Genomic DNA, 50,553 nt, shown 5'->3' on the forward strand with positions numbered 1-50,553 from the left:
TGGTTAAGCCAATCACTCTTTGAAGTACTATAAGTACTCAATTATTGGAATTAACGTTGACATATTGTCATTCAGTTTTCAATGTTCATTTCGTCTCACAAGAATCTATTATACACGCTTCTAAATTCGAAGTCAACAACTTTTTAAAATTAATTTTCAAAGTGTTTTGATGTGTTATTTATCTCTCGCTCACAAGATATAACTATACACGCTAAATCTAGTGAACTCAAGCATAAAAATTACACCAAAACAACCATTGTTCTCAAATATGATTATTTCTCAACATATTCTTTTAAATTATCGTATATTCTTTCAGCATCTTTGTAGCCTTGTTTATATAAAGCGTCTAATTTCTTAGGATTTTTCTCAATTCTATCTACTGATAACGAATCTGAAGGTCTTATTACGAATAAATTCCCTTTTTCTTCTTCCTCTTCTATCCATTCTAAAGTCTTATTGTAATGTTTATATCTAATGGCCATGAGATGATTCACTTTAGGATATGCTCTCAATCTAAAAACTCTAGAAAATCTACTTTGTTTTTTGCGATAGCCTTTAGGTCTTGTAAGAATAAGAACGTTTTTCTTATAACCTTCCTCAATCGTTTTATTCAAAGGTATAGGATTTACAACTCCTCCATCTAATAAAGTATGTCCTTTGTATTGAACAGGATTTGCCATCATAGGTAATGAACTCGTTGCCTGTAATGCAGTTAAAATAGAATCTTTAGTTTCTTTCTTATCAAAATATACAGCTTCTCCTGTTTCACAGTCAGTTGTTACAATAACAAATTCTTCTTCAGCTTGATCAAACTTTTCAAAATCAAAGGGTTCTAAATAAGTAGGTATATAGTGATACACAAAATCCATTCCAAATATTTCTTTTCTCTTCACATAGTTGGAAAGGGAAATATATCGTTTATCCTTTATATACTTTGCCGTCACACGATGGTTACGTCTATATTGTCTAGATAAGTAACTTGCTGCCATTGAAGCTCCTGCTGAAACACCGATATTATATTCAAAATATAAATCTTTTTTAATAAAGAAGTCTAATACACCTGCTGTATACATACTTCTCATTCCGCCACCTTCTAATATTAACGCTGTGTCCTTTATCATATCCACACTCTTTTCTATACCTTTAGTTAAATGAAAGCAACCTGCTACATATTACATGTGAGCAGGTTGTATGTTTATTATTAAATTTCTGTTCTTCCAGTTATAGCTTTAGACAGTGTAACCTCATCAGCATATTCTAAATCGCCACCTACTGGCAATCCATGTGCAAGTCTAGTTGTTTTAATGCCGATTGGCTTAACAAGTCTAGATATATACATTGCTGTTGATTCACCTTCTATATTTGGATTCGTTGCTAATATAATTTCGGTAACTTCATCACTCTTTAGTCGTTCTAATAATGAAGGAATATTAATATCTTCTGGACCAATACCTTCCATTGGAGATATAGCTCCATGCAATACATGATATAAACCTTTATATTCGCGCATCTTTTCCATTGCTATAACATCTTTAGAATCTTGGACAACACACACAACAGTACGATCTCTTTGCTTATCTTGGCAAATATGACAAGGTGATACATCTGTTATGTGTCCACAAGTTTCACAATAAGTTAGTTCTCGCTTTACATCTACAAGAGATTTAGCAAAAAGAACAACATCGTCTTCTTTCATATCTAATACATGAAAAGCTAATCGTTGAGCTGTCTTGGGACCTATCCCAGGCAACTTCATAAAGCTATCAATTAATTTAGATATTGGTTCTGGATAAAACATCATTACATCATTCCAGGAATGTTAAGACCTTTTGTATGTTTACCTAAACGATCTGCAGTTACATCGTCTGCTTTAGATAAAGCATCATTTGTTGCAGCTAATACTAAATCTTGTAGCATTTCTATATCTTCAGGATCTACAACGTCTTCTTTAATGATTACGTCTAAAATTTCTTTATGTCCAGAAACAACAACTGTAACCATTCCGCCACCAGCTGTTCCTTCAATTTTTTCTTCTTTTAGCTTTTCTTGTTCCTCAGCCATTTTCTTTTGCATTTTTTGCATTTGTTTCATCATTTGTTGCATATTTCCGCCACCGCGCATAATTTCGTCCTCCTAATATCTATTTTGTTCGTTATAGAAAATTAATTTTTGTCATATTTATTATACATACCTTTGGAGATGATGTCATGTATTACTCATCAGTAACACGTACTGTGTCCTCACCAAATAGTTCTTGTGCTTTTTTAACGACATCCGCTTCTTTAGGCTTTTCTTCCTTAACCGTATCATCTTGAGCAGGATTAGCTTTTTTAGATTGAATGTATTGTTGTCTAACTTGTAACCACTGTGAATTTGGTACGCCAACTACTTTGACAGTTTTATCTACTATTTCACAGACAATCGCTTCTATATGATTTCTTTTTTCATCATTTTTGTTAACTATCTCGCAATGTATATCTTCATCAAACTTTACCAGTACATGATCTTCACTAGCAGCGACAGGTTCCGAGTTCAGCAATAAACTAACTAATGCTCTTTGTTCTTTCTCTTTAACCGATTCGATAACTGCTTGCCATTTTTCTTTTAGTAAATTTAAATCATCACGATTAGCATGATCAAGAACACGCTCTATTTGTCTAATTGAGAAGACATGTTTAGATTGCTTTCTACCTATGTTCTGTTTATTTTCAATTGGTTTCGCCTTTTGACTACCACCATTCTGAGAAAGTTGATGAACGTGTTCCTCAAGTTGTTTGATTTTATTCATTACTTCACTTGATGCTACTTGATTACTTTGACCACCTGTTGTTGGTTGTTCTTTGTTATTACTTGTAATCAATTCCGTTAACTTAACAATGAGTATTTCTATATGAACATTTTGGTTAATTGCAAAACGCATTGAAACCAATGTGTCGTTAATGCAATCAATCATCTTGTACATTGTATTTAAATCAATATGATGAAGTGCATGTTGCTCGTCATCTTGATCAGTCGTTTTGGCTACAATTGCATCTCTAATGAAATAAATCATATCATTAACAAGTCTATTCACTTCTTTACCAGCAGCGATAAACTCATGATACCTCGTGAAAGCCTGTTTAATATCTTTAGCTACAATGTCGCTGAATAACGCGTTCAATGCTGCTTTATCTACACTACCTGTTACATTTAAAGCATGTTCAAGTGACAAATGTCCATCTCCAAATGCGATTGCTTGATCCATAATACTTAGTGCATCACGCATACCGCCTTCTGACACTTGTGCAATAAATGATAAAGCATCTTGTTCATAAGTAATATTTTGTTCGTCTGCAACAAATGCCAATCTACTTTCTATCTCACCAGAATGAATCGCTTTAAAATCAAACCTTTGACATCTCGAAATAATTGTTGGTGGTATTTTGTGAGGCTCTGTCGTAGCAAGAATAAATATAGCATGACTTGGTGGTTCTTCAAGTGTCTTTAGAAGCGCATTAAAGGCACCAGTTGTTAACATATGCACTTCATCTATAATATACACTTTGAATTTCGATTCACTTGGTGCATATTTTACTTTATCTCTAATATTTCTAATTTCATCTACACCATTATTACTTGCAGCATCTATTTCAATTACATCTGAATTTGTTCCTTGTGTAATACCTTTACAAATTGCGCATTCATTACAAGGTTCTCCATTTGTATTTTCTGTACAATTAATTGCTTTAGCAAAAATTTTAGCAATACTCGTTTTACCAGTTCCGCGTGGGCCATTAAATAAGTAAGCATGTGATTGCTTTTCTTTTTGGATTGCATTTCTTAATGTTTTTGTGACATGTTTTTGACCTACAACATCTGAAAATGACTGCGGCCTATACATTCTATACAAAGCTTGGTAGTTCAAAATGGCACCTCCAAAGTTTAATACGATATACCTTGTATTATATCACGAATCGATACTGACTTCTTATTATAAATTACTGAAAATATTCAGGATAATGAACAGTACCTCTTATTTCTTTGGTTGGGTGGTCCCATAAATATTTGAACATGAAGTTCTCATCTGGCACTTCAAACGGCGCATAAATCTCAAAGTCCGAAGCAATATGATAGCCTAGCTTACGATAATATTCAGAATGACCGAGTACTACAACACCTATATAACCATTTTCATATGCTCTATATTCCAACGCTTCTATTAAAGCTTTGCCTATACCTTTATTTTGGTATTGTGGCAAAACTGAAACAGGTGCCAATGCTAATACAGTATTACTTTGTTCATCAGAATTTATTGTTACCTCTGACATCATTGCATGCCCTAATATTTTCCCTGACTCCGTTTTTGCTACTACTTCAAGTTCAGCGTTATAAGTTAGCGATTTTCGAATTTTTCCGATTAACTCAAATTCTTTTCCGTTTGATTGCGCTTCTGTTAAAAAAGATTGTTGTACAACTTCTTTAGCAAGTTCATATTCCGATTCCACAATAGTACCAATTAGTAATTGCGTCATGTATGATAATATCCTCCTGATATAAGAAAAAGGGCGACCGCGGTCACCCTTTTTGAATTTATATTTAATTTGATAATTTAAAATTTAAATACCGTGCACCTTTGCTTTGAACAAACATCACAAGCGTAACCTCAGTCGTTAGCTAAACCTCGGCAACCCTACGGCACATACAATGATCCACTTAATGCTGCTTCCTTCCGGACCTGACATGATTCATGGGTTTGTATTGCATAGGACCGACGTCTTCAGACACCACGTGCTGAGGGCAGACCTCACAATAATATGTCCGCAGCAAAGGAATTCAGTCCTGCATAAGCGGATTTCAAGTACAGGGAACCGCTACCTCCCCACTTAGCACGGCAATTTATATAGTACAACAAAACCTTTACATTTGGCAAGAGAAAACTATTCTTTATATTCGAGTTTGATTAATCACTCTTCGAGAAAAATCTACAAATTTAAATTCCGTTGCAATATGTCTAGATATATTATACTGAAATCGTTCAGCATTATTAAGGTGTACAATCCCTCTAACTGTTGCTGTAAAAGGTGGATCTAAATGACCAAAATAAGCGATCTCTTTATCCGACATTCTCTCAAAAGTAATAGATTTATTTGAATAACTGATTTCCACATTCATTTCATTTTCTATATAACGATAAATTGATTGTGAAGCTACTTCTTTCGTTAGTTTAGGAATCACACTACATATAAAGTAATCTTCATCCATAATATGCACGTTATTGTTCTTCTTTCTTGTTCTAATAACATGCCAAAGTTTATCCTGATCATTTAGTTCAAGAGCATGTTTTACAATAGGTACTTCTTCTGCACGTATTACTTCGAGAAGTTCGACTTCAGTTTCATAGTCTAAACCTAATCTTTGATTAATTTCTTGAAAACTTATCATCTCCGAAATTGGAAATTGAATGATGTCTTCATATATTACAACTGAACCTTTACCTCGTAATTTTTGTATATAGCCCTTTTCTTGTAATAAATTTAAAGCTTTCCTTACAGTTTCTCTAGAAGTTGAATATATTTTTGTTAATTCATTTTCTGAAGGTAGTTGCTGTAAATGAGCATATTCACCATTTATAATTTTTTCACAGATAGATTGGTAGATTTTCATATACTTGTTCATTGGGTTCACCTCTATACCTTCAAAAATTCCTTAACTTCCGCTTACTTTAACTACAAATGCGTCATATGGTTGTAGTGTGTTACCTTTTAAATCGTTATTTGCAATCATAATCTCGCCTTCTAAATCGATATCTGTTGGGATATCTACTTCTCGGTTAGAGTAATTTGCTATAACTATCCATACTTCATCATTCAAACGTCTTTTATATACAAATAAATCTGAATGCTCCATATAAAGTGGCTCTATTTCTCCATAAGTTATAATATCATGTTCATGGCGTATTTTGATCAATTTTTGATACGTGTAAAAGATTGAAGATTTATCTTCCAGTGCCGCTTCTACATTAATGTGTTTATAATTATTCGGAATACCAATCCATGGTGTTCCAGTTGTAAATCCAGCATTTTCTTGTTTATTCCACTGAATTGGTGTTCTAGAATTATCTCTAGACTTTTGTCCAATCACTTTCATAATCATTTCCTCATCTATGCCATTACTTTTTAAAAGTTTGTAAGCATTGAGAGACTCAACATCTCTATATTGATTAATGTCTGTAAACTTAGGATCCGTCATGCCAATTTCTTCACCTTGATATATATATGGTGTTCCTTGTAACATATGCAAAGATATTGCGAGCATTTTTCCGGATTTAACTCTATCTTCTTCTGTTGTATCATTTCCAAACCTTGTCACAACTCTTGGTTGATCATGGTTACACCAGAATATCGCATTCCATCCATTACCTTTAGCGATATTTACTTGCCAATCCATTAAAATACGTTTCAGTTCAAGAAAATCAAATTTCATGTCTGACCACTTTTCACCATTCTTATAATCTACTTTTAAATGATGAAAATTAAACACACTGCTTAATTCGTGACGCTCAGGATTCGTATATTGAATACAATTATCAATTGTAGTTGAAGACATTTCACCAACCGTCATAATATCTTTATCACCAAAAGTCTGTTTATTCAGCTCTTGTAAATATTCGTGAACTTTTGGTCCATCAGTATAAAATTCTTTTCCAATTGCTTCTGAATTTTCGAATGCACCTTTAGATATTAAATTAATAACATCAAATCTAAATCCATCTATACCAAAATCAATCCAATAATTGATCATTTCGTATATTTCAGATTTAAGCTTGTCATTCTCCCAGTTTAAATCTGCTTGAGACACATCGAATAGTCTTAAATAATAACTTTCTGTTTGTTCATCATAAGTCCATGCATTGCCACCGAATTTTGATTCCCAATTCGTTGGCGGCTCGTCTTTCGTTCCTTCTTTCCAAATATAATAATCTCGATACGGATTATCTTTAGATTTACGAGACTCTACAAACCAATGATGAGCTGTAGATGTATGATTAATAACGATATCTAACATGATTTTAATACCTAGACTATGCGCTTCACTAAGTAACTCTTCAACATCTTCTTTAGTGCCAAAATCTGGATTAATTTGATAATAATCACTAATATCATAACCATTATCATTCATTGGTGATTCATAAATTGGTGTTAACCAAACATAATCAACACCTAAAGTTTGTAAATAAGGTAACTTTTCAATTATTCCTCTTAAATCACCTTGTCCATTTCCAGTCGTATCATTGAAAGATTTTGGATACACTTGATAAACGACAGACTTTTTCCAATCTAAAACTGCCATATTGGTAAACTCCTTTTATAAATTATTCTTTCACCATTTCTTTCGCTTTTTCATTTGCAAAGTTTGAAAGCACAACCGTTAGTATAGCTGGTAATACCATAGCTATCAATGTAGCAATACCGAACACAGCCCAATATTCTCTTTGAATTGAGATGATTGCAGGTACACCACCTACACCTACACTACCTAACACTTTATTAGCTCCAATAAATGCACCTAATAAACTTGAAGAAATAATTGCTGCAAAGAATGGATATTTAAGTGGTAAGTTGACACCAAACATCGCCGGTTCAGTTACACCTAGAAATGCTGAAATACCTGAAGTAACTGCTAAACCTTGTTCTTTACCCATTTTACGTTGTTTATATACTACCCAAGCTCCAAACGCTGCAGAACCTTGACAAATATTTGAAATGGCAACGATTGGCCATAAATATGTTCCTCCGAGTGGACTTCCCATCAGTTGGAAATCTACTGCTAAGAACATATGATGTAAACCAGTAATAACGAGTGGCGCATAGAACAATCCGTACACTGCTCCACCTAGCCATCCTGCACTTTCAAAGATTGCTTTAATAGCATCTGTAATAAGTGTACCTAAACCTAAAGCTAATGGCCCAATTACAATAAATGCTAAGAAACCAGTGACTAATAGCGCTACAGGACCAACGACTAACATCTTGATTGAATCATGAACACGTTTTGTAAGGAATTTCTCTATCACTGACAATACCCAAGTTGCAAATAATATTGGTAATACTTGTCCTTGGTAATTCAACTGCTTAATTTCTAAACCGAATATATGCCATACAGGTATTTCACTCGATTTACCGCCGCCCAAATCATATTGAGAAGCAAGTTGTGGATGTAACAAGATTAAACCTAATACTAAACCTAAAATCGGACTACCTCCAAATACACGCATAGCCGACCAACCAATTAAAGCTGGCAAGAAGATAAATGCGGTACTTGCGATAACATTAATGATGTTCGCAAAATCTGCTAACCATAGATATTGCTCGATGAGCGGTTTAGGACCAAATAAATCCTTTGCTGTTAACACATTATTTAAACCTAATAGTAAACCAGCTGTTACGATTGCTGGCAAGATAGGAATAAACACGTCACCTAATAATTTAATTAAACGTTGGAAAGGATTCATTTTTTGTTCTGACGCTTTCTTTACATCATCTTTCGAACTTTCTTCAACCCCTGTTTCTTCTTGAAAAACTTTATACGCTTCGTCAACAGTTCCCGGTCCAATTACAATTTGAAATTGGTTATTCGCTGAAAAAGACCCTTTCACTAAATCAATTTCGTCTAACGCTTCCTTGTTAACCTTACTTTCATCATTTAATACTAATCGTAAGCGTGTAACACAATGCGTTGCTGCGTTAACATTGTCCTGTCCACCTATAGCATCAATGATCTGTCTTATCTCTTCTCTTTTCACAGCCATTGAACTCACTCCCCCTATATTTATTTAACTGAATTATAACTTGTATATACAAGTATGTAAAGGCTTACAATTAATATTATATTTATAATGTAGTATGATTGGATAAAGGAGGTTTTGTATATGTCTTTTTTAACAGATGAATTCATAGACCACGATGGGCTTTCACTAGAGTTCGCTAATGAAAGTTCTACGATTTTTACCAACCATCATCAAGAAGAAATATTTGAGTCCGCAAGTATAATCAAACTGCCAATCATGATTTATATTTTCAATCATACAACTAAAGAGGAACGACAAGAACAAATACAACTATCTAATATTGTTGGTGGGAGTGGTGTATTACAAAATATGAACACTCAGAATGTAAGCATAAATGACTTAATTTATTTAATGATTGTTGTGTCTGATAATACAGCTACAAACACTTTAATCAATCATTTTGGTTTACATCATATTAATTTATTTATAAATGAAACACTTCATTGCGAAAATACTGAACTAAATCGTTTTATGATGGATGAAAATGCGATTGCTGAAGGTATACAAAATATTACGACAGCTAATGACATGATTAAAATACTTCGCTATATTACGCAACACGACGACAAACAAGAAATGATGGACATTATGTACCAACAACATTTGAATGATAAAGTTTCTATTTATAAATCTTTCTATGAAGAATCACTTTCTTTTTATTCTAAAACAGGTGAATACGGGAACGTCGTAAACGATGTAGGTATTATTGAACATGAAGGTACACTCTATTATTATTGTTTTTTATCTAACACAAACAAACCCAAAAAGGCGATCGATTTCTCTCACCAATTCGGGTCATATATTATCCAATCTATTTTAAAAATCTAATAATCTTGCTGCTTTTACTAATATTTTTTGATAATAGCTTCCAGTTAATTTAACAATTTCAATACTTTTCGGTGTATGAGGCGCGTGAATCATCATATCATCACCCATGTATATACCAACGTGTGATAAGAAGCCCTTATCTTCTGGTTTACTAAAGAATAGAAGGTCACCAGGTTCAAAAGCTTTCTGTTCAATAGAAACATCTTCCATTGCTTCATACTGTTCATCTGCATCTCGAGGTATATGGAAATTCTGACTTTTATACATTTGGTAGCAAAGTCCTGAACAATCATATCCATAACTAGACATGCCCCCCCATAAATATGGCAAGTCTAAAAAGAGTCTGGCATTTTCAATTACACCTTGCATTGTTCCTTTCAGAAAAGTGCCTTGCTCATCACTTAAAATAATATCTCTTGAATGTATTAAACCTGTCCCTTCAGGGGTATCTACTTCAATATATTCATCATTATTATTTGTCACTGGCAACACCGTATTAAATGAAAGAATTTGTTTTGTTGTAAAATCTAAATTAAACAAAGTTGTTTTCGGTACTTTAACGCGTGCTTTTTGATGTGATTGATAATCCTTCATTTCACTTAGTTGGCTAGTTGGAATATAGCCAGGGTAGCCTTTTTTATGTTGTTTTGAAGCCTGCTCTGTACATATCACATAACTCCAGCCGTCTTGTTCATCTATAACTTCAACCATTTCACCATACAATATTTGTGTATCTATTCTGCTGTCTTCTGTAAACGATAGCTTCTCTTTTAGACTGAGTTCTAGTAGCCATCTTTGAATATTAGCTGGGTACATTATGCCATCTCTATCAATATCTCTAGCTTTATCTGCACTTCTCCATATTGTCCCTACATTAACTCTGCAATATTTTTTCATGAACTCACCTTCTTATATAAAGATTTTCTATCTATTCCTAAACCAAATCCTTCTGACGGTGACACTTTAGCTCCTTCATATACAATACCGCCTTCAATTTCTCTTTCAACTACCATTAAAGGCGCATCAAAATCAACTCGATTTACTTGTTTAGCAGCTAAACTAAAATGCAAAGCCGCAGTTACAGAAACATGCGTCTCCATCATACATCCAACCATACAATGTATATCTGCACTTTGTGCTATATCATGAATTTTTAGTGCTTCGTGTATGCCACCAGTCTTCATCAATTTAATATTCCACAAATTATTAGCACCTACTTCTACTAATCTTCGTGCATCATATGTACTAAACAAGCTTTCATCAACCATTAAAGGTATATTAAATGATTGTGTTAATTCACCAAGAAGTTCATATTCATAGCGGCCAACCGGTTGTTCAATACTTTCAATTTCTAAATCTGCTTCATCAAAATGTTTTAGTGCATATCGCGCACCTTGTTCATCCCAAGCTTGATTAGCATCAGCACTCAATATGACATTGTTAGGCAAAGAATTTCTCAAAGCCTTCAGTCTATTCAAATCAGTTTCAACATTGTCTTTCCCTACTTTTATCTTTAAGTGATTAAAACCTTCTTCGACATATCTCAAACCGTCTTCAACCATTTCATTTGCTTCATTCAGACTAACTGTATAACATGTTTCTAAATCTTTATTTCCTGGGTTATGATCCAAATACTTATATAAAGGCAATTCAGCTTCTTGAGCTAATAAATCATAAAGTGCAATATCAATTGCTGATTTAGCACTTGTATTACCAACAATTATTTGTTGTATTTCATCTAACAAATCTTTCGTTAACTGTCTATTTATTAAAAGGGGTTTAAACACTTCTTCAATTGCAGCTTCAATTCCACCTTTTGTGTCACCAGTAATCACATATGTAGGTACAGCTTCCCCAACCCCTACTATATCTTCGTAATTTGTCTCTATAAAAACGTATATACTTTCTATTACTTCAACTGTTCTTAGAGCTGTTTTGAATGGTTTCTTTAAAGACGTCCCGTATCTATAATATTTTATATCTGTAATAAACATAATACTGCCCCTTTATTCTATATTTACACCTGATTCTATTTTTAATAATTTTTGATCCACGTCTAAAATTGCTTTCGTTCCAAATGGTATAGCAAAATGAGGTGTACAATGTCCAATATTCAAATCATATACTGCAGGTTTACCTAAACGCGTTATAAAAAAGTCCAAAACTTCATTCATTGTTAACGATTTTTTAGGATTTTTAGGTTCACTATCGGTAAATGGACCAATTATAAACCCTATAGCATCATCTAACTTTCCAGCCGACTTCAATTGTTGAAGAAAGCCATCAATTTTATACGGTTCTTCACCAATATCTTCTATAAATAAAATTTTCCCTTTTGTATCAATTTCATACGAAGTGCCTAAACTAGAAACTAATAACGATAAACAACCTCCAACAATATCACCTTCAACTCGTCCAGGTACAAGTGTTTTAAATGTTAATTGATCAGTTGGATATGTTATATCTTTACCATCAAATAACTGTTCAAAGCTCTTAATAGATGTCTCATTAAAAGTATCTCCAATATCAGAAGCAATCATTGGCCCTTGATATGTAGTCAAACCCGTTTGTTGTCTAATCGCATTATGCAAACAAGTTATATCACTGTATCCCCAAATAATTTTTGGATATTTCTTAACAAGCTCGTAATCAATTTGCTCCACAATTCTAGGTGTGCCGTATCCTCCACAAGCACAAATGATGCCCTTAACTTCATCATCTTTTAGCATGTCATGTAAACTTTGTAATCTTTCTTCATCTGTACCTGCTAAATGGCCATAAATGTGTTCAATATTATTCGCTAACTTAAATTTAACTTGGTATCTCTCTTCTAAACGTTTCAAGCCATTCTTTAAATGTTCTTGGTTCGGTGGACTCGCTAACGCTACAACACCTAACATATCTCCCCGTTTTAAACCCTTCGCCTTCATTCAGTCACGACCTTTATCAGAATATTCTTATATTATAGCAAAGTTGTAAAACATTTGTACAAAACAAAAAGAGGCAGGGACATAAATAATTTTTAAAAAAATGAGATGAGACGTAGATTAATTAGTGAGTTAAGCGAAGAGTTTGGACAAGTTGTAGATTAAATCTGGAGTTAAGCGAAGAGTTTGATCAAGTTGTAGATTAAGTCGGCAGTTAAGCGAAGAGTTTGAGCAAGTTGTAGATTAAGTCGGGAGTTAATCGAAGAGTTTGGACAAGTTGTAGATTAAGTCGGCAGTTAAGCGAAGAGTTTGGACAAGTTGTAGATTAAGTCATAAGTTAATCTAAGAGTTTGGACAAGTTGTAGATTAAGTCATAAGTTAAGCGAAGAGTTTGGACAAGTTGTAGATTAAGTCGGCAGTTAAGCGAAGAGTTTGCCTAAGTTGTAGATTAAGTCGTAAGTTAATCGAAGAGTTTGACCAAGTTGTAGATTAAGTCCTACATTAATCTACAACATCCTCAAAATCAACCCTAGTCATCCTTGCCAGAGTGAGACAACGAAATCTTTTTTATAAAATGAGATTTCTGTCCCACTCCCAAAACAAAAAGCACTACCTACTAATGTAGGTAGTGCTTTTCTATATAATAGTCTTGGTTAATTTAAAAATAATGGCGGAGGAAGAGGGATTCGAACCCCCGCGAGCCGTTAAGCCCCTGTCGGTTTTCAAGACCGATCCCTTCAGCCGGACTTGGGTATTCCTCCAAATAAGACAATACTTATCTTATAACATGCCATCACTCATGTCAACAAAAACCGCAAAAATTAAATTGTAATTTTTTTCTTTAAGGCTTTATCTACAGATTTTGCGACTGCTCGACCTTCTTTTATTGCCCAAACTACTAAACTTTGACCTTTTCTTGCATCACCAGCAACAAATATTTTATCTTGATTCGTTCTAAAATCTTTTTCATTTGCGACTATTTTATTACGCTTGGTATTTAAATTAAATGAATGTGGTACTAAATGCTCAGTTCCTTCAAAACCTATTGATAATAATACTAAATCTGCTGGCCAATGACGTTCAGTTCCTTCTACAATAACCATACCATCTTCCGTTTCTTCTAATACTTGTGTATAAAGGCCACGGATATTATCATTCTCATCGACATCATAACGCATCGTTTGAATACCATAAGCTCTTGGTTCAAATCCAAATTTTTCACGGTACTCTTTATGAGCGTAGTCTAATTTGAATATTGGCATTGGTAATGGCCAAGACGTATTTTGTTCTATTTTGTCAGTCAATCTTACATATTTATTAAATTGAACTACTGATTTACAATCATCTCTTAATGCTGTTGCTACACAGTCTGCACCAGTATCACCCGCACCTATTACAATCACATTTTTACCTTTTGCTGTTATTGTCGGTTCTTCAATTTCTCCCATTTGTAATTGCGTTTGTTCTGTTAAATATTCCATTGCAAAATGAATACCAAAACTCATGCGTCCTTCTAATGGTAAGTCTCGCCCTTTTTGTGAACCGGTGCAAACTATAATCGCATCATATTGTGCATCTAGTTCTTCTTTCGTGATGTCTTTCCCCACATTAACATCTGTCTTAAAGACGATACCTGCTTCTTCCATTAATTTAACACGACGCTCAATCACTTCTTTATCCAACTTCATACTTGGTATACCGTACATAAGCAAACCACCAGGACGATGATTTCGCTCATATACCGTCACATTATAACCTAATAAATTTAATTCTTCTGCTGCAGTTAAGCCTGCTGGACCACTGCCTATAATCGCAACTTTCTCTTCAAGACGTTGTTCTGGAAACTTAGGTTTAACAAGTCCCATATCATATGCTTCATCAATAATTGTGCGTTCAATTCCTTTAATGGCTACTGAATCATTATTAATAGCTAAGACACATGACGATTCACATGGTGCCGGACAGACACGACCAGTAAATTCAGGGAAGTTATTCGTTTCAGATAATCTTTCATATGCTTCTTTATAATCTTTTCGATAAACTAAGTCATTCCATTCAGGTATATAGTTACCGATTGGACAACCTATTGTATCTCTACCGAATGATGAGCCTGTCTGACAAAATGGTGTGCCGCAGTCCATACAACGGGCACCTTGTGTTGCAGCATCTTCTGTTGTAAAGCGTTGTTGGAATGGTTCATATCCATTTATTCTATCTTTTAATGACAACTCATCAAGTTGTTGCTTAGGATACTTCATAAAACCTTTAAATTCACCCATAATATGCCCTCCTTCTTAATATACAGAAGCCAGTTCTTCTTCATCACCTATAGATTTTCGATCATCAAAGAATGCATTTAAAAGTGCGTCTTCTTCGTTTTCTAATTTGTGTTGTGAAATCTTCTGCATCATGAGTTTATAGTCTTTAGGAATCACTTTTACTACTTTTTCAACAATTGTGTCGAATGATGCTAACACTGCTTTTGCTTTTTTACTATTTGTATATTTAACATGCTCTTCTAACATATGTTTTAAATTAGCTATTTCATCTACATCTTTTAAAGTTTCAAATTCAAGTGTATCCAATGCGTTTCTTTTCTTGAATGCTTCAACATCTGAAGGCATTGCATAACACACGCCACCACTCATACCTTGACCAAAGTTACGTCCAACATCTCCTAGGATAACTACACGTCCTCCAGTCATATATTCTAATCCGTGATCTCCAACACCTTCGACAACAACTTTTACACCACTGTTTCTAACACAGAAACGTTCTCCCGCTCGTCCGTTTATATAAGAAGTACCACTCGTTGCACCATAGAAACATACATTACCAACAATGATATTATCTTCTCTATCTTCATTCGGTGCTTTCAAGATTAATTTACCTCCAGATAAACCTTTACCAAAGTAGTCGTTTGCATCACCAGTATGATGTAAAGTCATACCTTTAGGCGTGAATGCGCCATAGCTTTGTCCAGCATGTTTAAATGTCTTAACATGTATCGTATCTTCTGGTAAGCCTGGTTCGCCGTGTACTTCTGTGATATAACTACCTGTGATAACACCAACATCTCGTTCTGTATTACGCACATTATAGCTTCCTACAAATTTTTCGCCGTGATCAATTGACGCTTTTGCATCTTGATATAACTTAGTTAAATCAAATCCTTCATCAAGATAATGATTTTGATTAGTTGAACGATATCTTTCACCTTCGTTTACGAACAACAATGCTTCTAAATCTAATTCTTTTGCTTTCGGATGAGAATAGTATCTCTTAGAAACTTCTAGTAAATCTGTTCTTCCAACAAGATCATCCATTGTTTTTAATCCTAAAGAAGCAAGAACTTCTCTTATTTCCTCGGCAATAAAGTACATAAAGTTCACGATGTGATCCGCTTTACCCGTAAATAATTTACGTAAATCACCATTTTGAGTCGCTATACCTACTGGACATGTATCTTTATGACAAACTCTCATCATAATACATCCAAGAACTACTAATGGTGCACTTGCAAAAGCAAATTCTTCAGCACCTAGTGCACACGCTAAAGCTACGTCACGACCCGTCATTAATTTACCATCCGTTTCAAGCGTTACACGTGAGCGAAGCCCATTTAACATAAGGGTTTGATGCGTTTCTGATAAACCGATTTCCCATGGTAAACCAGCATGCTGAATACTCGTCTTAGGAGAAGCTCCAGTACCACCATCGTAGCCACTTATAACAATTTTATCGGCATGTGCTTTTGCAACACCTGCTGCAATAGTACCAACGCCTGATTTTGAAACGAGTTTGACGCTAATATCTGATTTTCTATTAGCATTCTTCAAATCATGAATTAATTGCGCTAAGTCTTCAATAGAATAAATATCGTGATGCGGAGGTGGCGAGATTAAACCAACACCAGGTGTCGAGCCTCGAACTTCAGCTACCCATGGATAGACTTTTGTTCCAGGTAACTGGCCGCCTTCACCAGGTTTTGCACCTTGTGCCACTTTAATTTGAATTTCTTTTGCGTGTTGTAAGTAATCACTCGTCACACCGAATCGACCGGAAGCTACTTGTTTGATTGCACTCATGTAGTTTGTTCCGTCTGGTTTAACAATAAAGCGTTCAGGGTTTTCTCCACCTTCACCACTATTACTTCGTCCGCCAATTCTATTCATCGCTTCTGCTAAAGTTTGATGCGCTTCTTGAGAAATTGAACCGAAACTCATTGCACCTGTTTTGAATCTTGTAACAATTTGATCTGCTGACTCTACTTCTTTCAAATCAATTGCTTTTTCAGATTTAAAATCAAGTAAATTTCTTAAATGACTCATGCGTTCATTATCAGCCGCTTCTGAATATTCTTTGAACATTTCAAAGTTATTTTCTCTACAAGCGTGTTGTAATAAATGAATTGTTTTCGGGTTAAATGCATGATGCTCTCCTTGCTGTCTCCATTGGAAAGTACTACCCGTATTTAAATGCTTAATGCGTTCTGATTGTCTTGCTTTATTTTCTTTATCAATCGTTTCTATAGATATACCAGACAATTTAGACGGTGTACCTGTGAAATATTCATTGATTACATCTTTACCTAAACCAATTGCTTCAAATATTTGAGCACCTTGGTAACTCTGCACAGTTGAAATACCCATCTTAGCCATAACTTTGATAACACCTGCAGATAACGTTTGACTATACGTATCGATATTCTGCTCAACCGTACCTTCAAGACGGCCCGCAGCAGTTAAATCTTCTATCGTATAATGTGCTAAATAAGGCACAACAGCGTTTGCTCCATAACCGATTAAAGTTGCTAAATGATGCACTTCTCTACATTCACCAGAATATGCGACAATGCTTGTATCAAGACGTTGTCCGGTTCTTATCAAATATTGATGAATATGGCTCACTGCTAATAGCATTGGCATTGCAAATGATACCTCTTCATCTTCAACAGATTCATCTTCTAAAACAATAATTTCAGCGCCATTTTTTACAGCTTTGGAAACACTTTTTCCTAAGTCATCGAGCGCTTCTTTCAGCGATCCTGTATAAGTTGTCGGAATAACTGCTACACCAAAATTGCTTTCTTGAATTTTTTCAAGTTGTGCTTTTGACAATACTGGGTGGTTCAATTGAATTCTCTTTGTATTATCTTTATGTGGTTCTAACAAGTTACCTTCTTTTCCTAAATACACCAATTCACTTGTTACAATCTTTTCTCTATATGAATCAATAGGTGGATTCGTAACTTGCGCAAAATGTTGTTTAAAATAATTAAACAACGATTCAGGTCTTGTACTCAATACTGCAACAGGCGTATCAAATCCCATGGCTCCAATTGGGTCTTTTTTCTCGTTAACAAGCTCAGACATGTATTTGTTGATCTCTTCTTTTGTATATCCGAAACGACGTTGTAATTGGAATAATTTCTCCTGTTCTACATGTGAAGGTACAGCTACAATGTCATTTACATCTAATTCTTTATGACTAATCCATTCGTCATAAGGATATTCACTTGCGATACGTTGTTTTAACTCGTCATTTTCAATTACTTTATTCTCTTTAAAGTCTACTAGTAAGAGTTTCCCTGGATTCAATTGCCCTTTGTAGACAACATGCTCTTCATCTACATCAATTACACCTACTTCAGATGAAAATATAATTTCATTAGTATCTGTGATCGTATAACGTCCAGGTCTCAATCCATTACGATCTGTTAAAGCACCTAATTTATCACCATCACAGAAGCTAATCATAGTTGGTCCATCCCATGGCTCCATCAAATAACTGTAATACTCGTAGAATGCTCTAATTTTCGGGTCTTGCGTATCATTGTATAACCAAGGTTCAGGTATCAATAGCATTGCTGCTTGTTCTGGAGGAATACTTAAACTCAAGAACTCTAAAGCGTTATCGACTATAGCCGAGTCACTTCCTGATTCATCTAATACCGTTCCAATTTTATCTTTGACATCCCCAAAAATAGTCTCAATTAATTTGTCTTGACGAGCACGCATCCAATTAACATTACCTTTAATCGTGTTAATCTCACCATTATGCATTAATAATCTATTAGGATGTGCTCTCTTCCAACTTGGAAATGTATTTGTACTAAATCTAGAATGGACTGAGCCAAATTTCGAAACATAAGATTCATCTAATAAATCAGTATATAAACCTTTAATTTGATCTGAACGCAACCAACCTTTATAAACAATTGTTCTTCTAGATAAACTTGCAAAATATAAATCTAAATCTTGTTCATCACCATATCGTTCAATTTGCTTACGTGCAATAAATAAAGAACGATCAAAGTGTTCGCTCGTTTTGTTTTCAACAAATACTTGTTGAATATATGGCATTGTCTCCGCAACATGTTCTGCTAATACGGAAGAGTCTACCGGCACATCTCTATAAGAAATAACCTTTAATCCTTCTGCTTCAAAAAAAGCATTGAATTTCGCTTCGTGTTCACTACCTGCTATTTTCTTATCAGTGAAAAACATACCAACTGCATAATTTTCTTCTTCAGGTAAATTTAATTTTAATTTTTGTTTAAAATAGAGGTGAGGGACTTCAGTCATAATACCAGCACCATCGCCAGTAATACCATCTGCTCCAACTCCACCTCTATGATCTAACCTACATAGCATTTCAATTGATTTTAATACAATATCATGTGACCTTTTGTTGTCCATATTGGCGTAAAAACCAATTCCACAAGCATCATGCTCGTCCATTGAATCATATAGGCCAAGTTGTCTTCTATCTTTCTTAAATGACATACGACATCACCTCAACAGTAAATTTCAGAATCTTCAATAATTTATAGTTTATATCATACTTTATAAAGACTCATCTTAACAATATATAAAATAGATGAAATATATCTAAAAATTAGATAAAATAAAAGCGAGGTGTTAAAGATGGAGATAAAACAATTAATTTACTTTAGAGAAGTTGCAATCAGAGAGCATATTTCAGAAGCTGCATTAGAATTAGAAATCGCACAATCTGCTGTGAGTAGACAAATAGCTAATTTAGAAAAAGAACTTAACACAACGTTATTTTTAAGAGAAGGTAGAAATGTTAAACTAACAGACAGTGGCGAACTCCTTCTTTCACAAGCGAATCAAATTTTAAGTTTGATTGACGAAACGAAAGAGCTTTTCATACATCAAGAACAAACGGACAAACGTTCTATTAAACTCGCTTATACAGAAAGTTATGTTTCGCAAGCATTACCAGCGATCATTAAATCTTATGAACGCGACTTCAATTTAGAAATTAGACCAATGATGATGACACCTACAGAAATTGAAGAAGCCTTACTTTCACATCAAATAGATGTCGCATTATGTGAATTAACACCGAAACTATTAAACAATAAAAACACCATTAAACATACATTATTCGAAGAAACATACAATCTATATGTGCACAACAACAACGATTTATCTATGAATCCTAAACCGCCATTATCACAATTAAGCAATCAATACATTTATCATTTCAACACATTGCCCGACCAAATAGCACAATTAATACGTAAGCATGCATCACAGAAAGCATATCCAATTTCGAATTTCGCATTATTACGACAAACATTACTATCTGAAAAAGGTGTGCTTATCATTCCTGACTATTTAAGTAATGGAATAGAGAATGAACATCTCACTAAGATTGCTTTAACACATACAGAATTAAAAAGAACAATCAACGTTGTATATTTAGAGAACAATCAAAATAACCAATTAAAAACTTTCATAGAACACACACGTTCATTATTACAAAGACAAGCAACTTATCATTAAGGAGGCATAATCTTAAAATGGACTTTATCAATAGATCGACAGAAGAAATTGCTACTGACTTACTTGGCGTTAGAATAATTCATGAAACTAAAGATACCACTTATACAGGTTACATTGTTGAAACAGAAGCATATATTGGTAAACACGACCAAGCTGCACACTCTTTTAAAGGAAAGCGTACTAAAAGTGTACAATCACTTTATCGTGAAGGCGGCACAATTTATGCCCACTCCATGCATAAACAACTGCTCATTAACTTCGTGACACAAGTTGAAGGAGAACCTCAAGGTGTCTTAATAAGAGCTATTGAACCTGAATACGGAATTGAACAAATGGAAATCAATCGTAATGGTAGAACAAGTATTGAATTAACAAATGGTCCTGGAAAGTTCACACAAGCTATGAACATTTCTAAATCATTAGATGGTACTAAACTTAATGCTGGACGTCTTAAAATAGATACTACTAATCGTAAATTTCCTAAAAGTGTCGACCTATCTGCTAGAATCGGTGTGCCAAATAAAGGGGAATGGACAGATAAACCTTTACGATTTACAGTAGCTGGACATCCATATATATCAAAAGCAAGAAAGCGTGATTCTATACCTTGCAAAGACACATGGAAATAATTAATGTATTAATATAGAAGAAAGTATATTCAAATCAAATGAAAAACGATGGTGTAATTACATGAATCCACAACTCAAATCACAATTTAAAAAGCCATTTAACATAACAATTGTCGTCTTCATACTTTTAATAATTGGTGCTTATATATTCACACAAAACAATGCACATTTTTATAAGACACCTGTTGGACAAATTACGAACATTACCAACAAGACTGCTGAACAGACTATTGATCAAAACAAAAATAAAGATACGCTACATAAAGAAAAAATTCATTTAAAAATAATGAATGGGAAACATAAAGGAGATAAAATTGAAATCTCCCATAAATACACAAATTCTTTAACTGATTCTGAAAAATATCATAAAAAAGACCAAGTTCTACTATCTTATAAAGGTAAAGAAGATACGGCAATTATTAAAGGGTTAAAAAGAGATGGATCTGTAACACTCATGACTGGTTTGTTTCTATTAACATTACTATTAGTCGGTAGAAAATCTGGTTTATATTCGATTATTTCACTTGTCATCAACGTTACCGTACTATTATTTATGATCGATTATTTTATGAAACATAATAATCATCACTTCTTTATATTGATGACCATAACCGTTATCTTTTCAACGGTCGTTTCATTATTGCTTGTTAGTGGACTTAAACGAAGAACTTTCGTTGCAATCATTTCAACGCTATTCGGCACATTTTTAAGTATTGGAATAGCCCAATTAATAATGATGTTAACAAATAGTGATGGCATTAAATATGAAACGATGAGCTTTTTGACGATACAACCGACACAAATCTTTCTAGCATCGGTATTAATCGGGTCACTTGGTGCTGTAATGGATGTTGCGATTACTTTAACGAGTTCTTTATATGAAATTAAAAAGCAACATCCTAACATCCCCCTTAAACAATTAAGGCAGTCTGGCATCAATATTGGCAAAGATATTATGGGTACAATGACGAACATATTATTCTTTGCCTACTTATCAGGAAGTATTCCAATGGTTATTCTCTATTTCAAAAATAGCAACACGATAACTTATACTCTCTCAATGAACTGGTCCTTAGAAATAACGAGAGCACTCATGGGTGGGATAGGCATTGTTATTACGATACCTATAACAATATTTGTTGCGATGTTATTTTTACAGAGAGAGGAGGCTAACCGATGACAACATTCATCTTAGCTATCATCTTACTTCTACTTATGATTATAGTAGGTGGGAAAACAGGATTCCGATCATTTATAACATTATTTTTAAACTTAATTACGTTATTTATCGCTTTACTATTAATCATTTATAAAGTACCAATATTCATCGTGTTATTTATTTTCTGCTTAGTTATAGCATGTATTAATTTATTTTATATCAATGAATATAATACAAAGACGATAGCAGCTTTCTTTGCAACAATACTATCTACACTTATATTAATAGGATTAATCTATTTCATTGTTGATATTTCAATGTTGCAAGGATTTACAGAAGAAGAACAAGACGAAACTTATATATTCTCAATGAACGTTGGCATAAACTATGCACAACTTATGGTATTCACAATAGTATTAGCTGTAATAGCCGCAGTTATTGATTTAACCATATCCATTAGTTCACCCATGTATGAACTGTATGATGCACATCCTAAAATTTCACTTGATCAACTATTTAGGTCAGGATTAACAATTGGCAGAGATATCCTTTCAACAACAACTAATACAATTTATTTTGCATTTATTGGCGGACAAATTACATTATTTTTCTGGTTTGGTAAATTGAATTACACATTCGGTGAAATTATCAACGCTAAAATATTTGCAGCAGAAATCATCACAATACTGTTAGGTGGAATAGCTGTCAGTATCGCGATACCTATAACATCATTTATTACCGTGCAATTAATAAAGAGACTACAAAGACAGTAATCAGGATTTATAGTAATAAAAAAACTGTCACCAAAATTCAAAATTTGGTGACAGTTTTTCTATTTTTAAATAGGATCTAAATTACCTTCAATTTCTGCTCTTCTTGGTTCAAGGAAACCTGGTAAGTCTAATTGTTGACCTAGTTGTTCAACGTCATTATATGGCAATCCTGGTCCTTCTGTAGCAAATTCAATTAATATATGTGAATGTCTATAATATAAACTCTTAAAGAAGTCTCTATCTACAATTCCAGAATGCACAACTTCTTTTTCATCTAACAATTCTTTCACTTTATTTAATTCATCTTCATCAGCTACTGATAAAGCGAGGTGATGGACACTACCTTTACCAGGTCTTTCTCTCTTACCTTTTTCTTCTTTTAATACGATATCACTATATAAGCCATCTAAATCAATCGAATATAATAATTCACTTTCAGAATCTACTAATTCAAAATTTAAATCATTTTCTAAAAAGTTCTTCATTTCAGAAACGTCTTCAATTTTAAATTCAACAGGTCCCATGCCCATAATTTGATGTTCTTTCGGTACATCCGTATATCTATTATTTTGCCAAGCTTTTGGAACTTTGCGATCATCATTAGGTAATAACACCATTTCCAAACCTTCATGATCTCTAAAATGTAATGCCATCATACCGTTATATATACCGATAACATCATGATCAACACCTAATTCTTCAAAACGACTCTTCCAATAACTCAAACTTTCTTCATTTGGAACTAACAGGCCAATTCTTGAAATTGAATTTGTACCTTTATACGTTTGACCCATAGGTTTAATTTCAAAAAATGTTAAAGAAGTACCAGGTGTTCCAACCTCATCACCATAGAACAAATGATACATCGAAGGATCATCTTGATTCACTGACTTTAAATACATACGCAAACCTAATTTATTCACATAAAAATCTTTATTTAACTTAGCATCTTTCGTTAACATTGAAATATGATGATGACCTAAAATTTCTACCATAGCAGTACCTCCTATATATTTAACTACATTATACCCGCTAAAGAATAATCATTACAAAAATTAAACTCACAGACGACAATATAGACACCAGTCATAGAGAAGTCACTATGACTGGTGTCTTGTTATGCATATTTTTTATATAAATATTCGAATATTTTTTCGAAACCTTCTATCCAATATTCCTCTACAAAATCTTGAATCTCCATTTTGTATAACTTCATAAATTCTGAAACAGCTTCTCGATGATTTTCTGAATTATTCAAGTCATTTATAGCATTCAATTTATTATATATTTCAATTGGAAGATGATGAGCAGCTTTTTTTCCTAATAATGATTTTTGAGGATAGTGTTTGTATAACAACACTTTAATTGCATGATTCATCGCATTATCAATCATTTGAGTCGTCCATAAATTCTGTCCTCTATTCACTATGTGATCGTATTGAAATATAAACCAACAACTGTCTAGAGCAGAATCTTGAAACATTTCCTTCGTTAAAATCAAATCTTGTTTAACATAGTTTTCAAGTATTTTTTTAGAATCATACAGCACTTTTATATCATCTGTTAGAGGATATTTATTTTCATGCACTATGTAGCAATCAACATGTAACATGTTTTCATATACACCTACTATTTGTGGGCATATTATTTCTACAAGCTCTTTGTAAAGTAGCTTTTGGTATTGTTCAAGAGAATCAATGATGTCATTATACACATCTTCAACATATACCTCTTTTTCTAGCATTACATATAAATCTAAATCTGAGTATGCATCATTTTCTCCCCTTGCAATTGAACCTTTTAAAAATATTGCCACTACTCCTTCTATATTTTTCATTTTTGGTAATATATTTTCCATAGCAACTTCGTATCTCATTATCTACACCTAATTCCCTTAAAATTCAGATTATTTCAATATAACATAATTGCAATTGAATATTAAGTGCATATTTTTCGAAATATTAAATTTTTAGCGTTATGATAAAGTTCATGAGGAGAGATAAGATATGACGAGTGAACAGAAGAAGCGATCTATTTCATTATTATTAGCAGGGTTTATTATTTTTTCTAGCCTATATGTTACACAGCCTATATTTAACGGTCTTAGTCACTATTTCAATGTTCCGTTATCTGATGTCAGTTTAACATTGTCTGTTTCTACGTTTATGCTTGGACTCGGTTTAATAATCGCACCAATGCTCAATAACATTGAAAAGAAACGTATGATGTCTATTTCTGTTTTATTAGTAAGCTTACTATCTATAGCTAGTGTATTCGTTACAAACTTCTATTTGTTCCTCGTTATTCGTGGTCTTATGGGTCTAGCCTTAAGTGGTGTTCCTTCAATTGCTATGGCGTACATAGCGGATGAAGTACATAAAGATCGTGTGCGTAAAGTCATGGGATTATATGTAGCTGGTACGACTTTTGGTGGTATGTCTGGTCGTGTTGTAGTGGGCATTTTAACAGACATAGCGAATTGGCAAATCGCCATTGCGTCACTTAGTATAATCAATTTAATTCTTGCGATATTCATGGTGATATTACTACCCGCTTCAACTGTCCAAACGCCAAATTGGGTGTCACCTAAGCAACATTTAATTAAATACAGTCAATTATTGAGCGTACCTGCAGTTTTAAAATCAATGTCGTTAGCATTTTTATTAATGGGTACTTTCGTAACAGTATACAGCTATATTACCGTTCGCTTTGAAAGAGCCCCTTTTTCATTAAGCGAATCTACCATTGCATTTATATTCATTCTATATTTAATTGGTACATATAGCTCGATCAACTTTGGAAAACTCAGCACTAAACTTGGTATAAAAAAAGCATATAGATTAGCGATAACTATTATGATTATAGGAATAGCACTCACTTTTATCACGTACTTACCTATAGATATTATTGGATTAGCAGCTATGACATTTGGCTTCTTCGGTGCACATTCTATACAAAGTAGTTATATCGCGACACTTACAGACTCCAGTAAATCACATGCATCAACATTATATTTATTAGGTTATTATGTTGGATCTAGCTTATTGACCATACTTGGTGGACATATTTTCGTGAAATTTGACTGGTTAGGTATTGGTTTATTATCACTCGTGCTCACACTAATAGCAGTTGTCATTAGTAATTCATTATTTAAGAATGTCGTTAATTAATAGTCGTATGAAAGTAATAAATTAAGCCTGGGAAAGAGCTCCCAGGCTTAATTGTGCTATTCTAGTCCTAATTTTTCTAATCCTAATTCTTCTACTGTTAGCCCTTCTGTGAAGAAATCTCTTTCTAAAATGGTTGATGCTATTACAATGATGGCATCTATATTTGGTGTTGGTACACCTATTACTTTACCTAGACTTGACCAAAGTACTAAACCAAATGCAATGTCCTCTGTTAAATATCTATTCTCTACTTCGTTTGGACCATTAATTTGTGAAAATACTGGACTTGTATTGAATAATTTATTAAGTGGTTTTTCTTCATCATCTTTTGATAAGTAGCCTCGTTCTATACGAGCGCCTTTTGCTGTATTTAACTCGAACCCTAACTTTCTACCTAATGAAAGTCTTTCTAATTCTACAGCATGTAATAGTTTAACTGTATGTGGTGTGATCCCTTCTTTATATAATGAGAAACTATCTGCATAATCTATTCTCCCTACGTTTAAAAGTGTCGGTCCAGGATGTACTTCTGGATTACCATTTTCTAAGTTAGTCTTCCATAGACTTTCTTCTTTAACGACGTAAGGATAGATTTTTTTAATAAGCTTAAAGCTTTCTGTTAAATAGCTTTTATCATATGTTGAATAGTGTACCTTCTTAACATTAAGTGATAAGTTTACTTCTGCTTTATCGTAATCGACTCGTGTCCCATAAGTTAATGTATTCAACTCTGCAAATTTTGGCATCACATCAATATGTTTATGTTCCAAAACATTGATGAATCGTATAGAACCCATTGCTGCAGCTATATTAAATAGAATAAGCTGTTTTTCTGTTATAAATGGCGCCATCGTTTTAGCGTAGTGTTCGATGAATGATGAAGGGATAATCATTTGAATAACTTCTGCATCTTTCAATACATATTCCATATCATCACTGACATCTGTGAATTTTACGAAGTTCTTTTCCCCTTCATTATTAAAATCAAACCCTCCTCTTTCAATTGCTTTATCGAATTTATGGATAGATTGATTTCGGCAATATAATTTCACCTCATGTCCTTTTGAAATCATATCTAAAGCAGCTGTAACTGCACCATTACCAGACCCTACTATTGCTATTTTCATGTTATCCTTCCCTTCTTTAAATGATGTAATTTGCCTTTGATTTATATATACCCAGGAAATTTTAACATAAAAGAAGCGTTCATCGTAGCACCTCAGAAAAAATGATTAGAGGCTAAGACAATTCATTTGTCCTAGCCTCTAATTACAATTGATATTTAGTTAATTTGTTTGTTTCGCTTTTTCTTCTATTGTTTGAGTGATCACACTAATAATTGTATTGATATCATCTTCCTCAATTACAAGAGGTGGCGCTAAACGTATAATGTTACCTTGAGTTTCTTTACACAAAACGCCTTGCTCATTGATGCTTGATACAATTGATTGTGCATTCTCATTTAATTCAATACCGATAAACAACCCACGTCCTCTCACTTCTTTTATAATTGAACTGTCTATATTTTGTAATCCGCTTAATAATTTTTTGCCTAGTTGTTCTGAACGTTCTGGCAGAGATTCATCTATAAGTACATCTAAAGATGCAATCGATACCGCACATGCTAATGGATTACCTCCAAACGTCGAACCATGTGTTCCTGGTGTAAGTACTTGCATAACATCATCGTTAGCTACAACTGCAGAAATAGGATATAATCCACCACCTAAAGCTTTACCTAATAAATACATATCTGGCTCTACTTCTTCCCATTCCATTGCAAACATTTTACCGGTTCTACCTAATCCAACTTGAATTTCATCTGCAATGAGTAATACATTGTGTTGTTCACATAATGCTTTAACATCTTTAATGAAATTTTTAGGTGGTATATTTACGCCACCTTCACCTTGAATGGGCTCCAAAATGATTGCAGTTGTTTGAGGAGTAATGAGTGACTCTATTTGTTCTATATTTCCAAATTCACTGTATTTAATATTACCTGCTAATACACCAAATCCTTTTTTATAACTTTCATTTGATGACAGAGATAATGAACCAATCGTTCTACCGTGGAAATTGCCTTCCATTGCTATAATCTCTGCATCATCTGCGTTAATACCTTTAACATCTTGTCCCCATTTTGTAGCGACTTTAATTGCTGTTTCTACTGCTTCTGTACCAGTATTCATCGGTAAAACTTTATTTTTGTTCGCTAATTTACAAATTTTCTCTTCCCAAACACCTAAATTATCACTATACAATGCTCTAGAAGTCATCGTAATTTTTTGGCTTTGATCAAGAAATGCTTGTATGATTTTAGGATGACTATGACCTTGGTTAAGTACAGAAAAACCAGATACGCAATCTATATATGTATTTCCATCAGAGTCTTTAACGTGTGCGCCTTGTCCTTCAATCAAAACAATATTTAAAGGACTATAATTATTCGGGCTATACTTTTCTGTTAGTTCAATAAACTGATTCATTTAGTACCCACCTTTTATAATAAATATACTTGAATTTGTATTAATATTCATTATCATACATTTATTTTGTATATAAGTCAAAATAAAAAGAGAAGATTTTCACTTCTCTTTTAAGGAATTTATTCAAATGATAGTCTTATAGTCATTACTAAAATTTGCTTTTACCATGGCAATTAAACATAATATATTAATATAAACCGTTCAAAAAATAATTGTCACGATTTCAAAGTAAAGGAGCAATATTATGATTATTAGACAAGCGACAATTTCTGATTTAAATCAATTAGTAGAATTAAGAAAAGCTCAATTAATAGATGAAGGATCCAATCCAACACCTAATATTGATCACGATTTAGAACGCTTTTTTACTGATGCATTAACTGATAAATCTCTATATCAATTGCTTGGAGTTGAAAACGACACAATCATCGCTAGCGGAGCAATTGTTTATTATCCATTCCCTCCGTCATTTACTAATCCATCTGGCGAAAGAGCTTATGTTACAAATATTTATACTCATCCAGATTATAGAGGTCGTGGTATTGCACAAACAATCATTAAAGCACTCATTAAAAATGTAGAATCTAGAAACATTAAGAAAGTTTTCTTAGCTGCTTCAACTTTAGGCAAACCCGTCTATAAAAAACTTGGATTTGAAGAAGCGCCTGAATGGATGGAAATCAATTATGATTTATAAAAAAGATTAAGCCTAATTTAACTAATTAATTTTAACCCTATTGTACTTGCTAATATAAGACCAATAAAAAACATTCTCTTTAAATCTTTAGATTCACCATAATAAATAATTCCTAATAAAGCTCCACCCACTGCTCCAATACCTGTCCATACTGCATAACTCGTACTCATCGGTATTGTATGCATTGCTATTGATAAACAAACAAAACTCAATGAGAAGAATAATACTAATCCTAATAAAGATGAAATATTATTACGTTTTGCATATATATTTATAAATAAGACACCTAGCATTTCAAAAAGTCCTGCCATTACTAACACTATCCATGCCATTTTATGCTACCTCCTCATCATTTGTTACAAGTTTCAATCCAACCACACCAATAATTAATGTCACGATTAATATCACTTTACCTACAACTAAAGGTTCACCAAAGAATGCGAAATCTGCAATTGTAACGCCTGTTGCACCTAGTCCTACATAAACTGCATAAGAAGTCCCAACAGGTAATTGTTTAGACGCATTAATTAACAAATAAAAACTTACTACAATTGCTATAACCGTTAAACACCATTCAAACGTATTAGTAGCATGTGTAAGACCAACTACCCAACCTACTTCAAAAAGTGCACCAACCATAATTTTTAACCAATTCATTATTCATTCCTCCTTAAATAAAAAAGCCTAGGAAACTTATTAAATAAGTCTCCCAGGCTTTTATCCTTCCGTGTCACAAGTACATACTCGTGGCTTTCTCTCGGTCCAGGCTAACATTTTTGTTACGGAACCCTAGAAAGCTTTTATTAGATTAATTCGAATTATAGCAAATACATAATTTTAGGTCAACAAAGTATAATTCATATTACTTAATTACAAATCACAACTCAAATCATATATAATAGAATTAATATATTATGAGCTAAAGCAATTGAGGTGAATGCATTGAATCAAACAGGATATCGTATCAAACAAAGAAGAGAAGAACTTGGATTTAGCACGTATAAATTAGCCAAACTTATGAACGTAAATCAATCAACTATTTCCAGATATGAAACCGGGCAAACGGCCAAATTGACACCAACAGTAGTTGAAAAATTAGCTATCGCACTCTCTACTACACCAGCATATATTATGGGATGGGTAAACGTTCCAGAAGCGTATGAAGACGAAGAAGATTCTCAAATAATAAATGAATCCATTCAACTCCTAAGATCATTAAACAAAAAGAAAAAAAGAGAAGTTTATGAGTACATTCAAGAAATTTCTAAACAATAGAGGATTCTATACTCTATAAATTTTAAGGAGGCAATACGTATGAACGTAAACTATCAAACAGACGAAACACATGCTCATCAAACAATAACAACTAATATCCATTCAAATAAATCACATATCTTCAAGCTATTAGGTACAACCACAGGAATACAACAATGGTTTCCAGAACTATCATTTGAAGAAGAAAAAGAAGGCAGTCGTTTAGTTTTCGATTTAGGAAACAATCAATATGAGTATTTTGATATTACCAACTACGAATCAGACAGCCGCATAGCATATAATTGGGATCAAGGACATGTAGACTTCACACTAGAAGAAAACGGAGACACAACAACTCTAACATTCAAAGAATCATTACCTTACACATTCCAAACCATAGCCAATGACTTTACAGGATGGTATTTCCAGATACAAAGCGTTAAAAAATTAGCAGAAACCGGACAACCACTATCAAAATCAGACTTTGATTTCGAATCAAAAACTAAAGAAATTGAAAGTTCATTAAAAATTGACGAATAATGAGCTAAAATTAGTAAAATTAGTTTACCGAAATGAATAATAAAACCCAATGAAGTGTTAGGGACATAATTACGAGTATTGTCCGTAAGAAGGGGCGTTAGGGACATAATTACGAGTAATGTCCCTAAGAGCAACTATAAAAAATAAGCATATCACTGTAAACTTTAAAAAAGCAGTTAAGTGATATGCTTATTTATTTTAAGTTAAGATTTATGTCCAAAACTCTTCATTATTTTATAATCTCCATATTTTCATACTAATATAAACAATAAGAAAAGCTACACCCGCAAATATAACCGGTATCATAATTGCCATAATCCTATCTTTACTTTTAACTTTCTTAGTTCTTTCTCTTATTGTTTTAACATCTTTACCTTCCATATGATCCAAAATCTGGCTAAAAGTTTTAATGTTATGTTTTGCTTTAAATCTATCAATTTTAAAACCATAAAACATACTGAGCAACCACAATATAAAAGGTACAACCACCCCATACATACCTATAAATTTAACAATCGGCATTACAGTAATAAGTGCCAACAGTAAATATAACAACATCAGCCAAGTCCACTTATCAAGTTCTTTTCTATTAATTTCATTCTTCATCATATTTACGTCTCCTTTAACTAAATGATCTAAGGAAACATCGAAAATATTACTTAGCAGCAACAAAGATTCTATATCAGGATAACTCTTACCTCTTTCCCAATTGGAAATAGATTGTCTGCTCACAAATACTTTTTCTGCTAAATCTTCTTGAGATAAATTAAACTCTTTTCTTAAATGAATAATTTGCTTACTTAAGTTCATTTCGATGACTCCTTGTTATCAATTTAGTAAAAGACTTAAAAGTTAGTGTACCAAACAAAGTTTACATTGCACCAAAAAACAAAAATTATAATTGCAAAATATTTTTTGCAACGTTGTTATATCAAGGTTCAACTAAAAAGAAGCTGACAGTCCTTAGGCACTGAACCCCTAAAATGGGAACTTAATAAAAACACTATTTTCTAGGCTGCTAATTATTTGATTAATCTATTTGAACAGAACCCACATCACTCGTAATTTTCACTAAATTATGTCCAGAACCAACTTTTTTATTTTTCAATTCTGGTTGATTGATTTTAGTATTACCGACGTCTTGCTCAATATCTAAAAGCGTATTCTTTGGTACTTCATTATATATTAATTTGATAGAACCTGTATCTGTCTTAATATTAATTGGTTTATCCACTGGTACACCATTTATTTCAATTGCTCCTGTGTCAGTTTTTAATTTACTACTTTCAAAATTTATATGATGTAATGAAATTTCACCTGTATCTGAACCAACTTTTAAATTTCCTAATTGAGAACTTGAAATATCTATTCTACCTGTATCCACTTCAAATGTTGAAGTTTCAGATTTAATATCTTTAACATTTATTTTGCCTGTATCTGTTTTTACATTTAAATGATTTAATTTTTCCGGCACTGTAACTTCAATTTGATTATGCATATTTCTAAAAAAATCAAAATTTATGATGTCATATTGATTTTTAACATTAATATTTAAATTATTGCCACTAACTTTTGAACTCACTTGTAAATCGTCTTCACTTCCTACTGACTTCACTTTAAATTGATTACCTTTTTTAATTTTTATAGCTGCATCTCTTCCGTTTACGTTTATATTTTTTATATCGTTTTCGTAAGTTTTATTGACTAGCGTTTTTTCACTCGTGTTATTTGCTAACTTTTGCCCTTCTCGCAACATCATAACACCAAATATTATAAACAAAATCAATCCAACACTAAATAATAGCCATAATATTTTTTTCATGATTTAGCACTTCCTTTAACGATAGAAATATTCCATCGTAAATATTTTACAAACAGTTTGTACGACCATTTCATTAATAAATAAGTGACTGTAAATATCATCAAACCTAATCCGAAGCTTGTCAGGACAACATAAAGATCAATTGGTTGTATCACATCAAATCCATTATAAACACCTTTTACAATCAACATTGCTGGGGTAATTAATAAAGATAATGTAGTTACAATAAAACTAAATAAAATAGAAATGATAATAACAATTGGTATTAAAATAACAAAGAAATTTAATATACTTAGTCCCATTACAGATATAATAGCTTGCCATACGTTTCTCACTTTATTATTTGTTTCTGCTCTATCAAGTGCTAACGTCGCATTGATTTCTTTAGCAATCTCTTTAGGATTTCCAAGCTCTTTAGCAATCATGTCTTCAGATTGTCCGTCTTTTATACCACTAATAAAATGCGTTTCATATTCATCAAGAATATCAGCACGCTCATCAACCGAAACATTCTTCAAGTATTTATTTAGTGTGTTTAAATATGACTTCTTATTCATCAATTTTCACTCTCCTCTAAAAATAAATCTACAGCTTCTGTAAAGCTTTTCCACTCAATTAACAAATTTTCTAACCTCGTAATTCCTAAATCCGTTATTTTATAATATTTTCTAGCTGGTCCTTCAGTTGAAGGTTTGTAATAAGTCGTTAAATAATCGTCATTAACTAAACGTCTGAGCAATGGATAAACAGTCCCCTCAGATATCATAATTCTAGGTGTTATTTTTTGAATTAATGAGTAACCATATTGGTCTTCTCCTTTAATAATGAGTAATACTATAAATTCGAGTGCACCTTTTTTAAATTGAATATTCATAATTTCCCTCCACATCATCCAGTACTAAACAATGTATAATAGCTGTTAAAAAAATATACCTCACACTATTAAACATTGCAAGGTAGTGAACAATAAATAGTCTGTATATTTTTTGCAACGTTGTTATATCAAGGCTCAACTAAAAAGAAGCTGACAGTCCTTAGCTGTCAGCTTCTTTAATATTAAAGTGATTCCAATAAACTAATATATTTTTTCTTTTGTTTATTGGAAACATAGAATTCATATTTCCCTTTTTTATACCGAAATTCGTATTTAGATATTTGCATCTTATCCTGTAATGTTTCGATGTCAACTTGCTTTTCTTCTAATAAATCTGTAATTCTTTGGTTATAAAAATCTTTTCGAATTCTTAAGTTCATCATAATAAAATGAAATATAAACAAAGGTACAGCTGCAATTTCTAAATACATACCCTTTGCAATTAAATAATATAAGATGCAAATAATGAATATCCCTATAATTTCTAAAACATATCTTATTGGATTATATTGATAATTTTCTATTAACGCTCTTCTTAAAGTTCTCATTTTACATCCTTCTAATTATTATAATTTTCAAGAATTTTTAAATATTTTTTCTTTCTAGATGACAAAACAAAAAACTCATAAGTATTTTCATTTTCAGTTACTTCATATTTTGTTAAACCAGTTATTTCGTATAATTTTTCTTTAGAGATATTTTTCTTACGAATATGGCTATTTAACTTTTCATTTAGTACTTCCCTTGTAACAAATACATTAAAGTGAATAAAATTTAATAAGACCATCACAACACCAAATAAAATTATTTGTACGATATCAGACTTTAAAATTAATAATGCTATCCAAACTATTAGACAAGGTATTATGAATGAAAATATAAATTGCTTTGGTCTTAACTTTATATTTTCTGTAATTGTGTTCATTAACATCACCTCGTAACAAAATATTAGTTTATATTATTAATTATACAGACTAAAATCATTATTTTTCAACACTCTATTATAGCCCCGTACTCCCTTTTTGTAATTGTCTTTCGATAAATGTTCGTTTCGATTCTAAGTGTTCTGGTAAGTATAGCGGGATGTCTTGAAATTGCTTTTCTTCAAATGTTATTGCTTCCATATTGAGCTTTAACGTCGCTACTTCGAATAAGAGCTGATTAGGGTCTTGATAATATATGGATTTAAAGAAGCCTCTATTTTTTATAGGTGAGTGTATCATATTTAATTTATCTAATGATACTGCGATATCATCTAATGTACTTTCCGCTTCTGCTGATATTGCTACGTGATGTATAGCTCCAAATCCTTGTTCTTCTAATGGATTAAATGTGTCGTAAATCAAATGTACTTCATGGTACATTTCACTATTGTTGTTATGCAGTATATTTACGGTCAAACCTGTATCAAAGAATGCTGTTTGACCATATGTCTTCCAATTGAATAAATCTTGGAAGTGTTGTTTACTTGCTTCTGGATATCTCACTCTAGCGTGTACGGAATCTAAGGCTAATATTTGATGTTCAAAGGGCACAACACTATTTTCATCTCTGTTGAATAAGCTAATGTCTTCATGATCAGCTATTACGATTAAGCCAAGCGGTGTTTGATCTGGTCCTTCAAATCGAATTAGACTGCGGTCAGTATAACTTTCAATACCGTAGTGACAAACTTCAAACTGATCAAATCGCTGTTCCCAATATTGTAATGACTCTACTGATGGTACTTTAAATAACAATCGATCAAATGCATTAGCTCCGAATTGATTTTCTTTACCTTCTTTCATTTCAAACAATGTCACTTCAGTTCCAGGTCGCCCATATTTATCTGCAAAGAAAATATGATACATTTCATAGTTCTCTTGATTAACAGTCTTCATTAGTAAATTCAGACCTAGTATATTACGGTAGAAGTTAAATGATTGTTCTGCATCGTGATTAATAATAGATACATGGTGTATAATTGAATTATGATTCATTAACAACAGCCCTTTCAAATTTATGGAGGAGATAGAATGGAATATTTCTTACAAGAAAACCCAAACTCTGATACTTTAATTGTACTTTTTCATGGTACCGGAGGCAATCAATACCAACTTCTACCGTTTTCAGGTGCGTTATTCCCTGAAGCTAACATATTAAGTCTGCAAGGCAATGTTGGAGAAGGAACAGAAAGACGATTTTTCGCACCTTTAAATCATAATGCTTTAGATCGAAATGATTTTAGCAAACATACTGAAGACTTTGTAGAATTTTGGCATTCATTTATTAAAGAACATAACTATCAACATATTATATTCTTTGGTTATTCAAATGGTGCAAATTTCATCATTGGTCTACTTGAACAAGGCATTACAAATATTGACCGTGCCTTATTACTTCATCCATCTAATTTAGAATATAAAATCACTGAAAGATATGAACATACATCTATTATCATAACAAGTGGTTCAAACGATTATTTAACTGTACCAGGTAAAATTAAGGCACTAGCCGATGAACTTAGACCATTATTTAAAGAAGTTCAATTTGAGCTTTTAGATGGTGGCCACGAATTAGATGAACCAGAAATCGAAAAATTAAAAACAATCCTTTAGTCATTATTGATTTATAAAATGACCAAATTTATCTTATCAAAAGTGCATTTACAGATGATATAATAATGAAGTCGCCTTAACTTCCGGCGGTATTTTCGGCGGAAGGAGGTGTAGCCAGTGGAACTACTTTTTGTTAGTATAATTGCACCTGTTGTTTCAGGATGCATAATTGCGGGTTTTACGTTTTGGCTAAACAGCCGCAATAAATAATAAGGTGACATAGCCCATCAAAAAGAACCCCCAACCTATTCCAGTAGGTTGGGGGTTCGGTGTTCCAATGGAACTACTTTTTGTTAAACATATTATAACATCATAGTTTAGAAAAATGCAAAAAGGATCACCTAGTTAAATTTGTTTAACATATTCTCGTAATTTATTCAGTGCATGCTTATGTTCGAAACTCTTGTTCACATCATGACCACAGTCATCGGTGGTTGTATTGTCACTCTATTTGCGCATTGGCTACGCAATCGAGATGATAAGTAAAATAGGCGACTAGCCAACACAAAAATCCCCTCACTACTCGCAATAGTGAGGGGATTAGTGCATATATGCACGAAACTCTTGTTAAAGAGATTATAACATCATAGTAGAGAAAACTGCAAAGTACATACTATAATAATCGTCCAGCTTTATTTAAAAGTGTTCAATCTTGATTCTTTTTTTATTAGCATTTTTTACTTTAAAACTTATACTGTTATTCTCGATTCATTATTTTTGCTATTGCAATATCTAAATGGTCCCCAGATTCTTTAAGTTTACTTATTATATTATTTTTGTCTTGTTCGGTACGTGTTTGACTTAATTTATATGCAGCTTGTATTTCTTTAACTTCAATTTCAAATCCTATAATTCCATTGATTTGTTTACGTGTGTTTTCAGACATATTGTCCCAAGTTGCTCCGTTCTCTCTATGTCCTTCATATTTATTCAACAAATAGGTTAAATCTTCAATAAGTTCGCTTTCACTTAAAAGTCTACTATCCCCATATACATGAACACTTTGATAATTCCATGTTGGGACATCTTCTTTTTCATACCAAGTAGACGAAATATATGCATGAGGTCCTTGAAATATAATTAAAACATTTGATGCTTTATTTAATAATCTCCATTGATCGTTATTCTTAGCTAAATGACCAGTAACATATATCTCTCCGTTTTTTTCATGAATATTAATTGGTACATGCGTCGCTATAGGTTTATCCCCATCGTTTGTTATGATCGTTACAAATTGATGTTCTAGCATAAATGATTTGATTTCTTGAATATCATTTTCTTTATAATGTTTTGGAATATACATAGTAAAGCCCCCTTATAAATGTTTAATCATGATATAGTCTATTTGTTTTTCATCCCCCATATAAAAAGCATGTTCATCTATTTTTTCAAATTTAAATTTTTCATAGAATGCAATAGCATTATAGTTCTTCTCCCATACACCTAGCCAAATATGATCGCATGATAATTCTTTAGCTACCTCAATTGATTTATCATATAGTTGCTTACCTAATCCAAGTTTTTGAAATTGGTTTAGAACATAAATACGTTCAATTTCTAAATTATTTCCTTCAATAAATTCCGTTTGAGCGTCTTGAATATTTAATTTTAAGTATCCTGCTAATGATTTTTGATAAAATATAAAATAAAAAAATGAATTTGAATTTTGAAATTCTTTTAATAATCTTTCTTTAGTGAAAGTGTGTAGTAAATAATTGTCAATGTTCTCTTTTTTATTTTGTTCTCTAAATGTTTCATCAAATGTTTGGTATGATATACTTTGCAATTGTTCTAAATCTTCTATGACACATTCTCTTATCATTTTTTCACCATCCTTTAATATTGTCTTTTGTTACCTTTTTTAACGCTTAACCAATCCTCAGATATATTGTTTTTCACTCGGTCTAAAGCTCTCGTTAGATCATTAATTTCTTCTTCAGTAAAACCTTTTAATGCTACTGAATTAGAGTGATTGTTTTCCCTTATTATAAACGGATAAAGTTCTTCACCTTTTTTAGTCGGGAATAACATTTTACTCTTTTTACTTTGATGGTGATTTTTTTTGAAAATTAATTCGTTTTTTTCAAGTTTATTTATTGCTCTTGATGCTGTAGTGCGGTCAATCCTCAACATTTCAGCCAATTTTTCTTGTATGATACCTGGATTTTCACAGATTCTGACTAAATATACGAATTGGCCTTTTGTAAGACTGATTTCTTTGAATTCTATGTTGCTTATAGAGTCTAATGATCTAGAAATAATACCTATATCTCTTAATATGTCTTTCATTGTCTGACCCCTTTTATTTTTGTTGCAAATGCAACTATTTTATTTAATAATGTAACATATATTAATTATATTTCAAGGATCTATTACTTATAAATTAAGTCGTAATAACTAAGAGTGAAATAAAATAAATTCTAAAATACTTTGGGACACAAATCCCTTTATCAAAAAAGTCACCCAATCTGGAAGATTGAGTGATTTTTTGTTTATGATTTTTAGTACAAAGCAATTAATAAGTAAATAAATAATACATTATTAGCTATCCCATTTTGAACGTAATATACATGAACAGAAGTTATTTTGTGGGTATTCTGGTTCAAAATACTTTATAACGTCTGATTTGATATTGCCAAATGTCGTTTCTGGTTTATGTTTGAAACCATCGTAAAATGCTTGTATTACATCATGTTTAAAATTCCCTCTAGGGAATTTTGTAGCGACTGCTTTACGTAATTGATCAGAATATTGATTCCAATTATCGCCCATAACATCCATACCAACACCATGATATAGTAGAGCAACATTATTTTCCTTATGTTCTGCAATACCTAAAGTCGTGTGTAAAGCTATAGAATCCCATGCTAATTGCAAATCACTTTTATCATAATTATAATTTTGTAAAAATTGTCTAACAGCATTTGCTCCATCAACTTCAAATCTTAAATCATCGCTGCCATAAGTTTCAGTTAAGCCTAAATCGTGAAATAACGCTGTGATATAGAGCAATTCTTTATCGTATTTTAGTTGATCTTGGATTCCTTTTGTTTCTCCAAATAAATAAACTCTATTAGAGTGATTCCAAATTAATTCATTTCCATATTCTCTTACAATCTCTTGTGCATCTTGAATAATTTTACTATCTGGGACTTTAATTTCATCTAAACTTTTAATCAATTAAAAAAACCCCTTCTCAAATTATAATACATTTAATATATTCCTCTTAATTTAAAAAAGTAAACTTATTTGAGAAGGAGGAAAGTTGAGATTTTTACCATGAAAGTACATTGGATTATCACACTCAAATTTTAGCGACACCTTTTCAGGTGAGTAATTTCGCTTTTGGATATTTCAAATCAACTCATACTGATGAATAACATAGGTGAATTAAATATCAGTATAATCTTTAATTTTAAAGTCTGAAAATGTTGAATCATAATCTAAGTCATATTTAGATTTGATACTTTTGCCATCATTGTCTTTCTTTTCAATCTCTATTGTGATTGTGTCACCTTTTTTATCATACTTTGTTACTTTTGGTTTAGTGAATTCTATGCCTCCACCTTCTTCTACAACTTTTTCAATATGATCTGCTGTATCTGAACTACTCTTAATATAGCTATGTTTTTTTCTACTTTATTAATATTTTCCCTCTTATAATTCATAGGTTATAGCCCAGGAAATATTGACCTCTTTATAAATTAAATGAGCTTTTTACAATATGACGATATTATAAAAAGCTCCAGGTTTTATTATTTTATAATTGTGTTCTCAAAGACAAGTCTAGGTTTAGCACCTAATATTAATAAGAATATTTGAGCGTATTTTACATCTTGATGATGTTTAAAGATATTCATCAAAATATCAATATTTTCATCTTCAGTAATTTTTTTAACTTCGTCAGTATAAATTTGTAATACTGAATCTTTAATAAACGGTGGTCGTGATTCAATTTTATCAATACCATTTATCAATTCACCTAAATATTGATAGTGGATTTGTAATTGTCTCGTTAAACTGACAACATGCTCTAAGTTTTCAAAGAATCGAGGATAGTTCTTTTCTAATGATACAATGTCATTTTGAACTTTATAAATTTCATTTGTACTTGCAAACATAATTAGTAACTCCCTTCTTTAATTCTTTCCCAAGGTTTTTCTAAACCTATTATTTTTGTTAATTCTTGGCTATGCTCTCTTCTTTGTCTTCTCATGTTTGCACGTTTACTTCCTGATTCAAATAAAAATAATTCTTCTTTCGTTTCTGGTACTATAGCTGGAACTCTTATAGGTCTCTTATCACCATCTAATGCTACGAATGTTAAAAATGCAGTTGCCGCAATTTTTCTTTCTCCTGTTAACATATCTTCAGCTATAACTTTACAGAAAATTTCCATCGATTTATTCCCTGTGTATGACACGAATGACTCAATACAAACTGAATCTGTTTGTCTAATTGGTACTAAGAAATCTATAGAATCCGTAGAAGCTGTTACGCATTCTTTTACTCTTGCATGTCTTCTAGCTGATAACGTTGCATTGTTATCTAACTTTTTCATTAATACGCCTCCGAACAACGTATTATAATTATTCAAATCATTGACTAGTACTTGGTCTGTACTTACTACTCTGCTCTCGTTGGGGTGTTTAAAATGTATCATATATATTTCCTTCCTTTTATCTCGTATAACTACATCTTAATCCCCTAAATACATTTATAAAAATCGTTAATTTTTATATAAACTATAAAAATAATCTATGTAAACGCATTACTCATTCATTTAAAAGTAATCTGTCTTGTAAAAATTCAAGCAATTTCTTTGTAATATGGTTTTGATAACCTTCTTTTTTCCAAATAATCGCCAATTCCCACCCGATATTCAAGTTGCTAATGCTGACACTTTTCAAGTCTTCATTCAGCAAATCTGTAATACTAGAAGGTAAAATACAAATACCTAAATCAGATAAGATCATCTGCTCAATAAAAGTCCACTGCGTACTCTCAGATATAATATTCGGAATAAAGCCCGACATTCTACAACATTGCTTAATACGATCATTTAAATAATAATCAGAATTAAAAAGAATGAAACTCTCGTTTGAAAGTTCACTTAGATCCACAGACTTTTGATCAGCTATATAATGATTTTTATTAACTACAACTTTCAACTCTTCACTGAAAAAGAAGAACGAATTAAACAAATTATTATCAGTAGGTAGCACAGTAATACCTATGTCTAAATCATCCTTTAAAATCTCATCCTCAATTCTTTTACTACCATCTTCCAAAATATGAAACGTCACATTAGGATATAGTTGATGGAATTCAGAAATCAGCTTAGTAAACTTATTCACATTCATAATCGTAGGAATACCAATTCTCACATGACCTTCTTCAATTTCTAATAAATTATTCAATTCAACAGGAATATTCTCATACATCTTCAAGAAATCCTTACAAATTTTATAAAAGACTTTTCCAGCATCCGTTAATATGATTTGTCTCTTAGAACGATCAAACAACGCAACATTTAATTCCTCTTCTAATAACTTAATTGAATTACTAATAGTAGGTTGTGTAATGTATAAATTCTCTGAGGCTTTCGTCATACTCTTGAACTTTGCAACTTCTATAAAATATTGCATTTGTTTTATCTCCACGATAAATCCCCCAATAATTATTAATCTTCTTTACATTATTACACAAAACGAGGCTGAGACAAATTTATGTCTCAACCTCGTTTTTGTAATCAAATTAGCTTATATAGTTATCCTTATCAACAATTTTGCTGGGAACTGCTTTTAACACATCTCTTATCAGCAATTTTGTTGAAAACTGCTTTTAACACTACCCTTATCAGCAATTTTACTGATAACTGCTTTTACCGCACCTCTTATCAGCAATTTTGTTGAAATCTGCTTTTAACACTACCCTTATCAGCAATTTTACTGAAATCTGCTTTTAACACTACCCTTATCAGCACTTCTAAATTATTCCATCTTTTTTCTTCTTTTGTTTTTCCTATATTAGATATTTTTGTCATGACCCAACCTACAATAGACGTAGAACCATAGGAGATTGCATCTACAATATTTTTATATCCTTTTAAATCTACTGATTGTGCCATCTCATTTATTCTTTTATTAATTCGAGAAATGGATTATCGCGAGATACCCAAACAATATAAAACAATTGAATGTCAGATTAATAAGTTTGATAGTGAAAAAAATAAGTTAGAGGTAATTAAAGATGATAAAAAGGTAAAAATAAATATGGATTTCATAGTAGTGATAAAGTAAAAAAATGGCGACCTAAAACATAAAACAAAATACTCCTTAAGTATGATGGAATATTTTAGGAGATAATTTACAATAATTTATACATACAAGAAAAGGAGGTTACATTATGAAAAAAGTAATTATAACTACAATATCAATTTTACTTCTTTGTATATTTTCATACTTAATTATATCGTTTCAATACTTAAACCGAACTGAATATTATTACGGTGTCGTATCACCAGATAACAAAACAGTTAAAAACTTAGTTAGTAAAGAGAGTCGTATGAATGAATATACTCTTACAACTAAAGAAAAATATAAGCACGGAGATATTATTCGTATCAAAACAACAGACGCTAAAGGTGTTATTTTAGAAGTTAAAAAGGTTTCTAAAGCTGATATTCCTAACAAAGTATATAAAAGACATTATAATCAATTCGAATAAGAACCTAAAAATAAAAACAACCCTCTAACTATAGCAGCTAGAGGGTTGTCTTAATTTTATATATTATTCCCACTCGATTGTACTTGGGGGCTTAGATGTAATGTCATAGACTACTCTATTTACGTGATCTACTTCATTTACGATACGGCTTGATACTTTTTGTAAGACTTCCCAATCGATTCTTGCAAAGTCACTTGTCATGCCGTCTATTGATGTTACTGCGCGTACGCCGACTGTGTAGTCATATGTACGATAGTCTCCCATAACACCTACTGAACGGATGTCAGGTAGTACTGTGAAGTATTGCCATATATCTCTTTCTAGACCTTCTTCACGTACAACTTCTCTAAGAATTGCATCAGATTCTCTCACGATTTCTAATTTATCTTCTGTGATTTCACCTAACACACGGATACCTAGTCCTGGACCTGGGAATGGTTGACGCCATACAAGGTGTTCTGGTATTCCTAATTCTATTCCTAGTGCACGTACTTCGTCTTTAAATAATGTATTAATTGGTTCGATTAATTGGAACTGCATATCTTCTGGTAATCCACCTACGTTATGGTGTGATTTAATTGTTTGTGCAGTTTTTGTTCCTGATTCGATTATATCTGTATATAACGTTCCTTGAGCTAGGAAGTCTACACCTTCTAACTTAGATGCTTCGTCATCAAATACATATACGAATTCATTACCGATGATTTTACGTTTCTTCTCTGGATCTGATACACCTGTTAATTTATTCATAAAGCGCTCTTTAGCATCTACTCTGATGATATTCATATTAAATCCTTCACCAAAGTTTTCCATTACCATGTCGCCTTCTCCTTTTCTAAGAAGTCCATGGTCTACGAAAATACATGTTAATTGATCACCAATTGCTTTATGAAGCAATACTGCTACGACTGATGAATCAACTCCACCACTCATCGCACACAATACTTTACGATCTCCAACTTGTTTTCTAATTTTTTCTACTTCAATATCAACAAAGTTTTCCATCGACCAGTTACCTGTACATTCACATACACGACGAATAAAGTTTCTTAATAAGTCGTTACCAAATTCAGTATGACGTACTTCTGGATGGAACTGTACACCGTATAATTTTCTTGATTTATCTTCAATTGCTGCATTTTGACAACTTGGGCTATCTGCAATGATTTCAAAGTTCTCAGGTATATCAATAACCTTATCACTGTGACTCATCCAAACTGTTTGACTGTTAGGTAAACTAAAGAATAAATCATCATCTGATTTAACGTTTAACGTTGCTTTACCGTATTCACGTTCATTCGCTCTTTCTACAGATCCACCTAATAATTTTGTCATTAACTGCATACCATAACAAATACCTAATACTGGGATGCCAAGCTCAAAAATTTCAGGATTAACTGTAAATGATCCTTCTTCATAAACTGAATTAGGTCCACCTGAAAGGATAATACCTTTAGGATTCATTTTTTTAATTTCTTCGATTGAGATTTCATGGTCGTGTAATTCACTATAGACGCCCATCTCTCTTATACGACGCGTAATCAATTGATTATATTGACTACCAAAGTCCAATACAAGAATTAACTCTTGTTCAAAAGCCATTTCCATAATTGTTGTTCTCCTTTAATTAAAATGAGTAGTTTGGTGCTTCTTTAGTAATTTGAACATCATGCGGATGTGATTCTTTAAGTCCTGCGCCAGTCATTCTAATAAACTGAGCATCTTCTCTTAATGCTTCTAAATTAGCTGAACCTGTATAGCCCATACCACTCTTAATACCGCCAGTTAATTGATAGATTGTATCTTGTAGAGGTCCTTTAAAGTCGATTCTACCTTCAATACCTTCTGGAACGAATTTCTTAGCTGTAGTGTCTTCTTGGAAGTAACGGTCTTTTGAACCTTGTTCCATTGCACCAAGTGAGCCCATACCACGATATACTTTGTATTGACGTCCTTGGAAGATTTCAGTTTGTCCAGGGCTTTCTTCTGTACCAGCAAGTAAACTACCTAACATTACAGCGTTACCACCAGCTGCTAATGCTTTAGCGATGTCTCCTGAGAACTTGATACCACCATCAGCAATAATTGCTTTACCATGTTTACGAGCTTCAGTTGCACAATCGTAAATAGCAGTAATTTGAGGTACACCAACACCAGCAACAACACGCGTTGTACAAATTGAACCTGGTCCAATACCAACTTTAACTACATCTGCTCCTGCTTCAAATAATGCTCTTGTACCTTCTTGCGTTGCAACATTACCTGCGATGATTGTTACTTCTGGATATGATTGACTAATTTCTTTAACTACATTTAATACACCTTTAGAATGACCATGAGCAGTATCTATAACAAGTGCATCTGCACCCGCTTCTACTAATTTTTGAGCACGGATTGGTGTATCTTTTGCAATACCTAATGCAGCGGCAACAAGAAGACGTCCTTCTTTATCTTTCGCAGCATATGGGAATTCAATTACTTTTTCAATATCTTTAATCGTAATTAAGCCTTTAAGTTTACCTTCGTTAGATACTAATGGAAGTTTTTCAATTTTATATTTTTGTAAAATTTCTTCAGCTTCATCTAAAGTTGTTCCAACTGGAGATGTCACTAAATCTTCTTTAGTCATAACATCTGAAATTTTGATGGAGAAGTTCTCGATAAATCTTAAATCACGGTTCGTAATAATACCTACAAGTTCCATATCTTCTTCGTTATTAACAATAGGTACACCAGAAATACGATATTTACTCATTAATGCTTCTGCTGCATATACTTGTTCGTCAGGTGTTAAGAAGAATGGGTTTGTAATAACACCATTTTCAGAACGTTTAACTTTTTGCACTTCGTCTGCTTGATGTTCTATAGACATATTTTTATGAATAACACCTAAGCCACCTTGTCTAGCCATAGCAATCGCCATTTTAGCTTCAGTAACTGTATCCATTCCAGCTGAGATAATAGGAATATTCAACTGAATATTCTTAGATAATGAAACGCTTAAGTCTACATCACTCGGTAATACTTCTGATTTTGCTGGTACTAATAATACGTCATCGAACGTTAAACCTTCTTTTTGAAATTTGTTTTCCCACATGAATAGAACCTCCACTTATTTATTTTCATATTTATTATTTCACATTTTCAATGTTTTGTTGATTGTTTAATCCATTAAAACACAAATTCAATATAATAGCTGAGAAAGTACCAAGTACTATACCGTTTTGAGTTAACCATGCATATTGTTCTCCAAATGTTTCAAGCGCTTGTGGTACAGCAGTAATTCCAGCACCTATTCCTACAGATACAGCAATTACGAGTAAATTGTTTTGTTTGTTAAAGTCTATGCCTCCAAGCATCTTAACGCCGTAAGCCATAACCATTCCAAACATCGCAATCATTGCGCCACCTAATACAGGGAAAGGAATCATACTTGCTAAAGCACCAAGCTTTGGTATCGATCCACATACAATTAAAAGTGCAACCATCATATACATGATCTGATTCTTTTTAGCTCCCGATAATGATACGAGTCCGACATTTTGAGAGTATGCTGTATATGGAAATGCATTAAATATTGCTCCAATCATTATAGCAATTCCTTCAGCTCTATAACCTTTTGATAAACCTTTTCTAGTGATTGGTTGCTTCGTAATTTCACTTAGTGCGTGATACACACCTGTTGATTCAATAAGACTCACAATTGCTACAATTACAAAAACAATCGTAGTGCCAAATTCGAATTCAAAGCCACTAAATCTAAATGGTCTTGGTAACTCTAACCAATTTGATGTTCTTAAACTTGATGTATCTAATAATCCATAAAATGAAGCAACTATCGTACCAATCAGTAAACCTAATAGTATGGCAATAGATTTTATAAACCCTTTTGATAATCGTTGTATAATTAAAATAATGACTAGTGTGAAGACACCTAGGAATATATTTTTAGCATCTCCATAATTTTTCTCACCTTCTCCTCCAGCTAAATAGTTCATAGCTACTGGCATTAAAGTGATACCGATGATTGTCACTACACTACCTGTAACAACTGGTGGAAATAATTTTACTAAATATGAGAAAAATGGAGAAATTAAGACAACAATAATACCCGATAAGAATATTGAACCATACAAGACACCAATACCATGTGTATTACCAACTAGAATCATTGGTGCAACAGCAGTAAATGTGCATCCCAAGACTACCGGTAGTCCAATACCTATTCCTTTATAAACTTGTAAAAATGTTGCCACACCACACATAAAGATATCAATAGAAACTAAATATGCAACTTCTTCTGGTGTGAACTTAAGAGCAGAACCTACAATAATAGGTACCATTATGGCCCCGGCATACATAGCGAGTAAATGTTGAATACTTAATATAAAATTTTTCATTTTATTCGCCTACCAACTTGACTTCATTTCCTAATAAAGAAGCAACTTGGCAAAGTGATAACACTTCTAATCCTTCAGATTCTAATTTTTCTCTACCTGGTTGGAAACTTTTTTCAATAACAATTCCTATTCCTGATGTTGTAGCATGAGCAGCTTTCACTAAACGATGTAAACCTAATGATGCTTCACCGTTCGCTAAAAAGTCATCGATAATTAATACGTGATCATCTTCATTTAAAAATTGTTTCGAAATAACCACTGTACTTGTTGTATTTTTTGTAAATGAGTGAATATCTGTGTGATAAAACTCAGACGTCATTGTAGATGGTTTTGCTTTTTTAGCAAATAAACACGGAACATCTAAATGTAAAGAAGCCATAATTGCTGGTGCGATACCAGAAGCCTCAATAGTAAGTACTTTCGTAATTTTCTTATCTTTGAAGTGTTCAGTAATGACTTGACCAACTTCGTACATTAACTTTGCATCAATTTGGTGATTTAAAAATGAATCAACTTTAAGAATCTTCTCGTCGATTACCACACCGTCTTCTTTAACTCTATCTTGTAGTGTCCTCACACTACTCGCCTCCTCATTTAGATTAAAAAAAACACACCTTAATCCTAAAAAATAGGTAAGATGAGTAAAAAATAATATAAAACCACACCATTTTAGATAGTCTGATTCCAATGTTATTCATTTACTCATAGTCGTGTCATTTAAGGCAACACGGTAGAAACTTCTAAAGCCATATCCTTCAGATTATATGAGTTTTTAGTAATAAATTATTCATTGATAATAACAAAGTATCAGTATTTTTACAATAGGCAAAACCTTATAATCACGCGATTTAAACAGTATTTAAATAAACTGAATTGTTTAAATAATTAGAAAGTTGGTTTATTTTTGTTTGATTCCTTTCTACAAGGGTATTTGTGAATTATATTGTATTTATATAAACAATATTTATTAAGTTTTAAGCGCAAGAGAATAATCACTATTTATCAGATTTTTACACATTACAAATTTATGGAGGTTTTAGTATGGGTAAAATAGAAAAGTTTAATAACGAAAGTGATTTATTGCAACGTATTGATGAATTAAAGCAAGAAGGCGCAGGAGAAAGTGATTTACAAGTTATCTCTGAGGATAAGTTAGAAGATAACTCTTTAGATTACACAGATGTTAAAGTTAAAAGCTCAAGAGGATCATTTAGTGATAAGATTACGGCATTATTCTCTGGTGAAAGTTCTGAGGAAAGAGTTTTATCAAGTTTACATGTTCCAGAAGAGAAATTAGATGAGTACAAAGCAGATTTAAATAACGGCAAGATCTTGTTATATATTGATAATGATAATTTAGATGATAGTAAAAACTATGATTCAGAACACCCTAAAGGTTCTCAATCAGGAAATGAACATTATGACAATACAAAACCATTTTCAAATGAAGGGAATGAAGAAAGTGGCGTTTCTAAAGGAACAGCTGCTGGTGCAGGCGTAGGAGCTGGTGCTGCTGCAGCTAGTTCATCTAAGAATGATAACGATACTTCTCATGATCAAAATGAATTTGGCAATACTGATAAAGAAAATGAGTTTAACCAAAACGATGATGTTTCTAGAAGTGAAAATTCTCGTAATCAAAACGAATTTGGCAATGCTGATAAAGAAAATGAATTTAACCGAAGCGATGACGTTTCTAATAATGATGTTTCTCGTAATTCAAATGAAGACAATGATACAAATGGCGTTTCTAAAGGAACAGTTGCCGGTGCAGGATTAGGAGCTGGTGCTGCTGGTGCCGCTGCAGCTAGTTCATCTAAGAACGATAATGACACTTCTCAAAATCAAAATGAATTTGGCAACGCTGAAAGAGAAAATGAATTTAACCGAAATGACGACGTTTCTAATAATGATTTAACTCATAATACAACAGAAAAAACGGATTCACCTTCATTTGATAATGAAGCAGAAACAGATAGATCTACTGACACTAATCGCTATGGCAATAGTATTGATAAGGAAGAAGTTGCACATGATGATGTAGACAATTCTAATTTTGCTGATAATAATGATGACACTTCCACTTCAGCAAACTTAGCAGGTGCATCAGGACTTGGCGCTGCTGGTTATGCAAACAAACAGTCTGATGAACAAGAAACACAAGTAAACGATGAAGATAATCGTAAAGTATACTCTAGTGATAACGAAAGAGATTTAGAAGCATTAAATAATAGAGAAAAAACAAATACCACTTATCGCGAAACGGATAATGTTAAAGACCAACGAGATCTTTCAAGAAATGATGATTCATCATTCTCAAGAGTTCACGATGATGATGTGGAAGCAGAACGTTCAACATTAAATTATGATAAGCCAAATGAAAGTGTTGAGCCACCTGCATCAAACGTAGATACAACACGTGAATCTAATTTCTCAACTAGTCAAAATGAAAGAGATACTAACATTAATGCATCTAATCAATCATTTAATGATGGTACTCGAAATGACAAAGATGAAGATTCTGTTCAATTACATGAAGAACGTTTAAATGTAGATAAAGAGAACGTTGAAACTGGTGAGGCATCAGTTGATAAACGCGTAGTTGAAGAACAAGAAGAATTTGATGTACCAGTTGAACGCGAAGAAGTTACAATTGAGCGTCGACCAGTTAATGAGAAAGTTGACGAAGACTTCAACGCACAAGGAGACGACTCAGTACGTGTTCCATTACACGAAGAACGCGTAAATGTTGATAAAGAGAATGTTGTATCTGAAGAAATAGTTATCAAGAAAAATAAAGTTCAAGATACAGAGCATGTATCTGAAAAAGTAAGACATGAAGAAGCAGATATAAACAATCCAACAGACGATAATAATAGACGATAAACTTAATACTTAAGAGGCTGAGACAAATTAATTGTCTCAGCCTCTTCCTACGATTAGTCAAGTACTAGTATTAAAAAATGGCATACTAAAATAGACCTTATGATTTTATTTTTTTTAATAAGGTGTTAATATATA

General features: G+C 32.6%; 53 protein-coding genes, 1 tRNA gene, 1 other RNA gene and 2 riboswitches. Of the genes, 14 read left to right on the forward strand and 41 right to left on the reverse strand.

What is annotated here, in order from left to right; translation table 11 throughout:
• Positions 1–272: 272 nt before the first annotated feature.
• The 9 genes from LQ668_RS08870 to treP form a co-directional block, all read right to left on the reverse strand.
• Positions 273–1,121: a patatin-like phospholipase family protein gene (locus LQ668_RS08870; protein WP_078357096.1), complete on the reverse strand. Its 849-nt coding sequence runs from the start codon at positions 1,119–1,121 to the stop codon at positions 273–275.
• An 80-nt stretch (positions 1,122–1,201) separates the two neighbouring features.
• Positions 1,202–1,798, reverse strand: a complete 597-nt coding sequence (recR, locus tag LQ668_RS08875) for a recombination mediator RecR (RefSeq protein WP_078357248.1) — start codon at positions 1,796–1,798, stop codon at positions 1,202–1,204.
• Positions 1,799–1,800: 2 nt separating this feature from the next.
• Positions 1,801–2,121 (reverse strand): YbaB/EbfC family nucleoid-associated protein, encoded by a 321-nt coding sequence (locus tag LQ668_RS08880; RefSeq protein ID WP_078357097.1) that lies wholly within the window; start codon positions 2,119–2,121, stop codon positions 1,801–1,803.
• Between the two features lie 91 nt (positions 2,122–2,212).
• Entirely contained in the window at positions 2,213–3,904 is a 1,692-nt protein-coding gene (gene dnaX / locus LQ668_RS08885) for a DNA polymerase III subunit gamma/tau (protein ID WP_203154206.1), read from the reverse strand.
• Positions 3,905–3,977: 73 nt separating this feature from the next.
• On the reverse strand, positions 3,978–4,511 hold the full coding sequence (locus LQ668_RS08890) for a GNAT family N-acetyltransferase (RefSeq protein ID WP_078357099.1): 534 nt from the start codon (positions 4,509–4,511) through the stop codon (positions 3,978–3,980).
• A 91-nt stretch (positions 4,512–4,602) separates the two neighbouring features.
• Positions 4,603–4,871, reverse strand: an RNA gene (gene ffs, locus LQ668_RS08895) — signal recognition particle sRNA large type.
• A 52-nt stretch (positions 4,872–4,923) separates the two neighbouring features.
• Positions 4,924–5,655: a trehalose operon repressor gene (gene treR, locus LQ668_RS08900; RefSeq protein ID WP_078357100.1), complete on the reverse strand. Its 732-nt coding sequence runs from the start codon at positions 5,653–5,655 to the stop codon at positions 4,924–4,926.
• 30 nt (positions 5,656–5,685) lie between these two features.
• Positions 5,686–7,329: an alpha,alpha-phosphotrehalase gene (gene treC / locus LQ668_RS08905; protein ID WP_107509410.1), complete on the reverse strand. Its 1,644-nt coding sequence runs from the start codon at positions 7,327–7,329 to the stop codon at positions 5,686–5,688.
• A gap of 22 nt (positions 7,330–7,351) precedes the next feature.
• Positions 7,352–8,788, reverse strand: coding sequence for a PTS system trehalose-specific EIIBC component (gene treP / locus LQ668_RS08910; protein ID WP_107509411.1), 1,437 nt, complete (start codon positions 8,786–8,788; stop codon positions 7,352–7,354).
• A gap of 120 nt (positions 8,789–8,908) precedes the next feature.
• Between treP and LQ668_RS08915 the strand changes: the two genes are divergently transcribed.
• A complete protein-coding gene (locus LQ668_RS08915) occupies positions 8,909–9,655 on the forward strand; it encodes a serine hydrolase (protein WP_107509412.1) in 747 nt (248 codons plus the stop codon).
• Here the strand turns inward: LQ668_RS08915 and LQ668_RS08920 are convergent.
• The 6 genes from LQ668_RS08920 to gltB all read right to left on the reverse strand — a co-directional run bounded on the left by LQ668_RS08920 (position 9,644) and on the right by gltB (position 19,370).
• On the reverse strand, positions 9,644–10,552 hold the full coding sequence (locus tag LQ668_RS08920) for a C40 family peptidase (protein ID WP_107509413.1): 909 nt from the start codon (positions 10,550–10,552) through the stop codon (positions 9,644–9,646). The two genes, LQ668_RS08915 and LQ668_RS08920, sit on opposite strands and share 12 nt — an antisense overlap.
• Positions 10,549–11,649, reverse strand: a complete 1,101-nt coding sequence (locus LQ668_RS08925) for a dipeptide epimerase (RefSeq protein ID WP_239776007.1) — start codon at positions 11,647–11,649, stop codon at positions 10,549–10,551. The genes LQ668_RS08920 and LQ668_RS08925 overlap by 4 nt, the downstream gene beginning before the upstream one ends.
• 12 nt (positions 11,650–11,661) lie before the next feature.
• Positions 11,662–12,585, reverse strand: coding sequence for a S66 peptidase family protein (locus LQ668_RS08930; protein WP_107509415.1), 924 nt, complete (start codon positions 12,583–12,585; stop codon positions 11,662–11,664).
• 665 nt (positions 12,586–13,250) lie between these two features.
• Positions 13,251–13,343: transfer RNA gene (locus LQ668_RS08935), tRNA-Ser, on the reverse strand.
• Positions 13,344–13,403: 60 nt separating this feature from the next.
• On the reverse strand, positions 13,404–14,861 hold the full coding sequence (locus LQ668_RS08940; protein ID WP_107509416.1) for a glutamate synthase subunit beta: 1,458 nt from the start codon (positions 14,859–14,861) through the stop codon (positions 13,404–13,406).
• Between the two features lie 15 nt (positions 14,862–14,876).
• Positions 14,877–19,370 carry a glutamate synthase large subunit gene (gene gltB / locus LQ668_RS08945; RefSeq protein WP_107509417.1) on the reverse strand — a complete coding sequence of 1,498 codons (4,494 nt, stop codon included), beginning with the start codon at positions 19,368–19,370 and terminating at the stop codon, positions 14,877–14,879.
• Between the two features lie 141 nt (positions 19,371–19,511).
• On the opposite strand from gltB, the gene gltC reads away from it, so the two are divergent.
• From gltC to LQ668_RS08965, 4 genes are all read left to right on the forward strand, one after another.
• Complete coding sequence (gene gltC / locus LQ668_RS08950) at positions 19,512–20,399, forward strand: glutamate biosynthesis transcriptional regulator GltC (RefSeq protein WP_078357109.1); 888 nt, start codon at positions 19,512–19,514, stop codon at positions 20,397–20,399.
• Between the two features lie 17 nt (positions 20,400–20,416).
• Positions 20,417–21,028 carry a DNA-3-methyladenine glycosylase gene (locus tag LQ668_RS08955; protein ID WP_107509418.1) on the forward strand — a complete coding sequence of 204 codons (612 nt, stop codon included), beginning with the start codon at positions 20,417–20,419 and terminating at the stop codon, positions 21,026–21,028.
• A 61-nt stretch (positions 21,029–21,089) separates the two neighbouring features.
• A complete protein-coding gene (locus tag LQ668_RS08960; RefSeq protein ID WP_078357111.1) occupies positions 21,090–22,208 on the forward strand; it encodes a YibE/F family protein in 1,119 nt (372 codons plus the stop codon).
• Complete coding sequence (locus tag LQ668_RS08965) at positions 22,205–22,960, forward strand: YibE/F family protein (protein WP_078357112.1); 756 nt, start codon at positions 22,205–22,207, stop codon at positions 22,958–22,960. The genes LQ668_RS08960 and LQ668_RS08965 overlap by 4 nt, the downstream gene beginning before the upstream one ends.
• A 65-nt stretch (positions 22,961–23,025) precedes the next feature.
• Here LQ668_RS08965 and LQ668_RS08970 read toward each other — a convergent pair whose 3' ends face one another.
• Both LQ668_RS08970 and LQ668_RS08975 read right to left on the reverse strand, forming a co-directional pair.
• Entirely contained in the window at positions 23,026–23,955 is a 930-nt protein-coding gene (locus tag LQ668_RS08970; protein WP_107509419.1) for a VOC family protein, read from the reverse strand.
• 122 nt (positions 23,956–24,077) lie between these two features.
• Positions 24,078–24,836 (reverse strand): nucleotidyltransferase domain-containing protein, encoded by a 759-nt coding sequence (locus LQ668_RS08975; protein ID WP_107509420.1) that lies wholly within the window; start codon positions 24,834–24,836, stop codon positions 24,078–24,080.
• Positions 24,837–24,966: 130 nt separating this feature from the next.
• On the opposite strand from LQ668_RS08975, the gene LQ668_RS08980 reads away from it, so the two are divergent.
• On the forward strand, positions 24,967–26,130 hold the full coding sequence (locus LQ668_RS08980; RefSeq protein WP_107509421.1) for an MFS transporter: 1,164 nt from the start codon (positions 24,967–24,969) through the stop codon (positions 26,128–26,130).
• Positions 26,131–26,186: 56 nt separating this feature from the next.
• Here LQ668_RS08980 and LQ668_RS08985 read toward each other — a convergent pair whose 3' ends face one another.
• Both LQ668_RS08985 and rocD read right to left on the reverse strand, forming a co-directional pair.
• Positions 26,187–27,257: an NAD/NADP-dependent octopine/nopaline dehydrogenase family protein gene (locus LQ668_RS08985; protein ID WP_078357115.1), complete on the reverse strand. Its 1,071-nt coding sequence runs from the start codon at positions 27,255–27,257 to the stop codon at positions 26,187–26,189.
• Positions 27,258–27,416: 159 nt separating this feature from the next.
• A complete protein-coding gene (gene rocD, locus LQ668_RS08990; protein WP_239738403.1) occupies positions 27,417–28,619 on the reverse strand; it encodes an ornithine--oxo-acid transaminase in 1,203 nt (400 codons plus the stop codon).
• A gap of 244 nt (positions 28,620–28,863) precedes the next feature.
• Between rocD and LQ668_RS08995 the strand changes: the two genes are divergently transcribed.
• The gene (locus tag LQ668_RS08995; RefSeq protein ID WP_078357117.1) at positions 28,864–29,316 is read left to right on the forward strand and encodes a GNAT family N-acetyltransferase; all 453 of its coding nucleotides are present in this window, start codon (positions 28,864–28,866) and stop codon (positions 29,314–29,316) included.
• Positions 29,317–29,333: 17 nt separating this feature from the next.
• Here LQ668_RS08995 and LQ668_RS09000 read toward each other — a convergent pair whose 3' ends face one another.
• On the reverse strand, positions 29,334–29,648 hold the full coding sequence (locus tag LQ668_RS09000) for a DMT family transporter (RefSeq protein ID WP_078357118.1): 315 nt from the start codon (positions 29,646–29,648) through the stop codon (positions 29,334–29,336).
• A 1-nt stretch (position 29,649) separates the two neighbouring features.
• Positions 29,650–29,973, reverse strand: coding sequence for a DMT family transporter (locus tag LQ668_RS09005; protein ID WP_078357119.1), 324 nt, complete (start codon positions 29,971–29,973; stop codon positions 29,650–29,652).
• A 47-nt stretch (positions 29,974–30,020) separates the two neighbouring features.
• Positions 30,021–30,120: riboswitch (guanidine-I (ykkC/yxkD leader) on the reverse strand.
• 129 nt (positions 30,121–30,249) lie between these two features.
• Here LQ668_RS09005 and LQ668_RS09010 point away from each other — a divergent pair.
• Positions 30,250–30,591 carry a helix-turn-helix domain-containing protein gene (locus LQ668_RS09010; protein ID WP_239701293.1) on the forward strand — a complete coding sequence of 114 codons (342 nt, stop codon included), beginning with the start codon at positions 30,250–30,252 and terminating at the stop codon, positions 30,589–30,591.
• Positions 30,592–30,630: 39 nt separating this feature from the next.
• A complete protein-coding gene (locus tag LQ668_RS09015) occupies positions 30,631–31,110 on the forward strand; it encodes an SRPBCC family protein (protein ID WP_239776008.1) in 480 nt (159 codons plus the stop codon).
• 234 nt (positions 31,111–31,344) lie between these two features.
• Here LQ668_RS09015 and LQ668_RS09020 read toward each other — a convergent pair whose 3' ends face one another.
• From LQ668_RS09020 to LQ668_RS09050, 7 genes are all read right to left on the reverse strand, one after another.
• A complete protein-coding gene (locus LQ668_RS09020; RefSeq protein WP_107509424.1) occupies positions 31,345–31,920 on the reverse strand; it encodes a helix-turn-helix domain-containing protein in 576 nt (191 codons plus the stop codon).
• Between the two features lie 220 nt (positions 31,921–32,140).
• On the reverse strand, positions 32,141–32,932 hold the full coding sequence (locus LQ668_RS09025) for a DUF4097 family beta strand repeat-containing protein (protein WP_107509425.1): 792 nt from the start codon (positions 32,930–32,932) through the stop codon (positions 32,141–32,143).
• Positions 32,929–33,489 (reverse strand): HAAS signaling domain-containing protein, encoded by a 561-nt coding sequence (locus LQ668_RS09030; RefSeq protein WP_239738401.1) that lies wholly within the window; start codon positions 33,487–33,489, stop codon positions 32,929–32,931. Before LQ668_RS09030 ends, LQ668_RS09025 begins: the two co-directional genes overlap by 4 nt.
• Positions 33,489–33,806: a PadR family transcriptional regulator gene (locus tag LQ668_RS09035; RefSeq protein WP_107509427.1), complete on the reverse strand. Its 318-nt coding sequence runs from the start codon at positions 33,804–33,806 to the stop codon at positions 33,489–33,491. Before LQ668_RS09035 ends, LQ668_RS09030 begins: the two co-directional genes overlap by 1 nt.
• Before the next feature lie 182 nt (positions 33,807–33,988).
• Positions 33,989–34,354: a hypothetical protein gene (locus LQ668_RS09040; protein ID WP_107509428.1), complete on the reverse strand. Its 366-nt coding sequence runs from the start codon at positions 34,352–34,354 to the stop codon at positions 33,989–33,991.
• Between the two features lie 11 nt (positions 34,355–34,365).
• Positions 34,366–34,731: a hypothetical protein gene (locus tag LQ668_RS09045; RefSeq protein ID WP_107509429.1), complete on the reverse strand. Its 366-nt coding sequence runs from the start codon at positions 34,729–34,731 to the stop codon at positions 34,366–34,368.
• A gap of 76 nt (positions 34,732–34,807) precedes the next feature.
• Entirely contained in the window at positions 34,808–35,785 is a 978-nt protein-coding gene (locus LQ668_RS09050) for a VOC family protein (protein ID WP_239776009.1), read from the reverse strand.
• A 36-nt stretch (positions 35,786–35,821) separates the two neighbouring features.
• Between LQ668_RS09050 and LQ668_RS09055 the strand changes: the two genes are divergently transcribed.
• From LQ668_RS09055 to LQ668_RS09065, 3 genes are all read left to right on the forward strand, one after another.
• Entirely contained in the window at positions 35,822–36,403 is a 582-nt protein-coding gene (locus LQ668_RS09055) for an alpha/beta hydrolase (RefSeq protein ID WP_115337897.1), read from the forward strand.
• A 117-nt stretch (positions 36,404–36,520) separates the two neighbouring features.
• Positions 36,521–36,613: a type I toxin-antitoxin system Fst family toxin gene (locus LQ668_RS09060; RefSeq protein ID WP_107509432.1), complete on the forward strand. Its 93-nt coding sequence runs from the start codon at positions 36,521–36,523 to the stop codon at positions 36,611–36,613.
• Between the two features lie 180 nt (positions 36,614–36,793).
• Positions 36,794–36,889, forward strand: coding sequence for a type I toxin-antitoxin system Fst family toxin (locus LQ668_RS09065; protein ID WP_107509433.1), 96 nt, complete (start codon positions 36,794–36,796; stop codon positions 36,887–36,889).
• 211 nt (positions 36,890–37,100) lie between these two features.
• Here the strand turns inward: LQ668_RS09065 and LQ668_RS09070 are convergent, their stop codons facing one another.
• The 9 genes from LQ668_RS09070 to LQ668_RS09105 all read right to left on the reverse strand — a co-directional run bounded on the left by LQ668_RS09070 (position 37,101) and on the right by LQ668_RS09105 (position 42,533).
• The gene (locus LQ668_RS09070; protein ID WP_107509434.1) at positions 37,101–37,706 is read right to left on the reverse strand and encodes an FMN-binding negative transcriptional regulator; all 606 of its coding nucleotides are present in this window, start codon (positions 37,704–37,706) and stop codon (positions 37,101–37,103) included.
• Positions 37,707–37,718: 12 nt separating this feature from the next.
• Positions 37,719–38,225, reverse strand: a complete 507-nt coding sequence (locus tag LQ668_RS09075; protein WP_078357128.1) for a GNAT family N-acetyltransferase — start codon at positions 38,223–38,225, stop codon at positions 37,719–37,721.
• A 14-nt stretch (positions 38,226–38,239) separates the two neighbouring features.
• Positions 38,240–38,692, reverse strand: a complete 453-nt coding sequence (locus LQ668_RS09080) for a MarR family winged helix-turn-helix transcriptional regulator (protein ID WP_078357129.1) — start codon at positions 38,690–38,692, stop codon at positions 38,240–38,242.
• A 252-nt stretch (positions 38,693–38,944) separates the two neighbouring features.
• Positions 38,945–39,583 (reverse strand): HD domain-containing protein, encoded by a 639-nt coding sequence (locus LQ668_RS09085; RefSeq protein ID WP_203154183.1) that lies wholly within the window; start codon positions 39,581–39,583, stop codon positions 38,945–38,947.
• Positions 39,584–39,793: 210 nt separating this feature from the next.
• Positions 39,794–40,021 (reverse strand): TcaA NTF2-like domain-containing protein, encoded by a 228-nt coding sequence (locus tag LQ668_RS12490; protein ID WP_420870769.1) that lies wholly within the window; start codon positions 40,019–40,021, stop codon positions 39,794–39,796.
• Positions 40,022–40,158: 137 nt separating this feature from the next.
• Positions 40,159–40,524 (reverse strand): hypothetical protein, encoded by a 366-nt coding sequence (locus tag LQ668_RS09090; protein ID WP_078357132.1) that lies wholly within the window; start codon positions 40,522–40,524, stop codon positions 40,159–40,161.
• A 2-nt stretch (positions 40,525–40,526) separates the two neighbouring features.
• On the reverse strand, positions 40,527–41,066 hold the full coding sequence (locus tag LQ668_RS09095; RefSeq protein WP_078357133.1) for an acyl-CoA thioesterase: 540 nt from the start codon (positions 41,064–41,066) through the stop codon (positions 40,527–40,529).
• A 112-nt stretch (positions 41,067–41,178) separates the two neighbouring features.
• Positions 41,179–42,066 (reverse strand): LysR family transcriptional regulator, encoded by an 888-nt coding sequence (locus LQ668_RS09100; RefSeq protein WP_203154185.1) that lies wholly within the window; start codon positions 42,064–42,066, stop codon positions 41,179–41,181.
• A 236-nt stretch (positions 42,067–42,302) separates the two neighbouring features.
• Positions 42,303–42,533: a hypothetical protein gene (locus tag LQ668_RS09105; protein WP_203154187.1), complete on the reverse strand. Its 231-nt coding sequence runs from the start codon at positions 42,531–42,533 to the stop codon at positions 42,303–42,305.
• Between the two features lie 278 nt (positions 42,534–42,811).
• Between LQ668_RS09105 and LQ668_RS09110 the strand changes: the two genes are divergently transcribed.
• Positions 42,812–43,132, forward strand: a complete 321-nt coding sequence (locus tag LQ668_RS09110) for a hypothetical protein (RefSeq protein ID WP_239776010.1) — start codon at positions 42,812–42,814, stop codon at positions 43,130–43,132.
• A 63-nt stretch (positions 43,133–43,195) separates the two neighbouring features.
• On the opposite strand, the gene guaA is transcribed toward LQ668_RS09110, so the two are convergent.
• From guaA to xpt, 4 genes are read right to left on the reverse strand one after another with little or no spacing between them, the layout of a single operon-like run.
• Positions 43,196–44,740 carry a glutamine-hydrolyzing GMP synthase gene (gene guaA, locus LQ668_RS09115; RefSeq protein WP_078357137.1) on the reverse strand — a complete coding sequence of 515 codons (1,545 nt, stop codon included), beginning with the start codon at positions 44,738–44,740 and terminating at the stop codon, positions 43,196–43,198.
• Between the two features lie 19 nt (positions 44,741–44,759).
• A complete protein-coding gene (gene guaB, locus LQ668_RS09120; protein WP_078357138.1) occupies positions 44,760–46,229 on the reverse strand; it encodes an IMP dehydrogenase in 1,470 nt (489 codons plus the stop codon).
• A gap of 34 nt (positions 46,230–46,263) precedes the next feature.
• Complete coding sequence (locus tag LQ668_RS09125) at positions 46,264–47,532, reverse strand: nucleobase:cation symporter-2 family protein (protein WP_078357139.1); 1,269 nt, start codon at positions 47,530–47,532, stop codon at positions 46,264–46,266.
• A gap of 1 nt (position 47,533) precedes the next feature.
• Positions 47,534–48,109, reverse strand: a complete 576-nt coding sequence (gene xpt / locus LQ668_RS09130; protein ID WP_078357140.1) for a xanthine phosphoribosyltransferase — start codon at positions 48,107–48,109, stop codon at positions 47,534–47,536.
• A 108-nt stretch (positions 48,110–48,217) separates the two neighbouring features.
• Positions 48,218–48,320: riboswitch (purine riboswitch) on the reverse strand.
• 253 nt (positions 48,321–48,573) lie between these two features.
• On the opposite strand from xpt, the gene LQ668_RS09135 reads away from it, so the two are divergent.
• On the forward strand, positions 48,574–50,418 hold the full coding sequence (locus LQ668_RS09135; protein ID WP_119634669.1) for a DUF2382 domain-containing protein: 1,845 nt from the start codon (positions 48,574–48,576) through the stop codon (positions 50,416–50,418).
• Positions 50,419–50,553: the final 135 nt, after the last annotated feature.

Source organism: Mammaliicoccus sp. K-M42 (assembly GCF_022386375.1).
Taxonomy (GTDB): Bacteria; Bacillota; Bacilli; order Staphylococcales; family Staphylococcaceae; genus Mammaliicoccus; species Mammaliicoccus fleurettii.

Coding starts and splice junctions, on each gene's coding strand:
- guaB (WP_078357138.1), bottom strand. CDS start 46,229: ATGTGGGAAAACAAATTTCAAAAAGAAGGTTTAACGTTCGATGACGTA.
- LQ668_RS08940 (WP_107509416.1), bottom strand. CDS start 14,861: ATGGGTGAATTTAAAGGTTTTATGAAGTATCCTAAGCAACAACTTGAT.
- LQ668_RS08980 (WP_107509421.1), top strand. CDS start 24,967: ATGACGAGTGAACAGAAGAAGCGATCTATTTCATTATTATTAGCAGGG.
- LQ668_RS09055 (WP_115337897.1), top strand. CDS start 35,822: ATGGAATATTTCTTACAAGAAAACCCAAACTCTGATACTTTAATTGTA.
- LQ668_RS08920 (WP_107509413.1), bottom strand. CDS start 10,552: ATGAAAAAATATTGCAGAGTTAATGTAGGGACAATATGGAGAAGTGCA.
- LQ668_RS08975 (WP_107509420.1), bottom strand. CDS start 24,836: ATGAGATACGAAGTTGCTATGGAAAATATATTACCAAAAATGAAAAAT.
- LQ668_RS09125 (WP_078357139.1), bottom strand. CDS start 47,532: ATGAAAAATTTTATATTAAGTATTCAACATTTACTCGCTATGTATGCC.
- LQ668_RS09040 (WP_107509428.1), bottom strand. CDS start 34,354: ATGAGAACTTTAAGAAGAGCGTTAATAGAAAATTATCAATATAATCCA.
- LQ668_RS09050 (WP_239776009.1), bottom strand. CDS start 35,785: ATGAATCATAATTCAATTATACACCATGTATCTATTATTAATCACGAT.
- LQ668_RS09110 (WP_239776010.1), top strand. CDS start 42,812: ATGAAAAAAGTAATTATAACTACAATATCAATTTTACTTCTTTGTATA.
- LQ668_RS08890 (WP_078357099.1), bottom strand. CDS start 4,511: ATGACGCAATTACTAATTGGTACTATTGTGGAATCGGAATATGAACTT.
- LQ668_RS09075 (WP_078357128.1), bottom strand. CDS start 38,225: ATGATAAGAGAATGTGTCATAGAAGATTTAGAACAATTGCAAAGTATA.
- LQ668_RS09070 (WP_107509434.1), bottom strand. CDS start 37,706: ATGTATATTCCAAAACATTATAAAGAAAATGATATTCAAGAAATCAAA.
- treC (WP_107509410.1), bottom strand. CDS start 7,329: ATGGCAGTTTTAGATTGGAAAAAGTCTGTCGTTTATCAAGTGTATCCA.
- treP (WP_107509411.1), bottom strand. CDS start 8,788: ATGGCTGTGAAAAGAGAAGAGATAAGACAGATCATTGATGCTATAGGT.
- LQ668_RS08870 (WP_078357096.1), bottom strand. CDS start 1,121: ATGATAAAGGACACAGCGTTAATATTAGAAGGTGGCGGAATGAGAAGT.
- LQ668_RS09105 (WP_203154187.1), bottom strand. CDS start 42,533: ATGGCACAATCAGTAGATTTAAAAGGATATAAAAATATTGTAGATGCA.
- LQ668_RS09095 (WP_078357133.1), bottom strand. CDS start 41,066: ATGATACATTTTAAACACCCCAACGAGAGCAGAGTAGTAAGTACAGAC.
- LQ668_RS09065 (WP_107509433.1), top strand. CDS start 36,794: ATGTTCGAAACTCTTGTTCACATCATGACCACAGTCATCGGTGGTTGT.
- LQ668_RS08930 (WP_107509415.1), bottom strand. CDS start 12,585: ATGAAGGCGAAGGGTTTAAAACGGGGAGATATGTTAGGTGTTGTAGCG.
- LQ668_RS09005 (WP_078357119.1), bottom strand. CDS start 29,973: ATGAATTGGTTAAAAATTATGGTTGGTGCACTTTTTGAAGTAGGTTGG.
- LQ668_RS09045 (WP_107509429.1), bottom strand. CDS start 34,731: ATGAACACAATTACAGAAAATATAAAGTTAAGACCAAAGCAATTTATA.
- guaA (WP_078357137.1), bottom strand. CDS start 44,740: ATGGAAATGGCTTTTGAACAAGAGTTAATTCTTGTATTGGACTTTGGT.
- LQ668_RS08960 (WP_078357111.1), top strand. CDS start 21,090: ATGAATCCACAACTCAAATCACAATTTAAAAAGCCATTTAACATAACA.
- treR (WP_078357100.1), bottom strand. CDS start 5,655: ATGAACAAGTATATGAAAATCTACCAATCTATCTGTGAAAAAATTATA.
- LQ668_RS08970 (WP_107509419.1), bottom strand. CDS start 23,955: ATGGTAGAAATTTTAGGTCATCATCATATTTCAATGTTAACGAAAGAT.
- LQ668_RS08995 (WP_078357117.1), top strand. CDS start 28,864: ATGATTATTAGACAAGCGACAATTTCTGATTTAAATCAATTAGTAGAA.
- gltC (WP_078357109.1), top strand. CDS start 19,512: ATGGAGATAAAACAATTAATTTACTTTAGAGAAGTTGCAATCAGAGAG.
- LQ668_RS09020 (WP_107509424.1), bottom strand. CDS start 31,920: ATGAACTTAAGTAAGCAAATTATTCATTTAAGAAAAGAGTTTAATTTA.
- LQ668_RS08925 (WP_239776007.1), bottom strand. CDS start 11,649: ATGTTTATTACAGATATAAAATATTATAGATACGGGACGTCTTTAAAG.
- LQ668_RS09025 (WP_107509425.1), bottom strand. CDS start 32,932: ATGAAAAAAATATTATGGCTATTATTTAGTGTTGGATTGATTTTGTTT.
- LQ668_RS08915 (WP_107509412.1), top strand. CDS start 8,909: ATGTCTTTTTTAACAGATGAATTCATAGACCACGATGGGCTTTCACTA.
- LQ668_RS09090 (WP_078357132.1), bottom strand. CDS start 40,524: ATGTTTGCAAGTACAAATGAAATTTATAAAGTTCAAAATGACATTGTA.
- LQ668_RS09030 (WP_239738401.1), bottom strand. CDS start 33,489: ATGAATAAGAAGTCATATTTAAACACACTAAATAAATACTTGAAGAAT.
- LQ668_RS08965 (WP_078357112.1), top strand. CDS start 22,205: ATGACAACATTCATCTTAGCTATCATCTTACTTCTACTTATGATTATA.
- LQ668_RS09080 (WP_078357129.1), bottom strand. CDS start 38,692: ATGAAAGACATATTAAGAGATATAGGTATTATTTCTAGATCATTAGAC.
- rocD (WP_239738403.1), bottom strand. CDS start 28,619: ATGAATCAGTTTATTGAACTAACAGAAAAGTATAGCCCGAATAATTAT.
- LQ668_RS08955 (WP_107509418.1), top strand. CDS start 20,417: ATGGACTTTATCAATAGATCGACAGAAGAAATTGCTACTGACTTACTT.
- gltB (WP_107509417.1), bottom strand. CDS start 19,370: ATGTCATTTAAGAAAGATAGAAGACAACTTGGCCTATATGATTCAATG.
- LQ668_RS08880 (WP_078357097.1), bottom strand. CDS start 2,121: ATGCGCGGTGGCGGAAATATGCAACAAATGATGAAACAAATGCAAAAA.
- LQ668_RS09015 (WP_239776008.1), top strand. CDS start 30,631: ATGAACGTAAACTATCAAACAGACGAAACACATGCTCATCAAACAATA.
- LQ668_RS09135 (WP_119634669.1), top strand. CDS start 48,574: ATGGGTAAAATAGAAAAGTTTAATAACGAAAGTGATTTATTGCAACGT.
- LQ668_RS08985 (WP_078357115.1), bottom strand. CDS start 27,257: ATGAAAATAGCAATAGTAGGGTCTGGTAATGGTGCAGTTACAGCTGCT.
- recR (WP_078357248.1), bottom strand. CDS start 1,798: ATGTTTTATCCAGAACCAATATCTAAATTAATTGATAGCTTTATGAAG.
- LQ668_RS09035 (WP_107509427.1), bottom strand. CDS start 33,806: ATGAATATTCAATTTAAAAAAGGTGCACTCGAATTTATAGTATTACTC.
- LQ668_RS09000 (WP_078357118.1), bottom strand. CDS start 29,648: ATGGCATGGATAGTGTTAGTAATGGCAGGACTTTTTGAAATGCTAGGT.